Here is a 57,671-nt window from a genome sequence, read left to right as displayed (position 1 = left end):
CCTTTGCTTCCATGGCTCGTTTCTGAAGCTCTACAACGAGCGAACTGGCAACAAATAGCGAACTGTAAGTCCCTAGAATCACGCCAAGTACAAGCGCAAATGCGAAACCTTTCAGTACCTCTCCGCCGAATATAAACAGCACAGTTACTACAAACAAGGTAGTAACCGATGTGATTACCGTACGGCTCAATGTGTCGTTCAGGCTTTTGTTGATCATATCCTTAAACGCCATCGTTTTATATATAATAGAATTTTCTCGGATACGATCAAACACTACTACAGTATCATTAAGTGAATAACCAACAATAGTAAGGAAAGCAGCAATAATTGCCTGGTCGATACTCACATCAAATGTTGCAAACTGTCCCATGATGGTAAATATCCCTAAAACGACCAGCACGTCGTGAGCCAGGGCGGCAATGGCGCCTGCCGAAAAGTACCATCCCTTAAAGCGGATAAAGATATAGATGAATACGACTGCCAAAGCAAAGATAATGGAGTAAAGAGCACCTATGCGCAGATCCTCCGCAAAGCGCGGACCTACAAGGTCGGTCTTTTCAACACTTACCGTTGCATCGGGATAGAGCTGACTGAATGTACTCATTATAGTTTCACGTACAGCATCAATCTCACCTTCTGCATCTGTTCGGAGAAGGATTTCACTGTCAGAGCCGAAAAGCTTGATTTCCGGTGCAGTACCGGTTCCAAGCGGTTCGGTAAGTTCATTTCTCAATTCAACTACATCTACCGGGCGGTCGAATTGAAATACAAACTCTTTACCGCCGCGGAAGTCAATGCCATAGTTCAGCCCAAGGCTGAAAATGGCTACTAATGAAATAACGACCATCGTACCTGAAAAGAGATACGCAATCTTCTGTGCTCGAATAAAATCGAAACTTGGTGTTTCAAACCATCTCATAATATGTTACCTATTTTTTTAAACTGTTTAAATTCGTGAGTGATTAACCGAAGTTGACGGTAGCTGTTTTGTCGCGTGTCAGGTAATCCACAATCACGCGGGTAATTACAATCGCACTAAAGAGCGATGCAACGATACCGGCCATTAGTGTTACCGCAAAACCTTTGATCGGTCCAACTCCAAAACTGTAGAGAATAACGGCTACAAAGAATGTGGTTACGTTAGCATCAACAATCGCGCTCATCGCGTTGGAGTATCCGTTATCAATTGCTGCACGTAATGTTTTACCTCCCCGCATCTCTTCACGAATCCTGTCAAATATCAGCACGTTGGCATCCACCGCCATACCGATCGTCAATACAATACCGGCTACACCCGGCAACGTTAGTGTTGCATTAAAGGCAGCCAGAATACCCAGGATAAAAATAATGTTGAGTACCAGTGCGATGTCGGCAATTCCGCCACCTGTTCGGTAGTAGACGATCATAAAGAAGGCAACTACAAATAAACCAAACAGTGTGGAGTAGAGACCGGCTTGAATTGATTCCTCACCAAGCGAAGCACCTACGGTTCGCTCTTCAACAATGTCGAGCGGAGCAGGCAGGGCACCTGAGAGCAGGATGTTCACCAAATCTTCCGCTTCCTGAACGTCTCCGATTCCTGTTATGGAAGAACGTCCGTTGTTAATAGCGTTTTGAACGGTCGGGTAGGATACTACATAACCATCAAGAGCAATAGCTACCGGCCGGCCAATATTGGCACCCGTAATTCGGGCCCACCGTCTGGCACCTTCAGAGTCCATAGTCATGGAAACTTCAGCAGCGTTGGTGGTTGGATCAAAAGCCACACGAGCTTCGACAATCACATCACCCGTCATTTCAATCTGGCTTCGAACGGCAATCAGTTCAAAAAGGTCGAGACCGCTATCCGTTGCGAAAGGCTCTGCGCCCCACATCAGGGTAGTGTTGCGAGGAATAAGTCGCTGAACTTCCTCCTTTTTCAAAAGGGTGTTGACTACTGATGTGTCGGGCCCTGCCGCATAACCAAAAACATATTGGTTTCGGCCATTCGGGTTGAAGACATCGAGCAGATTCTCTTCGCCAAGCTCTTCAAGTTCTTCCTGATTCTCCTGGAAGTAATTCACAACCTGTTGCTTTGCAGCATTGATCTCTTCCGGTTCAGCAACCATTCTGAACTCCAGACGGGCTGTACCGCGGAGAAGATCACGTACACGTTCTTCATCGTCTACTCCGGGAAGCTCAACCACAATGCGGTTGTTACCCTGTTGAAGTATGGAAGGCTCGGTAACACCAAACCGGTCAACACGAGACCGGATAATCTCCATCGCACGTGACAAAGCTTCGTCTCGCTGGGTTTTTAAGTAGGTGGCGATTTCATCGTTTGTTGAACGCCGTGTGATATTATCTGCGTCGGATCGATAATACCGGCTCAACATTGCGTCGGGATCACGGGTTTCAAACTCAGCGACAAATTCGTCGATAAAGTCGGTGCGTTGCTCTAATGCTCTTTCCTCCGCAACGTCAATAATTTCTCTTAAATTTTCATCAGCAAAATCGCCGGCCAGTTCGTATACCAGCTGAGGTGTGCCAATTTCAAGAGTTACGTACATACCACCCTGCAGATCGAGACCCAGGGATAGTGAGTTTTCCTGATAGCTTTGCAGCTTTTCCGAATTTTCGGCCCGATACTGAATCCTTTCAGATTCCGTCATATCGGCCATATGGCGCTGTTCTAAATTCCATTGTAAGGTTGGAAAAAGGTAAAAGAGCGTCAGTCCGAGAAAGACGACGATAGAACCGATTTTAAAACCGTTGTTTTGACCTTTCATAGTTGAATATTTCAAGTTTTATAATTGATAATCGTTTGCCGTTTGGGCAAAAAATGTTTGTAAATAGATAGGTTGTGTAAATTGCTGCAGGTTTTAAAGTAGCTGTAACATCCTGCAGTCAAATAATCTAGGGAGCGTTTATACTGATTCCGCTAATCAGCGGCTGTATGGAGAATTGGGGTAAGAAATCGAAATAAAAACTGTGAGACCCGCCCATTTGGTTTTGGTCTCTGCTGTCACAAAAAGAGAAAAGTATTTTTGAAAGGCTATCGGATGAGATCCACTTTTGAACCGGTATGGGAGATTCTGGAAGCAGTGCATCCGTGCCGGTTTGCTGCTGTTGAAACAGATTCCACTGACCTACAAGCCATGAAGTGACCTGATCGCTGTTCTGTTTCGGCAGTGCACGATTCAGCCGAAAATCTTCTTTATTACTGGCAATCAGATGAGACGCCTGCTCAAGCAGTACACGAAAATCTGAAACCTGTTCAGGCAGCTTGAGAATTGCACTTCGTAGTTCGTTTTCTGATTCGTCACCGGTTGAGGCCACATTCTGATTCAGCCACTGAGTAAATGCTGTTTTTTGAGCATGACTCGTGAACGGCACAAAAAGATGTGCCATCATTCCGGCCATCAAAAAAGAGATGATAGACGTGCGAACGATATGTGAAAATCGATTTTTCATCAGACTGTCAAAAATAGTCAGATGACCGCCGGTTGACAAATTAATTTTTGCGGAATAACACAGATGTTTATCCGCAAACATGAAATTGCAAAACTTTTAACTGCCAACTGCCAACTGCCAACTGCCAACTGCCAACTGCCAACTGCCAACTGCTAACTGGTCACCGTCGTCTTTTCTCTCTCAAACTCCTGTTTCAGAAAATTACCTGTATAGCTCTCTTTTACTTCAGAAAGTTCTTCCGGAGTTCCTTCCGCAATAATTTCACCGCCTTCAGCTCCTCCTTCAGGTCCGATATCAATAATCCAGTCGGCTGCTTTGATCAAATCAAGATTGTGTTCAATCACAATAACGGTATTTCCCTTCTCTACCAGCTTTTGGATTACATCAACCAGCATTCTTACATCCTGGAAGTGAAGACCGGTTGTGGGCTCATCCATAATGTAGATGGTGTCGCCGGTTCCGATTTTGGATAGCTCCCTGGATAATTTGATTCGCTGAGCCTCGCCACCGCTGAGGGTTGTGCTCGATTGACCCAATGTTAAATATCCAAGTCCAACAGAGTTTAATGTACTCAGCTTTCGCTTGATAGACGGGACCGAATCAAAAAACTCTTCTGCTTCGCTGATTGGCATCTGCAGAACATCGGAAATATTTTTGCCCTTGTAGTGAATTTCGAGCGTTTCGCGATTGTATCGTTTCCCGTTGCAGGTTTCGCAATCTACGTAGATATCGGGCAGAAAATTCATCTCTATTTTTCGAACGCCATCGCCCCGGCAAGATTCACATCGCCCGCCCTTTACGTTAAAAGAGAATCGCCCCTGATCATAGCCACGGATTTTAGATTCCGGCAGTTCTGCAAAAAGAGACCGGATATGGTCGAATACTTTCGTGTAGGTTCCGGGATTGGATCGTGGAGTTCGGCCGATCGGACTCTGATCGATCGAAATGACCTTATCAACATTTTTCAGTCCTTCTACGGATTTATAGGGCAGGGGTACTGACTTCGAGTTGTAAAATTCGTTGGAAAGAATCGGAACCAGTGTCTGATTGATAAGTGAACTTTTTCCACTTCCGCTCACGCCTGTAACGCAGATAAATTTACCGAGTGGAATATCCACGTCCACATTTTTCAAATTGTGCCCGCGCGCATCGTGGATAGTGAGCGATTTGCCGCTTCCTTTTCTGCGCTTTTCAGGGTAGGGAATGATCTCCTCATCTCTGAGAAATTTGGTGGTCATCGCCTCGGGATCGAGTTCTTCCGGTATGCCTTGAGTTACGATGTAACCACCTTCCGTTCCGGCACCCGGACCCAGATCCACCACATAATCAGCGTGTTCTATCGTTTCACGGTCGTGTTCTACTACAATCACGCTGTTCCCAAGATCGCGCAGTGTTTCCAGGGATTTTATCAGCTTGATGTTATCCCGCTGATGCAGACCAATACTCGGTTCGTCCAGAATGTAGAGTACACCGACCAGCTGCGTACCGATCTGCGTTGCCAGACGAATTCGCTGAGCTTCCCCTCCACTGAGGGTTTGCGCCTCACGATTCAGGGTCAGGTAATTCAGTCCAACATTTAACAGGAAGTCGATTCTGTCGATCACCTCTTTTAAAACCTGCTGACCTATGATGCGTTGACGTTCTGTCAGTTTCAGGTTGCCGATGGTAAGCCGAAGGTTTTTTATATCCTGATTGACGAGATCATGGATTCCAAATCCGTCAATTTTATAGGAGAGAGCTTCTTTGTTGAGTCGGCCGCCACCGCACTCCGGACAGTCAATTTTTGAAAGATACGCCTTGGCTTTATCCCTCTGCTTATTGGATTTGCTGTCTTCGTATTGATCACTGATAATGCTTTTTAACCCGGCATACGAGTGCTTATAAGTGACATTACTGTTTTTAAAATCGTAACTGACGTTGAACTTCTGATCACCACCGCCATCAAACAGAAGATCCAGGGCCTCGTCCGGGAAATTTTTGATCGGAGTATGAAAGTCCATATCAACAGAGTCCAGCACCGCCTGGAGCTGTTTGAAAATGAAAATATCGCGGGGTTCACCCAGGAACCGGATGGCACCCTCGGCGATGGTCTGATCAGTGTTGGGTATAACCAGTTCCCGACTCACATCGTACCGGTATCCCAAACCGTTACACGCTTTACATGCTCCGTATGGAGAATTGAATGAGAATAGATTTGGTGCGGGATCTTCGTACGAAAGTCCGCTTTCGGGATCGTAAAGATGCTTCGAAAAAACTTTGTCGGTAATCTCACCATCTTCCTGAACTCCGAGGATCAGGTTGCCGTCGGCCATCTCCAGCGCCATGTGCACGCTGTCTGATATTCGTTTTTCGCTCTTCGGGGAGATCACAAATCGATCCACAACCACTTCCACGTTGTGTGTTTTGTATCGATCCAATTTAATTTCTCCTTCCAGATCGATCAGTTCGCCGTCCACGCGGGCTTTCACAAATCCCTGTTTCTGCATCTGTTCAAACAGTTCGCGATAGTGTCCTTTCCGTCCGCGAACCACCGGCGCCATGCAGTATGCCTTGGTTCCCTTTGGTAGGTCCATAATCGCCTGCACGATCTGATCGGAAGTCTGCTTCTCCATTTTGTTGCCGGAAATGTAGGAGTAAGGTACTCCGATGCGGGCGTAAAGCAGCCGCAAAAAGTCGTAGATCTCCGTAACCGTACCGACTGTTGAGCGCGGATTGCGGTTGGTCGTTTTCTGATCGATGGAGATTACCGGTGAGAGTCCGTCGATAAAATCCACTTCGGGGCGCTCCATCATTCCGAGAAATTGGCGCGCATATGCTGAGAGTGATTCCATAAAACGACGCTGGCCTTCGGCGTAGATGGTATCAAAAGCGAGAGATGACTTACCTGATCCGGAGAGACCGGTAAAGACGACTAGCTTCTCACGGGGGATATCGATGTCGAAATTTTTAAGATTGTGTTCGCGAGCTCCGCGGATGACAATATTATTTTGCAAGGAGATACGGATTAATTACAAATTCAAATGGGCAACCGTCAAAAATACGAAACCTTTGACGGAAAGGCATGCGGGAAAAACAAATTAAAAACGGAACTCATTCGTTTGATCTTTAAACGGTTCATGATAAAAAAGTAGTTATTGAGACGTATAACCGTTATTTTGGATCTCTTTTTTAATACACCAATGCTCATACCCTAAATGAAACAGAAAGCTAAAGAAGCAAATCCCATCAACACAGAATCTCTAAACAGTGACCGTAGCTGGAGTCCGCTTTCCTGGAGTGAAAAGCCAATTAATCAGCTTCCGCCATATCCTGACACGGCAAATTTGGAGCGAGCTTATAACGAGCTAAAATCTCTGCCTCCGTTGATTACATCGTGGGAGATTGAAGCGCTTAAAAGTAAACTCGCTGATGTTTCTCAGGGAAAAGGATTTCTGCTTCAGGGCGGCGATTGTGCCGAAACGTTTGATGCCTGCACGGCTCCCAAGATTGTAAACATGCTGAAGGTAATGCTTCAGATGAGTTTTATTCTGGTGCACGAAATGGGTACGCCGATTGTGCGAGTGGGACGAATTGCGGGTCAGTATGCCAAGCCGCGTTCCAAAGATTCAGAGACTATCGACGGTGTTGAAATGTTGAACTACCGCGGGGATCTGATCAACAGCTTTGAGCCGAATAAAGAGGCGCGCACTCCCGATCCGCAGCGCCTGATCAGGGCTTATGAAAAAGCAGCGCTGACGCTCAACTTTTTGCGTGCTCTGGCGGACGAAGGGTTTGCAGATTTGCAGCATCCCGAGCAGTGGGAACTCGATTTTATGCAGAATAACGAGTACTACAAGGATTACGAAGCGATGGTGGCCTCCATCAATAAGGCGATCAACTTCATGGAGACCATCACGCCTAACAGTTTTAATACGCTTCATAAAGTTGATATTTATACTTCGCATGAGGCCTTGAATCTCTACTATGATTCTGCACAAACCAGGCAGGTACCGCGCAAACCGGGATTTTTTAATCTGAGCGGACACATGGTATGGCTGGGTAACCGGACAAAACAGCTTGATGGCGCCCATGTGGAGTATCTGAGCGGAATCAGGAATCCGATCGGTATTAAAGTGGGGCCGCCATTTGATATGGATGAAACAATGGGCATCATTGATAAACTGAATCCAAATCATGAGGCCGGCAAGATTGTGCTGATTACCCGAATGGGAACAGATGAAGTGGAGAAGAGTCTGCCCAAGTTTATTCAAAAGATTAAACACTCGGGCCACCCGGTTGTTTGGAGCTGCGATCCGATGCACGGAAATACATTTGCAACAGATAGCAATGTTAAAACCCGTCGTTTCAACGATATTCTCGAGGAGATTAAGTCAACATTTGCGGTTCATCGCGCTGAAGGCAGTTATCTGGGCGGAGTTCATCTGGAACTCACGGGCGATAATGTAACCGAATGCGTGGGCGGAGCCAACGGATTGAATGAAGCCGGGCTGGGTACCAATTACGAAACGTACTGCGATCCTCGCCTGAATTATGAGCAGAGCCTGGAAATGGCATTTTTGGTAGCCAAAGAGTGGAATAAGAGCTATCGATCTTAAGGCTGCACTCATTGCAGATTGAAGTTTTTCAACTATTTTAAAAAGGCAACATTTAAACAATCGGTTTGAATGTTGCCTTTTTTATTTGACGTGAGATCGGTACAAGTATTTGGAAAAAGTGTGTGAGGCTGTCCGAAAAGGTATGTAATAAGTTTCTGAGCTTAAATGATTTAGACATTAAATCCCTCTCTATTTGATAGAGAGGGAAATAGCCTGCCTTCCGAAGCTTCAGCGCAGGCAGGGGTGAGTCTGAAGGGAAAACCTAAATTATTTAAGCGGCTTTAAAGTGCGAAATACTTTTTGGACAGCTTAAATCGCTATTTTTTGGAGCCCCATCTTGAAAAAGGAGGAGATTTCTCATGATGCCAATTTCATTGATTTTATATCGATCTCACATTAATTCAGATCAGGGTGCTATGAAACCACTACAACCGCTCATACTTCCAACTCTTTTAATTTCTATTTTTAGCATAATGTCAGCTTGCTCAGAAAATTCCAATCCATACCAGCCGGAATCCTATGTAAAGCTTGATCACCCGGAATGGAGTAAAAACGCCGCGATCTATCAGATCAATACCCGGCAGTTTACGGAAGAAGGGACATTCAAGGCGGCCGAGGAGCATCTTCCCAGGTTGAAGGATTTAGGCGTGGATATTTTATGGCTGATGCCGATTCACGAAATCGGAGAGAAAAACCGGAAGGGTACGCTTGGCAGTCCGTATTCGGTAAAAGACCACTACAGTGTAAACCCGGAATTCGGTGATTTAGAGGATTTGAAGAGCTTTGTGAATAAAGCTCATGATCTGGGCATGTACGTAATATTGGATTGGGTGGCCAATCACACTGCGTGGGACAATCCGTTGACCGAAGAGCATCCGGAATGGTACGCCCGCGATTGGAAAGGTGATTTCCGGCCGACACCGTGGTGGGACTGGTCCGATATTATTGATTTGGATTTCAGTAAGCCTGAGGTGCGTGAGTATATGACAAAGGCGATGAAGTACTGGGTTGAAGAGGCGGATGTTGACGGGTTTCGGGCCGATGTGGCAGGATTTGTGCCGGTGGATTTCTGGAATAATGTGCGGCGTGAACTGGAAGAGGTAAAACCGGTTTTTATGCTGGCCGAGTGGGAATCTCGCGATCTGCATGCCGAAGCTTTCGATATGACCTACGCCTGGAGCTGGTACGAGGCTGTGGAGCAAATTACTACGGGTGATGCTGAAGATCTGAGTTCGCTCTACGTCTACTACTCATGGAACGAGAGTGCCTTTCCGAAAAAAAGCATGCGAATGACCTTTGTAAGCAACCACGATAAGAACGCGTGGGAAGGTACGATGTATGAGAATTTTGGTGACGGGCTGAGTGCCGCGATTGTTCTTTCTGTAGTGGGAGAAGGAATGCCTCTGATATACAACGGCCAGGAGGCAGGAAATGACCGCAGGCTGGAATTTTTTGAAAAAGACCCGATAGAGTGGAAAGATCACCCTATTGGAGATCTGTACAAGAAACTCTTTGCTTTGATGAAGGAGAACACTGCTCTGTGGCATTCAGAGTGGGGCGCAACGATGATCCGCGTTCCGAATAATTCAGAAGAGAGTGTGCTGAGTTTTATCCGGGAGGACGACCGGAGTAAAGTGTTTGCGGTGTTCAATTTCTCTGATGAGTGGAAGTCTGTAGTTTTTAAAGAATCGCTTCATCACGGTGAGTACATCAACTACTTTAGTGATGAATCTGTCCTGTTTGATGGAAATTCAACGCTCGAAATTGAACCATGGGATTACAGAGTGTTTGTGAAGTAAGGACGAGGTGGAACAACTCATCTAAACGATAAACAAATCTTACCATTTCAATTAATTCGCGATGATGAAAAAATTCGTACCCTTTTTTTTGCTCTTGATTTTTACCCTTGGTGATTTTGACCGGGGAGTGGCTCAGTCCGGTTCACTTAACTGGAATGATTTTAATTCTGCCGTAAATGCTGCTGATGATAATGGCAAAACACTGTTTCTCTTTTTTGAAGCGGAGTGGTGCGGTTTTTGTAAACAGATGAAGAGTGAGGTATTTCCGCTGGATTCGGTTCAGGACAAAGTAGAGGAAGGATTTATTCCGGTGTCAATTGATATTGAGTCTGATGAAAAAATCGTCTATCTGAATCAAGAGATGAGCCAAAAATCATTTAGCCATCAAATGCGAATTGATGCAACTCCAACCATTATGTTTATGAGTAAAGAGGGAGAAGTTATTGGCAGGTATCGTGGATTTGCGGATGATAAAGAGTTGATACTGCTGCTCGACTATATTCGGGGAGGAGATGTCGAAAATGTTGACTTTGCTGATTTTAAAAAACGAAACAGTGACGGTCCTCAGAATTAACCCGGATTATTCACCAAAGAATTTATTTACCTGACTATAAATGAAATATTTCACGGAGTCTCCCCTTGAGGGAGTGCCGTAGCGGAGTGAAGGCGAGGGGTGTTTCCCCCTTTGAAGGGTGTACAGGGGGATGATTAGCTGAATCATGGATTAATTTTAAATGCTTGTAGCACATCTTCTTCGTGCTGCTTCGTGTCCTTGGGTCTTCGTGGCAAAAACCAAGCACCAGAGGTGCGTCATGTCCGTAGCCCATGGTCAGCGCAAAGCGTTGGCCATGGGGCAAAAGGCGAACCCGAACATGGAAGCACCGTAGGTGCGGAATATATGGGTCGATTTCACAATTGAGATTGAATTCAGAATTCGAAACATGCCACACCTACGGTGCTCCTGTGAATATCGGCCTCTTTCTCTACCCCACAGATTCACGTTGTGAACCTGTGGGGCTACGGATATGCCGCCCCGAAACGGGGCTGGTTTCATCCCTTAAATGGTGAACGCCATTTATTTTGTGTACGAATTACTGCTTCAAACATGCTAAAGCAGGAATGACCAGCTAAAAGAATGGTTGCATCTAAAAAGGTATGACATGAACTATTTTAATCACTTTTAAATGAAACTTATTTTGTAACCACTACACCTCCATTTTGCGGAACTTGAGCTATTTAAACAGAAACGAATATTTTTAAGGAATTCTAAAATATTTTGAACAGCTGTGAACAATATTAGAATACCTGGCAACATATCCACCGTGAATAATTCGGGTTAATACTTCACAAAGTCAGCAGACTTATTAAAAGAGTAGAAAAGTGAGAGAGAAGCCGTGTAGGATGTTGTTGGCTGTGTCCCCTCAAGATGTTGGTAAACCGGAATGTTTCCGCTAAGCCGAACCGTAAGCTGATCGAAGAGATCATAGGAGAGAGCCGGATTAACCATCAGCCAGGTTCCACCTGTATTTGGCATATCCTGATTGTTACGCTGATCTGATGCTGTATATCTGAACCGAAACGAGAGAGAGTAGCCAAGCTGATCGGTTATTGTATTACCCGTTCCCATCATTGTAATCCATTCATTGCCAAATTTGTACTCATCGTTTTCACCGAATCGTTCATTTGTGCCCGTTAGACGGTAGGAGTTTAACATATAGACTGAAAAGTCAGTATGAGGAACAAATGAGGCAGATGCATAACTCCAGAAGACTGCATCCCATGCACCGGATCCGGGCTGCATGTCGGCGTTCATCTGAAAACCGTTGTTTCGGAGTGATGTGGTACCAAAGGGTGCCTTAATGCCGCTTCCCAATGCAATAGAGTATTGTGAAGCCAGAGAGTGTTCTTTTAAAACATATTTCAAAAGCAAAACTCCGTCACCGATTCCACGGGTTGTAATATCATCAGGGTTGGAAGTCAAACGCCCGGTGATCCTGTTTTTAGTCACATAACTAAACGTTGCAGAAAGAGATAACCTTCTGCTGAAACCGTAATTGATTTCCAGCAACGTTGAATTTGTGGCCCGGCTTGTGTTTGAGTCGTCAAGTGATGCATTACCCGCGTAGAGGCTGGAAATATCATTGTATTCGTGAGTGAGGCCTATCACGAAGTTACCTGATTCTGTTGTGCCCAAACTTTGAGATCCCAGAAGCGGTGCACCGGCACAGCTACAGGTTTGAGCTTTTACAAACTGGGCGGAAAGAGTGAAAGCAGCCAGTAATACCAAATAAAATAATCTGCGTAGTATCATAAATGCTTTTTAAGGAGTAGAAATATGGGGCCTTCTGGGGTCCAGACCGAAGAAATCTGCCCAGGCAAACCAGTAAGCGTTATACGAGCGAATGGGTTTTAACTTCTCACCTGTTCTGGGGCCTGAAATTGCCTCACCGAAGTAGTTCCAAACGTTACCTTCTTCATCCTCCAGAAGTGCGGGTTGATCTTGTTCTGATACTGAAAAACTGAGTTCTGTTCCATCAGATGCTACAGAAGAATAGGAAGTGATAAAGTTTTGATCGGCGTTACCGATAATTACAAGGTCTTCTCCGGCAACATTTCTATTAACCACTATGGTGGAGTCCGGGAAATCAGACAGGACAAATACATGTAAATCCAGATTGTATAAAACACCGTGACCGAGTTCTTTCCGGTCTAGTCGGTCGTCTTCGCGGTTAATCGGGAAGATAATGTTGTTGTCGTCACTGCTGTAATTTCTGCCGTATGGGTAGGAGGAGTAGTCTCGATCAAAACCGGTCTCGCCCGTTAGAACTTCAGAATCCGGGAAATGCTGTTTCCAGGCTTTCCAGTTCATCTCTATGATACCGTATGATTGCAGTTTTGTGCCAATTCGTTCACCATTCACGCTCTGTTCGAGCATCTGGCTCCAGTAAGAATTTGTGGCGCGATCGTATGCGATAAGATTGTTTTTGTGGATCAATCCGGAAACGCCAAACTCTGTAACCTCTCCCTCAATTTCCCTGTTCCAGGCTAAAGCGGATCCCGTGAGAGGGCAAAAAGTGACAGCTACAGCTTCATCACCAATAAAATCATTTACTATCTCATGGTAATTCAAAATTTGATGGGGATAGCCTCTGATTTCATTCCCGATCTTAACCCCTATGATAAGCTCATCATCTTCAAGAAAATTGATCTCGCCGACCGGTTTAAATGAAGGGTCGTCGATAGATGGGATGTCATCACGTCCGGCGCCTACAAATACCTGGTCTTCCGGGATAAGCCAGCTGTCATCCGTGTCCGAATCATTTGGTGTTGAAGTGTTGGTGGATACTGACTCACAGGAAATGAGCAACACGCTCAGTAGGAGAATTGAATATAGTGACTGATTTACCATTTGTTGATACAAGCTTATAAGTTTAAACAGTTCTGCTTGTCAGATGTAACAACAAGGTAAAATCTTACCGTTCGGCCTCTTTCTTTTATTTGTTAAGCCGCTACTGCTTCCAATGCCTTGAGAAGTGCTTCATACTCCTGACGGCAGTTCCCGCAGCGTTCGAGGTGTTCTTTTACAGCGGGCATTGCTTTTTCCGGTGTTTTGCCCTGCAGTTCCAGTTCTGCGAATGCATGCAACTGATCATAGCAGTCGTCACATCCGATTTCGTGATCCAGCGTCATCTTGACCATCCGGATCATGCTTTTAAGTTTATCTTGTGTCAGTTTCATATCTATTTCCTAAATCTTTCGAACCATAGACGGTTCGGTGAAAAAAAATCTTACAGTTGGTTTAACATTTCATCCGGATCAATTCCCTCAGCCATGAGCCGTTCCTTCATTTTCAGTCTAGCGTCGTGTACAAGTTTATAAAGCGCATTTCGGTTAGTGCCCATCTGTTCGGCTACAACTTCAATGGGGATACCATGCATCATCAGGGCATTTATAGCTGTCTTCTGTTTATCCGTTAGCTCTTCATCGATCATTTTCTGAACTTTTTGAAGGATCATCCGCTCGTGAGTTTCTCGATCCGGACCGGGTCGTTCATCCGTGAAACTCATTTGATTGATCTCGTCACGTCCCGACTCATCATCATTTGCTACTAAATCACTCAATGAGATGTCATTATATTTTTTACGCCTCAGCTCGGAAAGCCCTTCGCGAACGGCAACTTTCATAGCCCATGTCGTAAATTTACTCTCTCCGCGAAAGGTGTGCACTTTGTCAAGAATCTTCAGGAGTGCATCCTGTACTGTATCTTCAACAAACTGATCCAGTTCTCTGTCAACGTATTTATAGAGGGCAGGTTTTAGCCCGCGAATTAAAATAATTCGCAGTTTTGCAACGGCTTGCTCAGCGGGCGGGGGAGTGAGCTGCTCAACCCATTGATCGTTGGATAAAAATTTGCCGCTATTTTTTCTTTTTTTAAACCAATTCAACATAGGACATTCCGGGACTGAAAGTCTGATTTCTAAGAACTACACCTCAGAAAATATAATTTTAAAGCTTTAAGTAAAGATTTGATTTAAAAATGTTTAAAAAAATATGCGGGCGGAAATAATCAGATTAAAATCATTTGGTAATAAATAACATATATACCTGCCAAAATCAGTACAACACCTGTAATACGCTCCATGTGAGGTAAAAGCTTTCGAAGGTATTTCATGAAAAAATCACGGGCAAAAGAGGAAAGCAGTATTGCAGTGATCATCATCAGGCTGATTCCTGCAAAATAAGCCAGAATATAGGTACTCCCCAGCCAAACGGTGGGTGCGGACAGAGCCTGGGTTGCCACTACCAGAAAAAGCGGAAACAGGCAGCCAAGTGCCCCGATCGCGTAAGCTACTCCAAAGAAAAAAGCTTCACCAATTTCAGAGCGATCACTTCTTTGATTCATATCAACGGAAAATGCAATACTCTTGCCGGAGATAAGTAGAATCCCCAGAATAATGATAAGGCTTCCCATGCCAATGGTAATCCACTTCATATAGGCTTTCAGTAACTGACCGGCTACCACAATAAGCACACCCGCAATGGAGTAAATAACAAGTATTCCCAAAATGCTCAAAAGCGCCAGTTTTAGTCCCCGATACAGCTTTTCACTTTGTGAGGGACTGCCGGAGGCTTCACGGCTGATAAATGAGATGATGTAACCGGGTAGCAGGGCAACGGCGCAGGGCGCAAAAAAAGCTACCACTCCCTGCAGGAATGAAAAGGTTATAAATTCCATGAATGTGAGACTTACTCAGATGAAAAATGAATAATGAGACGGTTGTCGCTTATTATTAATCTACGAGCTGTGTAAAAAGCTCCCGGTATTCTTCCTCAGAAAGAGCAACTTTGTTACGTCTGAATTCGATATTTCCGTCTCGGTTTACTCCTACTGTCGTAGCCTGACTATCTACGCCGTAATCGAGCATGATTTCAGGAATGCCTCTGGTTGTTGGAAACTGAAAATTTTTCTCTTTTGCTAGAGCTCTCATTGTTTCTGCATCGTCTGTAGGGTCTATGCTGATGGCTACAAGCGTTAATCGATCTTCAAATTCCGGGTAAACTTCGGATAGAACCGGCCAGTTCTGAGCACAGACTGGGCACCAGGATGCTGTGAAATAGATGACAACAGGTTTGCCCTCATCCAGGGAAGACTGCAGGCTGATGGTTTCTCCATCGATGGTTGTGACTTCAAAGTCGGGAGCCTGCTCTTCTTCTGTTTGAGCGTCAGCTTGATCAGCTTGTCCTGATGTACAGGCGCCAAGTGTGAGCATGAAAGATACTAGCAGTAAAAATTGTTTAATTCGAGAAAGGTTCATTTGGTTTGATCAGTGTTAAAAAATACTGTGAAAAACAATAGATGTGAAGAGGAGGGATAGTCTTACGAATTGATATTAAATTTTAAAATGAACCTCTTCGACAGTTTTTCTATTTATATGTAAGAGTAGTTGACTTGATGCCATCACTAATAAAAAAACTGCAAAAATATACAGCTATGGAAGAGACCCTTACGAGCAAAGCGCCAACAGCACAAAAAAATGTAGCGGGAAGTTTTTCTTACACACCCTCAGAACTTATCGAGAAATTTCAAAAAGTCAGGAGTTTAACAGAACAGATTACTGCTCCGCTGGAGATTGAGGACTATGTAGTGCAGGTCACGGAAAATGCAAGCCCTGCAAAATGGCATCTGGCTCACACCACCTGGTTTTTTGAGACATTCCTACTGGAGAGAGAGCTGGATGATTATGATCCGATTAATCCGCAATACAGCTATCTGTTCAATTCATATTATTTGCAGACCGGCGTTCCACACTGCAGGGCAAGAAGAGGCAACATATCCCGCCCGACAGTAAAACAGGTTTACGAATACAGAAAGAGTATCAATGAGTATGTTGTAAAACTGCTGAATGATGCCACAGAATCACAGTATCAGAAGTGGGGCCCTATCGTTGAAATTGGTATTCACCATGAGCGGCAACATCAGGAGCTTCTTTTGACTGATTTGAAGTATATGTTTTCACAAAATCCGCTCAATCCGGTTTATAAATCAGTCGATCGACCAAAAATTAAATCTTTGCCTGAAATATCATGGGTGCCGTTTAAGGAAGGAGTCTATCAAATTGGCCACAACGGAAAAGGATTCGGTTACGACAACGAATTTCCCCGCCACAAAACATATATCCACGATTTTGAGCTTGCTGACCGGTTGGTGACGAATGGAGAGTTTATGGAATTTATAGAGTCAGGGGCTTACGATGAGACCAAATGGTGGCTTGATGAGGGGGCTTCTACAGTTCGAGATGAAAATTGGAAAGCCCCTCTGCATTGGAGAGAAATAGATGGGGAATGGCATCAGTTTACACTTTCGGGTCTGGAAAAAATAGATCCAAGAGATCCCGTCACTCATGTAAGTTATTTCGAGGCGGACGCATATGCCCGATGGAAGGGACATAGATTACCTACAGAACAGGAGTGGGAAATAGCTGCTGATACACTCGAAGTAGAAGGAAGCTTTGCCGATGCCGGCCATCTTCACCCGATTGCACTTCAATCCGAAAAAGAAGGGCTGAAACAGATGTTCGGTGAGGTGTGGCAATGGACTCAAAGCTCATATTCACCCTACCCTGGTTATAAACCACTGCCCGGCGCGCTTGGGGAGTACAACGGTAAGTTTATGTGCAATCAGTATGTTTTAAGAGGCGGTTCCTGCGCTACCTCAAAAACGCACTTCAGAAAAACATATCGCAACTTTTTCTATGCAGATGAACGGTGGCAGTTTACCGGCATCAGATTGGCTAAATAAAACATATCTATTCAATTCAATTAAAACGAATAATCAAACAGATGGGCACGGCTGCACAAGTTCAAGAAAAAAATGTTAATAACTCTATGTCGGAGGAAGTTCTGGCAGGACTTAGTAAATCACAAAAAACACTTCCCAGTAAATATTTTTATGATAAACGCGGATCCGCACTTTTTGAGGATATCTGTGAATTAGATGAGTATTACCTGACGCGAACCGAGCTTGAAATTATGAATGGCAATATTGATGCTATTGCAGCAAAGCTGGGTGAAAATATTCAGCTCATTGAACTTGGCAGTGGAAGCAGTGTAAAAACAAGGCTGTTGCTCGATCACCTGAACAGTATCAACTCATATATACCTGTTGATATTTCCGATGACTTTTTAGCGGAAGTGGCCGAAAATCTTCAGGGTGAATATCCTGTACTTGATATAATCCCCGTTGCTGCGGATTATACACAACCCTTTGAATTGCCGCGCACCAAACCGGGCGTTCGGAAAATTGCTTACTACCCGGGATCTACAATTGGAAATTTTACCAAAGAAAACGCAGCTGAATTTCTTGCCTTGATCGCTGATCTGGCAGGTGAAGATGGCGGTTTATTGATCGGTTTTGATCTGCTCAAGGAAAAAGAAACGCTTGTTGATGCCTATGACGATTCGAAAGGAGTAACTGCAGAATTCAATAAAAATATACTGTTGAGGTTGAACCGTGAACTAAATGCCAATTTCGATCTCGATCTGTTTGAACACAGGGCGGTTTTTAATGAAGAAAAAAGCAGGATGGAAATGCATCTGGAGAGCAAAGCAGATCAATTTGTAAATATTTCAGATGCCCAAATCCATTTTGAAAAAGGAGAGACCATTCACACTGAAAATTCACACAAATATTCTCTGGAATCTTTTAAAGAGTTAACTGAATCGCATTTCAGGACCGTTGAAACCTGGACTGATCCCGAAAGCATGTTTGCTATTCAGTTTTTGGAGTCGAAATAAGGTTAACTTTAAAAGAATGCTAACAGCTTGAAATGGCAAGCTAAGTGAAACCTGTTTAACTATTTTTTTTCAGAATATACAGGACTACCCAAATTTCGTGCCTGTTATCAGGTTTTTGTAAGCGTGTAGCATTGTACTTTCTGAGGCGCCGAAATAAAACATCAAAAAGATGATCAGGTTGATGAAGTTTACTTTCAGGTAGCTGTTTTCTTCATATTTTCTCGCAGATACAACCGCTTCTTTTGGGATGATATGAAAAGTGCCACGTTCACGGAGTTTCTTAATTAAGTCAAAATCTTCCATAATGGCATAGTTTTTAAAACCACCCAGCTCCTCAAAAACGTGTCGTTTTATGAAGAGTGTTTGATCTCCACCCCTACACATTAATCGATCAAAACGGGTGAACCAGGAATTGACCTTCAGCAGCCATTTATCTGAGTTAAAACTGTATCGATAACATCCGGATTCGGCGCCATTTTTAACTTTTCGAACGATATCCTTGGCATAGCTTTTCGGGGGATAGGAATCGGCGTGGACAAAATAGAAAATATCTCCGATGGCTTGCCGGGCCCCAATATTCATCTGAGCTGCCCGGCCTTTTTTGGGAGAAACAGTGCATTTAAAACCGGCTTCCTGCACTTTATCAGGTGTGTTATCATTGCTCTGTCCATCAACTACCAAGATTTCAACAACAGATGAATCGGCAAATTCCTGAAGGTAATTCAGCAATTCCCGGATATAATCTGCTTCATTATAGGTTGGAATTATAATGCTGATGTTCATAAGCTAGATATTAAGATTATTCTTTTGAAAGCATGATTTTACCAAACCACGCTTTGGTAGACTCCCCCGTATTATCCGAATCGGTCATGATGGTAATTCCGGTTATTTCGCGAGGCTCTTCTCCAAAAGCTTGCCGGTAATCTTCTACAATATTACGTTTCAGGGAAATCCACTCTTGAGCGTTCTCATTTCCGGAGTTTACCACAAAATATTGCACCCAGCTTGTAAAAGGACTTTCGGCAACCGTACCCACTTCTTCTTTACTGGCCCACACATAATTCAATGATCTCAGTGGAATTTCAAAAGAAGTAAAGGTTTTAAAAAATCTGTATTTAATTTTTTGGCCGAAGGGTAAATCGCCAACGGGATAATCAAATGTAACATAGATTCGTGCAACAAAATCATCTCCGTCTTTTTGAGTGAGGTCTCCGTATTCCAATACCTCCTCAATCTTCCACTCCCATTCCAGATAGCTGAATTCAAAAGGATCGGCGCGAAGTGAGGTGGTTACGCTGGAGATCGCCTCCGTACTCGTTGCTTTGATCACGGGTGATCCGTCACTTTTTAAATCCCGTTCATAAACGGCTTCCTTTTTTCTTCCAAAAGGCTCATGGCGGAGCATTTGGGCATTTTCGTCATCCGGATCAAAATCAGCAGGATCAAGAATAAATTGACTAATGGAGTCGGCATTTAACCGAATAGGTTCTTGAGAAAAAGAAGTAAGAGGGGTTAATCCTAAAAGTAAAAACAATGGGATAAAAAATAGTACAAGGGATTTGGCTGTCATGAGAAATAAATTAAACAGAGTTAAAGGATAGAACCTATGTTCTTAGACATGGATGGAGTACTCGATTAAAAACTTACTTCCGCATGTAAGAATATCGCCGCTGTCATAGTCAATTAAACATTAACAAATACTTTTGATTATGATTATGATTGCAATTTTTGGTTTGTTCCTAATTGGAGGGACAGATCAGCCCGAAAATTTTCAAGTGCAGGACTCAGTTGCCGAATTAAATTTTCCTCAATTATCCATGGAGCTGGTCGAGAGGGTACGGGACGGTGAAGATGTTGGGCCCGTGACTCAAAGGCTTGCTAATGCTTCAGCAGATGCATTACACGCCGAGCTGGACACAGAAGGTAAACGAAAAGCTTTTTGGCTGAATATTTACAATGCATATGTGCAGATCTTACTGCTGGATGATCCGGAGCTGTTTAAGGACCGAAATAGCTGGTTCGGGTATAACTTTTTTACTTCTCCACAGATAACCATTGCCGGGAAAGAACTCAGTTTCGATGATATCGAACACGGAATTATGAGGCGATCCAAGATTAAGCTTTCTATGGGCTATCTGGATCAATGGTTCGTGGATGATTTTGTGGAGCGATTTTGGTGGAATGAAGTAGATCCACGTATTCATTTTGCCCTGAACTGCGGTGCGGCAAGTTGCCCCTATATAGCCGTTTTTGATCCGGAAAGAGTAGAAGAACAACTTGATATCACTGCCAAAAATTATCTGGAACAGACCACTGATTATGATCCGGAGAAAAATGAAGTGGAAGTAAATCGTCTTATGAGCTGGTTTCGGGCCGATTTCGGAGGTACAGACGGTGCCATTCAGATGCTGAAGGATTATGAGGTGATTCCTCAAGATGCCGACCCATCTATCTCATTCAAAGAGTATGATTGGACACTGGAACTGGGGAATTATCAGGAGATCTGAAAAAAAATAATTAATTAAACATACTGATCAGGACTATGGAAACCACTACGAAATTTAATGAAGTAAAAGAGTACTATGGGAAAGTACTTCAGGGCAGTAACGATTTGAAAACCAGTGCCTGTTGCAATTCAGAGTCTTTGCCGAATTACCAAAAAGAGATCCTCAAAGAGATAGAAGATGAAATTCTGACACGCTTTTACGGATGTGGTTCACCCATTCCGCTGGCCTTGGAAGGAAAAACCATACTGGACCTCGGGTGTGGTACCGGAAGAGATGCTTTTATGGCTGCTAAGCTGGCTGGTACGGATGGATATGTGATCGGTATTGATATGACCGAGGAGCAGCTTGAGGTCGCTAAAAGAAATACTAACAAACAGATGGCAGCTTTTGGTTTTAGTGAACCGAATGTCTCTTTCAGAACCGGTTACATCGAGGACCTGGCTACTGCAGGGATTGAAGATAACTCCGTGGATGTGGTCATCTCGAATTGCGTAATCAATCTTTCTCCGGATAAGAAGCAGGTATTTTCGGAAATTTTCCGCGTGCTTAAACCGGGAGGAGAACTATATTTTTCTGATGTATTTGCTGATCGAAGGATTCCTGAAGAGTTGCAGGATGATCCCGTTTTATATGGGGAATGTTTATCCGGGGCTATGTATATAGAAGATTTTCGGCGCTTATTAAGAGATTTTGGCTGCCCTGACTATCGGTTAGTGAGCCAATCTCAAATTTCACTCGATAATCCTGAAATAGAAGAGAAGGCCGGCATGATCAATTTCTATTCCATGACCATCCGTGCCTTTAAGCTGGATAGCCTGGAGGATATTTGCGAAGATTACGGTCAAGTTGCCGTATATAAAGGCACTATTCCACATGCTCCGCATCGTTTTGCATTAGATGATCATCACATATTTGAAACCGGGAAACCTATGCTGGTTTGCGGTAATACCGCTGCCATGCTGGAAGAGACACGCTTCAACGATTATTTCAAAGTGACGGGAGACAAATCGGTACATCATGGAGCATTTGATTGTGGAGTCTCGAACAGCAGTTCCGGTGACGATAGCCTAACAGCGTGCTGTTGATCATGTAAAAAACAAAGATTCTCGATTTCAGTTCTTCAGCGACACTCCATTTACAAACTTCCAAGATGCCATAGATTTCCATTGTTCATCAATGGGTTATGGGTAATGTCAGAAGGCAATTCCGGCTTTATATAAGTTTATACTTTTGTGACCTCTGAGATATACACGGAATTCCACATAATCAAAGACTATTTTCGTTAAAAATAAATTTACAGTCTTTGAGGCTGATAACAGACGATATCTCTTCTTTTTGAAAGGAATTTTAGAGGTCATAATGCCATTATATCTAACAGTAAAAATAATCTTTCATTTAAAAATATCAGATGAATCAACTTCTCTACTTGATTATTGGTATTTCGTGGCTGGCAGGATTTACTGCTTTTCTGGGAAGTCTTATTGCCTATTTTGAACGTGCCGGGGATTCAGAAACAAAACAAGAAGTCATAAAGGGAATTGTAGCATTGGGCGGCGGGATCCTGCTGGCTGCAGTGGCTTTTGCTCTTGCGCCGAGAGCAATTGAGATATTAGATATTTTCACTTTAACGGTAACTTTTTGTGCCGGAGGTTTGGTTTTTTGCATTGTCGACGCCCTGATTGCTAATAAATCGGGGAATAAAGCTCAGCTTATGGCGATGCTTTTGGATTTTATTCCCGAAGCTATTTCGATGGGAGCCGTTTTCGGGCAAAACAGAGATATGGGATTTTTGTTGGGTGGGTTTATTGCAGCACAGAATCTGCCTGAAGGATTTAATTCCTTTCGGGAAATGAAGGAGTCGGGCCTGAAGCCAAGTAAGATATTGACCGGGTTGTTTGCGGTCAGTTTTCTAGGTCCTTTGGCTGCTGTAACCGGGTATTATTTTCTACAGGATCAACAGGTATTGACGGCGGGGATTATGAGTTTTGCTTCGGGAGGCATACTATATCTTATTTTCCAGGATATCGCTCCTCAGTCAACAATGAAGAAGCATTGGATTCCCCCATTTGGAGCCGTAATTGGATTTGCCATTGGTATGATTGGCCATAAGCTGCTCAGCTAATAGTGTTGGAGTAGAAATTTGAAAGCTTTGAAATATCAATAAGGCTTTTGGGAAGCAATGGATCGACTTAGCTTATTACATAGAACGATGCGTGGCAGTTCGCTTTTGCAATGACTTAAAAGCATTTTCCACTTTTTTATCCATTTTAAGCGGAGCGTTAAAATTTAGCTGAATATCTTCCTTTCGTTTCTCACCACCCAAAATCACTTCAATTCTCTTATCAATCAGTCCTTCTAAGGAAGCTTTTGCAACCTCTTCCGGCGTATCCATATTATCAGGATCAACTCCGGCAGATTGCATCATAGAGGTATCCGTGGCAGTGGGATAAACCGTCATAACGTGAATTGGATAATGGATGAGTTCTCGTCTTATAGATTCCGAAAAATGTTTTACGGCTGCTTTGGTGGCTGCATAGACACTATAAAACGGCATGGCAATGTAGCCTAACCCGGAGGAAATATTCATGATTGCTCCGTTCTTACTTTGTTTGAGCAAAGGTAGAAAATACTTCGTCATTAAAATTAAACCGGTCAAATTAATATTGACCTGACTGATGACATCTTCATCACTGATCTCCTCCAGTGGCCCGGCGCTTACTACTCCTGCATTATTGATCAGTATATCCAATGTGTTCCATTGCTCCTTAACTGTATTTACGGCATCCTTTATATCTTCCGGTTGTGAGACATCCCCCTGAATTTTCAGGAAATGCACCGAAGGAAAGTCCTTTTCCAGTTCATCCAGCTTTTCACCGGATCTTCCCATTACGGCAATGTCGGTGACTTCTCTTTCAGAAAATTCTCTAACCAAGGCTTTTCCTATGCCGGCACTTCCTCCGGTAATCAGAATTTTTTTGTTCGAAAACTCCATAATCTGCCTCCAACTGTAAAAGTTCATTCTTCTATGATAGTCCAAAATAAAAAAATGAGAGCAAGAAAAGTTAATTAACAGATATGAATAACAATTTGTCATTAATGCTCAAATGGTTGTAAGACATTGGTTATCTAGTACGTCAATTTTGTACCGTAATTAGTTAATCTCAGGATCATGGATAAGCTGCTTAATAAATTCGGATACCGGCTGGCTCATTATCTATCGCATAGTAACGAAGACCTGGAATCCGTATCAACATGTTCAAGAGAAGAACTCGAATCCGCACTTAAAAAAGGAGATGTACTTTTAGTAGACGGTTCAAGCAGGGTAAGTACGGCAATCAAGTATATTACCCAGTCAACCTGGTCGCATGCGGCTCTCTATATTGGGAAAAGAGAAACAAGATCGAGAGAATTTTCCGGTGAACCTGAATTGATTGAAGCAGATCTCAGGAAGGGTGTGCAAGCGGTTCCCCTAAGTACATATTGTCATATGCATACAAGAATTTGTCGACCCGTGGGACTTTCGGAAGACGAAATTCAGAAAGTTGTCCGTTTTATGAAAGATAAGATCGGATATAAATATGATCTTAAAAATATCTTTGATCTTGCACGCTATCTTATTCAAAGCCCACCGGTTCCCCAAAAGCACCGGAGACGCCTACTGGCATTAGGCAGCGGAGACCCTACCAAAGCCATTTGTTCCTCATTAATTGCACAGGCTTATCAGTTAGTAGAATACCCAATTTTACCTGTTATAGACGTGGGTGAAGGAGACAGCAAAGCGGTTAAAAAATCACAGGAGGAGATCCTTCATATTCGGCATCACAGTTTGTTTGCTCCGCGTGATTTCGATGTCTCTCCCTATTTTAAAATTATCAAACCAACCATTCGAAAAGGCTTTGATCACCATAAGCTCAATTGGGCTGATGATTAAACCAATAAAACCTATGTACTTAATTTTGATTCGTCAGGCATTGTTGGAAATGTAATCGGCGGATCTTTACCGCTCTGACCGAATACCAAATCAAAATAAGCAGTGATATAAAAATGAAGGCCACTCCCGTAAGCAGTATAGAGGAACTGAAATTTACAAAAGCATTGACCTCAAACTGCTGTGAAAAAGACACCAATCCGCTAAAAACCATCAAGGCGGTACTTATGTAGAAACCCGACATGCTATAGGTAAGAAGCTTCATTTGAGATAGTTTTTGGTGCATCAAGAATTGATTAGAGCCCGCCTCCTCCAATAGAGATTCCATTTCATTATTTAAAGAGACAATCAAATGGGTTGTGCTCAATATCAGTAAACCGATGCCGGGTAAAATGGTGATGGGCAAATACCAGGTTTCCATAGTTCTTGGCAGTTTAAAGATTAATCAAGCGGCTTTAAATTTTGAAGAATTGTGGGAATTAACTCTGATATGGTTGGATGAGTATGAACCGCTCTGCTAATAATGGTATAGGGCTGGTCGGCATACATGATATCAAGTATTGAATGTATTATCTCGTCCCCGTCTATTCCTAAAATGGTAGCTCCCAGTATTTTTTTGGTGTCGGCATCCACCAGGATCTTGATAAACCCTTTGGTTTCTCCACGTTCTTTGGCACGCGCAATGCGTGACATTTCCCTGTACCCAATCCATATATTTTTATCGGATTGCCTGGCCTCCTGTTCATACATGCCTACATGACTCAGAGACGGATCGGTATACAATGCGTAATTCAAAATACGGTCTGATACTTTCCGGGAATCATTATCGAAAAGATTAGCAGCTACGATCTCAAAGTCGTTGTAGGCGGTATGCGTAAAAGCGCCTTTACCATTCACGTCGCCAAGTGCCCAAACTCCGTCGACCGATGTTTTTAGTGTATCGTCAGTAGCAATGTATTTCCGGTCATTGAGTTTAATATCAGTATGTTCCAAGCCCAGGTCATCCGTGTTTGGACGACGCCCGGTGGCAACCAGCAAATGAGTTCCGGTGATGGTGGGTGTACCGTTCGAACATTTCAGATTTACGGTAATTTGGCTGCCTTTTTGAGTGGCACTGATACATTCTGATTGCAGCCGAAATCTGATTCCTTCTTCTTCAAGAATATTTCTAAGCGTTTCTGATGTATTAGAATCTTCGCGGCCAATGATCTCATCGCCCTGTTCTATGATGGTAATCTCACTGCCGAATCGCCTGAACATTTGTCCGAATTCAAGTCCAATATAGCTTCCGCCAACAATGATGAGATGTTCGGGTACTTTTTCGAGCTCCAGAATATCAGCGTTGGTCATATAATTAACATGCTGAAGGGCCGGAGGGACAAAAGGCTTGGCCCCGGTATTGATGAATATTTTTTCGGCAGTAAGTGTTTGGTTACCAACCTGAACCGTATGGTTGCCGGTAAAACGCGCATGTCCCTTAAAAACGGTCAGGTTTTTAGTTTCTCTTAGCCAGTTCTCGACGCCTTCAGTAGAGTTTTTTACGAGCTTATCTTTTCTGGCTTTTACTTTCTTCAGATTTACTTTTATATCATCGCCAATTTCTACCCCAAAATCGTTTCCGCGGCGGGCCACATGAGCTACACGGGCACTCGCAACCATGGCTTTGGTAGGAGTGCAGCCGGTGTTGACGCAGGTTCCTCCAAATTTATCCTTTTCAATGACAGCTGTTTTTAAACCCTCATTAGCGCAACGGGATGCCATTGAAGGCCCCGCTTGCCCTGTTCCAATTACAATTGCATCAAAAGTTTGATTGTCTGACATAGTACTGTGAATGAGTTATTTAAATAAGAGATAGTTAAGCATGAGATTGTTGAATTGGTGGACAGGGGGTATCAGCGTAAGAGCAGTACACGCAACAATCGCCTTTTTTTGGTTTGGCTACTTTGCTGCATGAAGGGCATTCCCAAAAATATTGACAGGAATCTTTTGGCATTTTTTCAGTTTGCGTAAACCCGCAGTTCGGACAGGTAATTGTAGTTTCTAAATTCATCTTGTTGTTTTCTGATGAGTAAATATTTAACGTTAATTATCAAAGAGTAGCGTTTCCGGCCAGAATACCATCCACGCAAAAGCAAAATAGTCTCCAAAAATTAGCGGTTCGAGTTGTTCTCCTTCCAATTCTCCTGATACTGCTTTCCCCGATATATCCCAGGTACTTCCTGTTTCCTGGTCGCGGATCTCCCCCGATTGATATCTGAACTCCAGCGTCTGCCCGTTTATGACTCTGTTAAATGCTCCCGTTGAACCGTCTGATCGGGAATTTGATATTTCAGCAGCATCCAGGGCAGAACGGGCACCATCTACATGAAAAATAACCACCGGTTCTTCGCCAACGGTGTCGTTAATGGCACCCTCTTTTTCGGTAACAGCGTAGGGATACGCTTTTTGTGTGCCGTTTATGCGTAGACCAACCACTTTCTCCATTGGTTTTAAGCGGTCATCTTCAATATCTCCCATAAGGAAAGGTGTGTTGTTAATGTCATCATAGCCGGCGTAGGGATTTTGACCGTAGGATCTTCTGTGGCCCGTTTCTCTGGAAAGTATTTCACCATCGGGATAAGCATCTTTGAACTGCTCATAGGAGATGATCTGACTCGGTAATACTTTGAGCTCTTTACCGGTGTAACTTCCAACTACAGCTTCTCCGGTGAATTGCTGCCATAGCGATTCTGTTTTCCGGTCAAACATGATCATATCCGAATGACGAAGAAATCCGGAGACTCCAAATTCGTGGACTTCGCCATCTATTCGCCGGTCAAAAACGATAGCGGAGTAACAGAGCGGGCAAAACGTGATCAAAACCGGTGTGTCATCAAACCGGTCATTGACTATCTCATGCCAGATCATGATCTGCAACGGATAGGCTCTGGAGATTCCTTCATATTGAAATGCGATGACGGGCTCCTCGTTATTTATCCAGCTATCGGCGTCATCGAACTGTACAAATTCAGGCTTGTTAATGGAGGGAATACCATCTTTAGGTGGTCCTCCGCTTACGAGCGACTTTAGGTCTATACTTTTCTTGGATAGGTCAGTTTTCCAGTTATCAAAGTTTTGGCTATTGGCAGATTCAGTATTCACTAGGAAAAAGCCGACCATCAAAAAAATGATACATATAATTGAAAATAAATCCGCAATACTTGTTTTCATGACTACAGAGCTAAATGTCAGTTTTGATCAAGAGCTTAGAAAAGAGATGATTTGATGTCAGCAAGTCTTACAAGATTACAGTGATGGAGGCGGTAATTGGGTGGACACTCAGTTATTGCTACATTATGTGTAAGCTTTTTGCCGATTGCGGAATGGTGATCACTGATCATATTAAGTCATGACGCTAAAGTTTCTATCAGGAAAAACTTTAATCTAAAAACCACCTTGAAAGCTGAGTTGTTTATATATTCGAGCTTCACAAATTTGAGATGCATAAAACCTACTGAAACGGTTTTATTCCCATAGACATGGTTTTTAAAAAACCGTACAATGATTCTGTTTTGTTAGAACCGAAATGATGAAGGTCCGAAGAGGTCTGCTTATTTAATTGAGAAAATAATGCTGAGTAAAAAATAATCTTGCCTAATCGCCTGAATGCGCGTCGAACAGTAGAACTATTGAAAAAGTAAACATTGCCGATTAATTGATTACTGATATCAAGCAGATCTAAATTTAATATTCAAACGAATAATATGACTGAAATTTTTTCTATTCAGAATAAAATTAAACACGCTGATTGGCCTTATATCCTTCAAACGCTTTTTTTCTACTTTGTTCTTGTTGCCGTTGGCCGACTGATCTTTTCGGGAATGGCCTTCACGATATTTCTTCTTACGGTCACTCTGTTTTTTATTATTCTGTCACAATTTCACATCTACCGTTTATGGGATGCTGAAAGGGAACATTTGCAGCATAAAACCCAAGTTCTCAATGAAATTTATAAACTTCTACCCATCCGCGCCCCGCTTCCTTCAATGACCGGTTGGGCAGCTACACCGGAACTCTCATCTTTTTTGCTAAAATCCATTCAGAAGTATCGTCCGGCTACTATTGTTGAGATTGGCAGCGGTGTAACTACGTTGATTTCCGGATATTCACTCGAGAAATTCAATATTGATGGAAAGATTATCTCGTTTGACCACGATCCGCAGTTTGCTGCGAAAACAATGGATGAAATAAAACTACATGGATTATCAGATAAGGTAGATATCCGAATCGCTCCTCTCGAAAAGGTTACGATCGATAACATAGAGTGGGAATGGTATTCTACTGATAAGATTAAGTTTGATCAGCCGATTGATCTGCTTGTTGTGGATGGGCCACCGGTAAAAACACAAAAAAATGCACGTTATCCTGCGCTGCCGCTTCTATATAAATACTTGAGTGAAAATGCGGTCGTGATAATGCATGATACGAACAGAGTTGATGAATCAACGATTATTAAACTGTGGCAAGAGAAGTTTGAAGATTTCACTGTTGAGAAATTCCACACTGAAAAAGGAATTACACTGTTAAAGCGAGGATTTTAAGAAGTTGCGAACAGCACAGAATTTATCTTAGAAATTTTAGCTGAAGCCAGTTTCTCAGTTTTTTCCAGTCATCTGATGTAATTACACTTAACATTGTGGCTACCACACTAAAAATAAAAAGGTACATTACGATCCCAAAAACGAGTCCCGCTACAATGCTTTCAGGATCTAAAAATAAGCTTCTGGAGTACCAGACTGGAATAGCAACCAATACAGACGTTCCCAGTACTTTAAAATAGAAAGGGAAGGGAAGCACTTTGTAAACAGGAAGATCCATGTGGCCTCCAATTCGTCTCAAAATAATATACCAGTTATACATATTGGCGATAAATGTTGCTGCTGCGGTACCTGTAATGCCAAACCAGATTGTAAATGGAATGCTTAATGCAATATTTGCCACTACTAAATTTAAGCTGAGATAAAATACACCTTTAGTATCTCCAAAGGCTTGTAAAATACTGCCGTAGTGTGTAATCCTCATGAGCACGATGAGGTTGTAAATTTGGAAAGGCAGCACTGCATTCGAGTAATCCTCTCCATCAGATTCAGCTATTAATGAAATTAGATCGGGAGCTATAACAATCGACATAATTGTGAGCGGAATAACTAGCAGGCTCACTTTTTCTACCCCCTTATACCACAGCTCCAGTAGCTCTTCCTTTTTTTCTTCCAAATGAAATGATACATACCTGCTGATAAGTACCGAACCAACGGCAAATGGAATGACACGAATTATGGGCATTTCCTGAGCGCCCACAGTATACTCCGCATATGCAGAAGCCGACAGCAGAATGGAAACGATAAATTTATCTGCATAGCGGTTGATTTTATTTACCAGGGCAGAAAATCCCAAAGGGACCGAAAAATTGACCTGCTGTTTCAGGGAAATCTCTGAATCTGAAATTTTCCCTTTTGGCAGTACAAGTTGAAGCCAGATATAAGATCCCGCAAAACGGATTATCCCGTAGAGTACAAAACCCAGCATTGCAATTTCGACACCGTATCCAAGCGCAAGAGGTCCAATCAGGCAGACAAAAACAAGCAGACTGGTTGACATTTCGTACCAGGCCGAATCTTTTTGACGATCCAAGGCAAGCAGAATATTTGTGGTTGGCCAAGTAGGAATTTCCAGTAATGCTATAAGAGCCACCCAAGGCAAAAGGTTCTGCACCTGCAAAGCACTAGCAGGCTCCCATTCGCTTAATAACCAGGGCGCAAAATAACTGACGGCCAGAATAATTAATCCGGCGATCAAAGCTGTTATGAGAAGAATAGAAACCGTTTGCAGCACAAACGCTTTCCTTGCACTGCCGCCAACCCGTTCAAAATAATAAAACACACTCTCAGGGAAACCGAGTGTAGCCATATTCCGGGCTATCTCGTGTATCATCAACAGATACATCAGGATGGCAACATCTGTTTTAGTCAGCAATTGTAAAGTGGCAATGACAATCGCCAGATCAATCACGGTAGTGATGATGCGGGAAAACACCACTACACCTGTTTTTTCGGTAAGATTATCGTTTTTTTTACCCAATATTTAAAACCTGATCCATGCGCTGCGCAAGGGCTGATGTTGCAGCTTCTATTGTAAATTTATGAGAGTAACTTTTCCGGCTATTCTTATTTGAATTGCCCTCTTCCTTTTCTGAGATCCGTTCTTCAAGAAATGAAGCGATTTTTTTTGGATCGTCCGGACTGATCTGCTTTCCCTGCCCAACCGATTCAAGAATAGTACCAACTTCAGGGTTTGGGGCGACCGATAACACAGGCCGGTCGGTGGCAAGGTAATCCCATAATTTAGCGGGAATAATATTTTTTCGTCTATGATCGGTACTTACCAGTAACAGATCCGCTTTTTCCAAAACATTCATCGTCTGAGATGGTAAAACAGGATCGTGTACGATAAACTGATCTTCTAAATTTAGCTTTTCAATCAACTCTGTATCTTCACGGCTCATTGCACCGAAAGAGTGAATCTTAAGTTGTTTCCTTTTTTCATGCTTCATAGAACTTACGGCAAAAGCAATGGGATCAACCGGGCTTAGTTTTCTAAACCTCCCAAAAAACAGAACATGAAAATAATCATCATCCAGCTGAACATCCCAATCCATACTTTTTTGGTTTAAAAGTTGATCGTACGCATTGTAAATAGTCGATGTTTTATGATCCTGTAAGTGGTAATGGTTTTTGTAAAGCTTTTCGGTTTGCCGGGATGTAAAAACCAGGTGATCAGCGGTTTGAACATATTTTCTTTCAATTTTCCGATCAACCCGGTGCGAAAATAAAGATCTGGGACGCAGGTTAACATTCGAAAGTGTCCAGGGATCACGAAAATCTGCAATCCACGGAGTGTTTAATTCTTTTGACAGTTTGTAACCTAACCAGTGGCCCGACCAGGGATCACCCGTACTCCAAATCAAATCCGGCTTACATTTGGCAACATCCTCTTTAATGGATGAATATCTGAGCCTAAACAACAAGATCCAGGTATCCAGCGGCATGTGTTTATCAATTTGATCAGAAATAAACCCGGAAATTCTGTTCGCCTTCTTCTTATCAGCGGATGGTTTCTTTGCCGCTGAAGTTGTGCGATCAAACGGAGGAGTTATTTCTACTATTGAAATCCCGTTTAACAGTTGTTGCTCTTTATCCGTGAGTTGGCCTTCATTCGATTTGATTGTTAACACAGTGGGATTCCAGCCGAATTTTTTCAATCTGATTGCAAATTTGAAAGGTCTTAATGATGCAACTCGGCGCCGCGGAGGAAAATATGGGGCAATCATGAGTACATTCTTCATTCGGCCAATTTAATCAACATAGTTTCTTTCAACAATTAAAAGTCGTGCCTGGTAACAGATTAGACCCTTTAGGTAAAATACTGTGTCCAAACGAATGGATCAGTGAAAAAGCAGGGAGATTTTTTTCTATGTTTCGGAGTTTTCAATTCTTGGTTTTGATACACAATCTTTCATCTCCTATTGACCTCCACAGGCGGGCTGAAAGTTTACAGAATTTTGCGTTTCCTCAGTGAGCACCTGCCGAATATGAGTTGAAGGTGAAAGTATTTGCATTTTTTTTTCGTAAGAAACATTTAATTGACCGCGTCTGTTTACGTGTAAATACTAAATAAAAACAGATAGTAACATGAACAAAGTAGCAGTTGTTGTTTTGGCAGAAGCCGGAAGTCATGAATCGCTTGGGCGAATTGTTAATGCACTGGAATTCGCTAAAGAGCTACAGGATCATGATGATGAGGTGAAAATTGTCTTCGACGGAGCAGGAACCACATGGGTGCCCAAGCTTGCGGATGAAGAGAATGATGCCCATCCGCTATACCAGGCTGTGAAAGGGAATATTCATGGGGCCTGTAAATTCTGCTCCAAGGCATTTGGAGTCATCAATGAAGTAAATAAGACAGACGTAGATCTGCTGGATGACTACGATGATCACCCGAGCCTTCGCTCATTTATTCAGGACGGGTATCAGATTGTGACTTTTTGATTGACACACGGTAAACGCATAACTCCTCATTGTAGCCCGGTTAGTAGCCGGGTTACTTTATTTATTTAAATAGAAATTCTCCAGCCAAAGATACACTATGAAAAAACCCGACTTTTCGAATTTAAATGCACTGTTTATAAACTGCACGCTTAAAAAATCTCCGAGACAAAGTCATACCCGTGGACTGATTGATGTTTCCATGAAAATTATGGAGAAAGAGGGAGTGGAGGCGGAATGTATTCGTTTTGCCGATTATGATATTGCTCCCGGGGTATACCCGGATATGAAAGAGTACGGAGTGGAAAAAGACGATTGGCCGGAGATTTGGGAAAAGGTAAATGCTGCAGATATCCTAGTGATTGGTACTCCAATCTGGCTTGGCGAAAAGTCTTCTGAAGCAACAAAATTGATTGAACGTCTCTATTCGATGAGTGGCCTGCAAAACGAAAAGGGACAGTACATTTACTATGGGAAAGTTGGAGGCTGTGTTATTACGGGAAATGAGGACGGCATTAAGCATTGTGCGATGAATATGCTTTATTCACTACAACATGTAGGGTATTCGATTCCGCCACAGGCTGACTGCGGGTGGATCGGTGAGGCCGGTCCCGGACCGAGTTATTTGGATAAAGAATCGAACGCTCAAAATAATCAGTTCACAAACAGAAATACGACGTTTATGACCTACAATCTGCTTCATCTTGCCAGTATGCTGAAAGTGCAGGGTGGGTATTCAAACTACGGAAATTCCCGTGAAGCGTGGGATGACGGGACACGCTGGAATTTTGAAAACCCTGAGTACAGGTAAGAATTCTGCATTGTAAAGTATCTAGTTGTTGTGAGCATGTATTTGTCCACACTGAGATCCTTTGAAACCAAATTTTAATCATTATGAAAACACCGGCTACACTATTTTATAAAGCCTTGAGCGCTGCTTTTTCAATATCGCTTCTTCTTTTTACCATTTCCGCCTGCGATAACAATTCGGTTTCGGGGGACAATTTTGGTGGAATTGATATTGACACAGATAGTGAGTGGCTGGTTCCGGAACATGAAGTGTTGGACGGAGGGCCCGGTCAGGATGGAATTCCACCAATCGAGAACCCGAAGTTTACCACTGCCTCCGACGTTGACTTTATTCCGGATGAAAGGCGTATAATTGGTATGGTGAAAGGTGGAGAAGTTGTGGGCTACCCGGTTCAGATATTGGATTGGCACGAAGTGGTAAATGATGACACCCAAATTACCATCACATATTGTCCGCTTACGGCTACAGGTATCGCCTGGAATCCACAGCAAGGACCCGATTTTGGCACTTCCGGTTTGATTTTCAGAAATAATCTGGTTGCGTACGACCGAAGAACAGAAACTTTGTGGTCTCAAATGAGGCTTCGGGCGATTAATGGCGAGCACTTGGGTGCGAGTATCAAACCACTGAACGTACTGGATACTACATGGGAAACATGGAAAAATATGTATCCCGACTCTAAAGTGATGAATACTTCTACCGGACATGACAGAGCCTATAACTCATTCGCATACGGTAGAGATTACAACACGACAGATGGTATCATCGTATTCCCTCTCATTCATAAAACCGACAACCGATTGCCCGACAAAGCAAGAGTACACGGTGTATTTATCGATGAGGATCTGGATGAGCAGTCAACCGTGCGCCTTTACGAAGTAAGCAAGTTTGATTCCGGAATTGAAGTTTTGCGTGACAGTATTGAGGGAGAAGAGTTTATTATTGTTGGCAGCAGCGGGCACAGTTTTGCTATCGCTTACAAAATGTTCACAGACGGTGTAGAACTGGAATTTGAAGCTGTTCAGGATCAGTTGCCGGTTGTGATGGTTGACCAGGAGGGCACAAAGTGGAATATTTTCGGGGAAGCTGTGGAAGGCCCCGGAACCGGCCGCCGTTTACGTCCGGCTAAATCCTACTCCGGTTTCTTTTTTGCTTTCAAAGAGATGTTCGAACTTCCCGAGATTTATGATTTTAACCAGGAAACGGAGTAATACTATTAATCCCACTGAATAAGGAGTTCGTGTCGGTTTGACGATAATTCAAGGTTCTTGATCTCGAGAGTGCTATTCTGAAAGTGAAACTCGACGGGATTTCCATCAAACTGAATGCTTTCCACAGATGTTTCCGCATTTCGTATGGTCAGACTGATTGTTTCAATTTCAGATTCAAATCGCTGTCCAATCTCTTTCATAAAACGGATTATAGATTTACCGTTTCGGTTTGATGAGCTGATGTGAAGCTGTTCGTACATTTTCTTTTTATAGGCATCGTAGGTTAGTCCGTCGTCATGATAAACGGAAGTTATATAGTAGGGCACAGAGGCATCGTGGAAAAGGGTCAGGTTTAAATGATTGATGGAATAGTTATCCAGTGACTGAACCAGCTCTGCCGTTGGAATAATGGCTCCACCCCTAATAAAAGTTGGAATCGACTCCTCATTTGTCTCAACACGCTTCTGTTCTCCGCCACGGTACTTCTCGCCGGTGTAGAAATCAAACCAGCTCGATTTTCCGGGAAACCAAACCTTCTGCTCCTTTTTCCCGGGTTCCATAATGGGCGAAATAAGCATATCGTCCCCAAACAGATAACTACCGGCTACTTTATAGATTTCGTGATTGTCCGGTTCCTCGAAAAAGAGCGGACGCATCAGCGGCATGCCGGTTTCGGAGTTTTCAAATGCCAGAGTGTAGATGTAGGGTATCAGGCGATATCGAAGCTCTATTGCTTCTCGAGAAAAGTTGAGGGCTTTCCTGCTTCTGAAAACCGGTTCGGATGGCACATCCTCCTGTGCATGAGGACGGTAAATTGGCTGAAAAACTCCATACTGCAGCCAGCGAACATATTTCTCATCATCCACAAGATTCCCGGCAAAGCCACCCAGATCGGAGTGCATGTAGCCCAATCCCTGAAGACCCATCTGCAGGGAAATCTCGGGCTGCGATTGAAGTCCGCCCCAGGTACGGTTTACATCGCCTGACCAGGGAATCAACCCAAATCGTTGTGATCCGGAGTACCCGGCGCGCATCAGATTGAATGGACGTACATCCGGATAGTTTTCTCTATATCCCTCGTGGACCAGCTTAGCCCATTCGTGACCGTAAATGTTGTGAACCTCATTAGCAGTTCCGGTATGATGAATGAGATGTTCCGGGTGAACTTCCGGTTCGCCCAGGTCGCCCCACCAACCATGAACGCCCATCTCAATCAAATCCTGATAAATATTCCAGAACCAGTTACTTGCTTCCGGATCAAAGACATCAATAAGTCCGGTGTTGCCAAAAAAGAAGTCATATGTGGCCGGATTGCCAAGTGAATCTTTGGCGAGTACATCCATTTCTACAGCCTCGTCCCATCGATCTGAGGTAGTAACTACAAAAGGTTCAGTAATGAGAACCGTCTTAACACCCTGATCCTCGAGCCGGTCGATCATCTGTTCCGGTTCTGGAAATGAGTCGCGATCGAACGCCAGGTTACCCATTGTGCCTTTTACTTCCTTGCCAAACCAATAGAGATCCAGAATGACGGCATCAACGGGTACATCTTCCTGTCTGAATGTTTCGATGGTTTTTAGAACTTCATCCTGTGACCGGTACCCAAATCGGCTTGAGAAATTGCCAAAAGCCCAGCGTGGTGGAAGTGGCTGAAATCCGGTAAGGCGGGTGTAATTTTCAATGATCTTTTCCCAGCGCTCACCGGCAATAATCTGGTAGGTTTGGCGTCCGGATATCGCTTCGAATGAGAGGGTGTTGTTAAATTGACTATCCAGGTCCAGCCAGCCGATAGTGGGGTTGTCAAAGTGAATGGCGTACATGTTGGATGAAAGAACCATTGGGATAGTGTAGTTCATCAGCTCTGACCGGGTTTCGTAACCGTAATGGGCTCGGTTGTAGAGCTGCAGCCGGTGTCCCCGCCGATTCATCCCCAATGCGCGGGCACCGCCACCCATCAGAATTTCCGTTTCAGAAATATTAAAGTCTACTTCAAAGCCATCCTCTGAAGATCGAAATCCATTCCGCTCTTCGATTAACTTTTCGCCCATGTAATAAAATGAAATCTGCCCGGATGGCCTTTCAATGAAGATTTGAAGTCCATCGGTTAACAGCGCAACATGATCACCGGTGTCATTTACGTTAAAGGATGAGAATTTCTGATCCAAGACAACCGCATGTGATGGCGGATAGGCAGATTGCTGATCCTCGTAAAATGTAACCTCAGCCACTTCAGGAGAGTAAAAGGAGATTTCATACACACCCCGGTCCAATTCAATCCGAACGAGATTTTTCTCCACTTCGTATTGAAATTGTTCCGACTGCTGTGCACTGACAGTGACAAATCCGGAAATCAGGATCAGAAGAAATGTAAATCTATAGAATCGGGAGTCGGTCATCTGCAGCAGCAAAATTTTCATTGAGTGGATTAAATGGGTTTTCAAGCTAGTGATTTTAAAATAAAGCATGAAGGGGTTTTAAGTGAGCTTAGTGAAACGTAAGCTCTATGTTGATTTGTGTGGGCAATTAAAATAGTAACAAAATTATTTCATCTGGGTTTATAAATGTGTGCAGTGCATGTCAGTAGTAATTTATTGATGTTTACATAAACGAACGTGCTTGCCCCAAAGTGGGCAAAGTCAATAACATAGTGCAGCGCGCTATGCCGGGTGCATCTCCCCAAAATGAAAGCCCTGTAAGGGCGTAAGCCAGGCAAAATAATTCAATGCCACAGTTTCTTTTTAAAGTATACACGCATATGAGATTCAGCACAAATCGCAGAAAAAAACTGATCGATGAAACGTTCGTACGATTTTATCGGCAGGATGTGTAAAGACCTAGAATGGTTTCCTGTACATAGAGGCGAAGTGGGACCGGCGCCCGCGTTGGGGCTGCCGGATGGGTGATTGGTTATTATTATCATCGCGCGCTGCACGATGTTACTGACCGGTGCTCCTTTGGAGCTGATACACGCTTAAATTCAGAACAATTACGATTCTTCTATGCCTTTGGTGGAAAGTTAAAAATCGAGGGCTACCGTCTATTTTTATAACATAAAAACAAGTAAAATCTGGAAGTTCATACCCACACAGATCAATATAGAACCTAAACGTAAGACAGAATATCAGTGAGGCAGGTCAGACTGTCCATCCAGAAATGACAGCCGGTCACAGTGGGATAATCCGTTCTGAAACAACTTCATAAAAATCCTGCCGCACATGACACACGTGGCAGTAAAACAGTTGTTGGCATCTCTATTGCAATATTTAAAAGTGAAGAATTGAATAAAACTTTTAAACATTAATTAAAAAATCGGAGGTCATTATGGCACTCGTTAGATATTCACAACCCGGAACAGACGTATTCGGACAGCGATTTTCAGATATCATGGATGAATTTTTCAATGATGCAGTCGCAAACCGACAAAATTCGTTCGCTCCTAAAATTGATATATCAGAAACCGAGAAGATGTACGTTATAGATGTAACTCTTCCAGGAATGAAGAAAGATGATATTCAGATTGATCTTGAAAAAGGTCGTTTGACCATCAGCGGAGAGCGAAAATTTGAAAAAGAGGAAGAAGGTAAAACATACCACAGAGTGGAAAGCCACTACGGTAATTTTACCCGAACTTTCCAGCTCCCGGATGATGTGAATGATGACAGCATCAAAGCATCATACCAAGATGGAATCTTGAATATCACTATTGATAAGAGTGAAGAGAAGATGAAAAAACAGATTAGCATTAAATAAGTAGTTAGTAGTAAGAGCTGTTCTCATATGTCCCCTAAGAGAGCAGGTTAGTTAGCGCCGGAGATCCTTTGACAAGTGTCTCCGGCATTTTTTTGGGCAATAAATTGGGATTTTCGAAAGTTTAAATCTCTGGTGTTTATATGATTCCTTTATGTGAACAAGGAACCGCCGGTTATCACGTTAGTAGAAACTAAAAATGCTTTTAACACCGTCCGAAAAAGGACGAGGCAGAAAAAATTATCTGCTGATAGAATTCAAATAAAATAAGTTGACATTTATGGATAGAATAACAAAAAGTGTAATTGCCGTAGTTGCTGTGGCGATTTTCTTGATCGGGTTGAATTTTGGAAATGAAACCGATTCGGACTCGACGAAATCGGAACTGCCAACATTTAATGAATCAACACAGTCTGCTGATACCCAGCGGGTAGGAACGCTTAGAGATTTTAACAACGCAATTGTTGATATTGCTGAGATGGCAAATCCAACAGTGGTTACCATTAATACCACCCAAACGGTTCGCCAAAGACAGCAGTCTCCATTTTCCTTCTTTTTTGATGATCCTCGATTGGATCAGGAAAGAGAGTTTCAGCGTCAGGGCCTTGGGTCAGGAGTGATCGTATCAGAAGAAGGTTACATCATCACGAACAACCACGTGATTGAGAATGCCGATGAAATTAAAATTACTCTTTTTGATGGTGAGGAGCTGGATGCAGAGATCGTGGGAACCGATCCCGCCAGCGACATCGCCGTGTTGAAAATTGATCATGATAATCTCAAAGCAATTCCACTTGGCAATAGCGATAACCTGAGAGCAGGTGAGATGGTATTTGCAATTGGCAGTCCTCTGGGAAATCAGTTTGCTCATTCCGTCTCTATGGGGATTGTAAGCGCCAGTGGCCGTTCAAGGCTGGGACTGAACCAATTTGAAAATTACATTCAAACAGACGCTGCAATTAATCCCGGGAACTCGGGAGGTCCGCTCATTAATGTTGATGGTGAATTAGTAGGTATCAACACTGCAATTGCGAGCCGAACCGGCGGTAATCAGGGACTTGGTTTTGCGATTCCGGTAAACATGGCTCGAAGTGTTATGGAAGCATTGATAACAGATGGACGCGTTGCTCGCGGGTATCTGGGAATTTCTCTCGGTGGCGAAGTGGACCGAACCATGGCTCGCGCTTTGGGAATGAATGACCCGCGCGGTTTTGTGATTGGTGACGTAGTCGAAGACGGGCCTGCTGCAGAAGCCGGACTTCAGGAAGGCGACGTAGTGGTTCGCTTGAATGGTAATATTGTTCGTGATTTCTACGATTTTCGCGTGGCAATTGCTAACTCTGCCCCCGGAACGGAAGTAGAGATTGAGGTTTTCCGGGAAGGTGAAACAGAGTCATTTACTGTTGAACTTGGTGAGCTGAATCCTGAAGAGGTTGCCGCCGAAATGAGTACGTCAGATCGTGAGGATCTCCGTGAAAGTCTTGGCTTTGCAGTTGATGAACTGACAGACGCTATTCGCCGACAGTTGAATTTGGAATCTCAGACATTTGGAGTAGTGGTTAGTGAAATTAGCGAAGCAAGCAGTGCCTATGCACAAGGGCTGCGAAGAGGCGACGTTATTTCTCAGGTTGCAGGGGCTCCCGTCACACAACCTGAAGAGTTCTACGGTGCCGTTCAAACTTTAATTGATGAAGGTACAGAGGTGGCACTGCTTCGGGTTAACCGGCAGGGAAGAAATATTTTCGTGGCTTTCGAGCTGTAAATATAGTAATAGGTGATGATTAAGGTTGAGCCTCTGTCTGATTTCAGGCAGAGGCTTTTTTTATTCGGTGTGGTTATTAATTAGCGTGAGTTCGGTATAGATTTAACGATAATCGTCAGTTTGAGCGCAGTTTCGACCGTTTTTTGGGCGGAACGGAGTCGAAAACACATTTCGACTTCATTTCGAGGAAAAAGCACCCTCGAAATTGCGCTCAATGTGACTTATTGCATCATTTGAAGCACCTTTATCTCGAACTCACGTTAATTAGGTAATTTAACAGAGTCTCCCCTTGAGGGGAGTACGGTGTAAGCCGTGAGGGGTGTCAAACTCATCACTGTCGTTGAATCAATTATTATTTCCTTTCAAAGGGTCAGCGATCCGTAGTACTTACCTTAGGCTGCGACCTGCGACCTCCATTCCGTCAGGTTTACTGTCAATACAACAATTTGAGCGGGTCATGGCACTACTTTTGCAAACATTAAAAGCAAAGCAAAGTATACTAGAGCTATGGAATACAAAGATTACTATAAAACATTAGATGTACCCCGGGATGCTTCGCAAGATGAGATCAAGAAGAAGTATCGAAAGATGGCTGCGAAATTTCATCCCGACAAAAATCCGAACAACAAAAAGGCTGAGCAAAAATTCAAGGAAATAGGCGAGGCTTATGAGGTTTTAAAAGACCCTGAAAAAAGAAAGCTGTATGATAAAGTGGGGTCTGATTGGAAGAAATACGAGCAAGCCGGTGCAAGTGCGGACGATTTTAACTGGCAGCAGTATGCGGGCAGCAGAGGAGCCGGCGGCGGCCGTCAACGGGTAAACATCAACATGGATGACATATTTGGCGGTGGTCAGCATTCTGCCGGCGGAGGCAGCCCGTTCTCCAGTTTTTTTGAGACCCTGTTCGGTGGTGGGCAATTCGAAAATGGCGGCGATCCGTTTGGCGGCGCGCAAGGCAGACAAAGTTATACAACCGGTGGGCGAAGACGTGCACCTCAAACTGTAGCAGATTCAGAAGCTGTTGTTCAGGTTGACCTAAAAGACGTGTTAACCGGTGCCGAAAAACACCTTCGTATAGGTAGCGAAAAGATGAAGGTGAAGATACCGGCGGGAATTGAAGATGGAAAACGGCTTAAGTTAAAAGGAAAAGGTCAGCCGGGGGCCGGAGGGCGAAAAGGAAATCTTTACCTGAAAATTAAAATTAATGAGCCTGAAGGATTTGAGAGAAAGGGAAAAGACATTATTCAAACGGTAGATCTTCCCGTACATAAAGCAGCTTTGGGCGGTTCATTAACGGTTGAAACGTTAGAGGGAAAAGTGAAGCTTAATATTCCGGAGAGTACACAGAATGGGAAAATGTTCCGACTGGCCGGCCGGGGAGTACCGGAGTTTAACAAACCGGAAAAGAGAGGAAACTACTACGTGAAAGTATCCCTTCAGCTTCCGGATGATCTGACATCAGAGGAGAAAAAACTGTATAAGAAATTATCTGAATTAAGGGCTGAATAAATATCTGTATGGATAGACTGTTCAGATAAAAGATTGTACCTTTAAAAAAACAAATTTAAACTTCATTGAGTTATGAAAGGATTTCTGATTTTAGCTGCAGCACTGTTTTTTAATACAGGAGAAATTGAACATCAAGAGTATCAAAAGTGGGGCCAAATCGGGCATTATGTGACAGGTGAAATTGCGGATGTATATCTCACCGACGAGGCTCGCGATCGTGTTTATGAAATTTTAGGAGATCGCTCATTATCATTATCTGCCGTTTGGATGGACGATATCCGCTCGGACAGTGAATATGACTATACCCGAACCTGGCACTGGGCAACGATTCCGGAAGGAAAGACCTACGAGGAGACTGAACAAGAGGAGGATGGAGATATCATCTGGGCACTTGAAACCTTAATTGACGAACTAAAAAGAGGCGGCCTCACAGAGAAGGAAGAAAAAGATAAACTCAGGCTTGTTATTCACATGATTGGCGATATTCATCAACCTTTACATGTGGGTAACGGAGAAGATATGGGAGGAAATGAGGTGCGCCTTCAGTGGATGGGTGAAAACTCAAACCTGCACAGAGTATGGGACAGTGATGTTATTAATTCACTGCAAATGAGTTACTCAGAGCTTGCCTGGGAAATTGACATTGCTACCGATGAACAAGTTGAAGAGTGGCAGAGCGCAACCGTTCGAGACTGGGCTTATGAGTCGGTTAGCTATCGCGATCGAGTTTATGACCTGCCCGACGACATGCGGATCGGCTACGAGTATCGGTATCAGAACAGAGATTTGATCTTTAGGCGATTACTGCAGGCCGGTATTCGTACGGCAGGTGTTTTAAACGATATTTACGGAGCTGAGTAGTATTTTTATCAATACTCTTTTAATACACTTAGATGTAGATTATAGTCTGCTGCACTGAAGAGAACAAAGCGTATATACTTTACATCCGTCAGCTCGGCTGTTTTCTTCTTTACTGTATTAAAAGCAATTTGAGCAGCCTCTTTCATCGGATATCCGAATGCACCTGTGGATATCGCCGGAAACGCGATCGATTCAATTCCATTCTCTTCCGCTAAAGTTAACGCATTGGAATAGCAATTTGCCAACAGCTTATCTTCGGGTTTATCTCTTCCATAAACCGGCCCCAAACAGTGAATGACATATTTGTTTGGCAGGTTAGGAGCTTCGGTAATAACCGCTTCACCCGGTTTAATTGGGGCAAGAGGACGTGTGAGCTGTTGAAGCTCAGGGTCTCCCACACTGTGTATGGCACCTGCAACACCTCCGCCAATTCTTAATTCGGCATTGGCAGCGTTTACTATTGCATCACAATCAGGTTGATCGGCTATATCCCCAGTGACAAGCTCTACCATTACTTCATTAAATTCTACATTCATTATAGTGGAATTATGTTCCTATTAGTTGGCTCTTCAAATATAACCTATAGCTTATTAAAGAGGGCACAAAATTACTTCTTGCTCTCAATTCGGTGAAAATCTTATAAATAATTGGCGTCAAACCGACAAAATGCCGAAAACTAGAAGCGCTTCTTATTAAATATAACAGGGAATATGGCTGTTTAATTGTCATAAGTGGAAAAATTATTGATAGAAGCGCTTTCTAAAATAATAGAAAATGTAAGGGCTTTTCCGGTAATAATTATTAATCAGTTTTTTAAGTCTTTTTATGGGAAAAAGATGATTGAGAAAATTAAAAACGCTTTCATGTAAAAGTGTCACGATAATGCCCGTTATATTAGTTGTGACAATGTTTTGAGTAATTGATTGATATGCAGACTTGAAGATATATTATGAGCAAATCAAACAAGTAAGCATAAATCAATCAACACAATGTTTAAAATTAAAAACATACTATCCATTATCAGCGCTGTTATTTTTTCTTTAACAATAACGGCTGACGCAATTTCTCAAAATAATCTGAGTGAAGAACAGTCTGAAAGATTGGAGCAGAGCCTATACTATGGACTCTCTTCTGATGTGAATGGCGTTATTGAATCCACTCTTTTTAACATGTTAAATTATAAAATTGTCTATCCTGAATTCCATTCGGATAAAGTAATGGAGAAGGCAGGAAAAATTGCTGAGGAAACTACATCAGAAACGATTTCCTCAAAAGCGAATTTGGTGATCTACTACTACGAAAATCTGGAAAGATTTCCGGAATCGGATAACCTGGTTGCCGAATTGGATCACATGAACCAAGACAGAATCTTTGAATACCTGAGAAATGGTGATCATTCCGGGCAGTTTACTTCAAAGCAGAAGTAATCAGGCCGGCAAATATTTTTAATTGGGTGAAGATTAAACCGTCTGTTGTTATCTATTCGATAATGGCAGGCGGTTTCTTTTTTTAAATGTAATTGAGGCAGAACTGATCGAGAGAATTCTGCCATGTAACACTTAAAACTGTGACTTAAGCTTGGTGTTGGAGCCTAAACTGTAATTCCGACAGGTTCTAAAGTACAGGTACGGTTTTAGCTTCTGTTTAGAGTAAAAAGAAAGTTTAAACAGGAGCATATATGAATTTCAATAAATTTACGATAATAGCTCAAGAAGCTGTTCAGGCCGCGCTTGAGTTGGCTCAAAATGAAAATCATCAGGCTGTAGAGCCGGCGCATATTTTAAAAGCGCTGTTGAGTGACACTGAAAATGTGACGATCCAGATTTTGAAAAAAATCGGTGTCAATGTCTCATCACTGCTAGATCAGCTTGGAAAAAAAATGAAGTCGTTTCCGGTTGTTAAAGGCGCATCCGTATCAGGACAGTATCTATCAAATAACACAAAAGCACTTTTTGACAAAGCTCAAACGGAAGCAACCGATTTGGGCGATGAGTACATTAGTTCCGAGCATATTTTACTCGCGATGATTGCTACTTCGTCCGAAACCGGTACACTGTTGAAAGATCAAGGAGTAAAAAGAGATCAGGTCCTGCAGATTTTAAAGGATGTTAGAGGCAGTCAAACCGTGGACGATCCCAATGCGGAGAGCCGATACCAGGCATTGAAAAAATATGCCATGAATCTCAATGAAATGGCGGAGAAAAATAAGCTGGATCCGGTTATTGGGCGCGACCAGGAGATTCGGCGGGTGATGCAGATCTTGTCACGCCGAACCAAAAATAATCCCGTTTTGATTGGAGAGCCCGGCGTAGGTAAAACGGCGATTGCTGAAGGACTTGCATTGAGGATTGTACGCGGCGACGTGCCCGAAGGATTGAAAACCAAGCAGATTGTAGCACTTGATATGGGAGCACTGGTAGCTGGTACAAAATTCCGCGGTGAATTTGAGGAACGCCTGAAAGCGGTAGTTAAAGAGGTAATGGATTCTGACGGAGAGCTGATTCTCTTTATTGATGAAATTCATACCCTGGTTGGTGCCGGAGCCACAGAAGGCTCTATGGATGCGGCAAATATTTTGAAACCATCATTAGCGCGGGGCGAGCTCCACGCAATCGGTGCTACCACGCTGACTGAATACAGAAAGTATATAGAAAAAGACAAAGCCCTGGAGCGGCGCCTGCAAACCGTTTTTGTCGGTGAGCCGTCTATTGAAGATACCGTGTCTATTTTGCGCGGGCTTCAGGAGCGATATGAAGTCCACCACGGTGTGCGAATTACGGATGCAGCCATTGTTGCAGCTGCGGAACTGTCTCACAGGTATATTGCCGACAGGTTTTTGCCTGACAAGGCAATTGATCTGATTGATGAAGCGGCTTCCAGGCTTCGGCTCCAAATTGACAGTATGCCGGAAGAACTGGATACCTTGGAGAGGCAGATTCGTCAGCTTGAAATTGAGAGGGAAGCCCTGAAACGGGAGAATGATGAAGCCAAGCTGAAAGCGAACGAGAAGGAACTGGCCGATCTGGAAGAGAAACGGAAATCGATGCGGGCGCAGTGGGATCATGAAAAAGGCTTGATCCAGAAAACCCGGGAGCTGAAGCAGGCAATTGAAACGGCTCGTAATCAGGCTGACAAGGCGGAGCGCGAAGGCCAGTATGAGAAAGTAGCTGAACTGCGCTACGGAACGATCACACAGCTTGAGAAGGATCTTGAAGAGACGAAAAGAAAACTGGACGATGTTCAGGAAGGGCGTTCATTGCTTAAGGAGCAGGTTGAAGCTGAAGAGATTGCGGATATTGTAAGCCGCTGGACCGGAATTCCGGTAACCAAGATGCTCTCCAGCGAACGGCAAAAACTGCTCAAATTGGAAGATGAACTCCATAAGCGGGTGATTGGTCAGGATCAGGCCATTGAAGCGGTTTCTGATGCTGTGCGACGTGCAAGAGCAGGCTTGCAGGATGAGAATCGTCCGATCGGCTCATTTATGTTTCTCGGTTCAACCGGTGTAGGTAAAACGGAGCTGGCCCGGTCATTGGCCGATTTCCTCTTCAATGATGAGGATGCAATGATTCGGATCGATATGAGTGAATATATGGAGAAACACAGCGTGAGCCGCTTAATCGGTGCGCCTCCCGGCTATGTCGGTTACGATGAGGGTGGTCAGTTAACCGAAGCCGTTCGCCGAAAACCTTATTCGGTTGTGCTGCTGGATGAGATCGAAAAAGCTCATCCTGATGCGTTTAATATTTTACTTCAGGTTCTGGACGATGGTCGACTGACCGACAACAAAGGCGTTACGGTCAATTTCACCAATACCATTGTGATAATGACCAGTAATATCGGCTCTCATCTCATTTCTGAAGAGATTGAGAAGAGTGGTGGTGAGATGGACGATGCAACCTACAGCGAACTGCAGGACAAATTGTTTGTGCAGCTGAAGAAAACGATTCGGCCCGAGTTTCTGAACCGGATTGATGATGTGGTTGTTTTCCATCCATTGGATCAGCGACATATTCGACAAATCGTAGATATTCAGCTTAAGCGTATTGAGAAGATGCTGGCTAAGAATAGAGTGTCACTTTCAGTATCCGATAACGTTAAAGATTGGCTGGCTGCCCGCGGATATGATCCGGTTTATGGTGCGAGGCCATTGAAGAGAGTGATTCAAACACAAATCGTAAACCAGCTTGCCAGGCAGCTGATTAAGCGCGAGGACGATACTCAGGGAATTGATTTTGAAGCAACCGTCAGCAAAGACGGAAGCAAGCTCGAATTTGCTGAAGTATACAGTGACGCAGAAGCGTGGGCTGATTAAAATTAAACCCTGAGGCTGTTCAGAAAGGCAGATTAATTCGATCGTCGCTTAAATAATTTATTTTTTGTTGGGACTCACCCTATATCCCTCTCTATCGAATAGAGAGGGATTTAATGTTTAAATTATTTAAGCTCCTTTACAGAAATCTTCACTTTTTAGACAGTCTCAGGTTTGAAATAACCGCTTTAATAAAAAAACCTCCAAGAGCTCTGATCCCTGGAGGTTTTTGTTTAATGGATAGAAAAGATTTACGGTTTAGAAATTCATCGTAATTCTTGAGTAGAGATATCGACCTTCGAATCCTGACGGTGAGAATCCGGAATATTGGAAAATACCGTTAAAGCTATTTCCCTGGAATGTTTTATCCGGATAAACATCAAAGATATTGTTACCTCCCAATGCGAGTCGAACATCGTCACTTATGCTGTAAGTGAACTCGAGATCCGTGGTAAAGATATTACCATAAACCTGGTCGTCATTTGGATCAGATCGAACGGCTTCAATTTCTCCATAACGTACTCCACGCAGCATTACCGACCATTTTTCTCGTTCGTAGTTGGCCATAAAGTTAATGTTGCTGCTCGGCTGTCCCACTTCAAAACGGCCAATTTCAACTCGTCCGAAAAGTGGCACATCCGTTAATCCCTGTAGCTCAGAGGGTGTATCGATCTCATCCTTATTGGTGATTTCGGTTTCATTGAAGTTCATGCCCAGTGTAAATCTCATCGTTGAGTTATCGGCAAGATTAAAGCCATAACGGGCAATGATATCAATTCCCTGAGTTTCAGTATTTACAGCGTTTGTGAAATACCTTCCGCCGGTTGCGTTAATTCCCTGATTTTGCAGAAAGTCGGCAAGATCTTCACCGGTAAAGTTTTCCGTAAATACCACACGATCATCGATATTAATTCGATATAAATCTGCAGTTAATGAGAAATTACCTCGCTCAAAGGTGGCACCGGCGCTCAGGTTTACTGAGGTTTCGGCTTCGAGCGGTTCTGCTCCCAAAGCCTGTGCGGCGTCTGAGTTAACAGGAAAGGTTCCTACTTCAAACGGTGTTCCGTCTATAAAGACGGTTGCAATAGACGTGAAGTATGATTGAGCTAAAGATGGAGCTCTGAATCCGGTACTTGCAGCACCTCGCACAGCCAGGCCTTCTACAATTTCAAAACGTGTAGAGAATTTACCGGTCAGTGTATTTCCGAAATCGCTGTAGCTTTCTAATCGTCCGGCTACTCCGACAGTCCATGGCTCGATGATATCCGTTTCTAAGTCGGCATAAGCAGCAATGCTGTAGCGGTCTTCGTTCTGTTCATTTCGTGGCGAGAATCCGGGAAATACCTGTGCACCCGGCGCAGCGCCGTTGCCGCCGTCGGCATACGATTCAGCTTCACCGCGAATGATTCGATAGAGTTCGTAACGGAATTCACTACCGAGAGCAATACTCAGTGGCTGTGCCGTTCCAATATCGGCGGTTCTGACAAAGTCAAGGTTTGTGGTTGCCTGATCGAAAGCCAGTGTCCCGGCTTTAAATGTTGTCGGGCTTCCAACTCCAATAGATGTATTCACGGAGTTTGTTACGCCATAATTGATGGAGTTGTGGCCGTAAACCTGGCTTAAGTCGTAACTCCATTCTCCGGTTCGGCCTTTTAAACCCGCTGCAAACGAACCATCATAAACATTGGAGGTAATAAGCGGAAGGAAACCGTCGGGATAGTATTCAGGAACATTTCTTCCATCCAAGGCACGGCGATAAAAACCACCGGTTTCACCTTCTCGAAGACTTATTCCACCAAAAGCATAAAGTTCTACATCAGCAGCTACTTCCATACTTCCGCTAAAGAATCCGCTTACATCCAGAAGATCTCCGGAGCCGTAGCGGTGATTGATTCGGTCAAATGTTAATTCACGCGGATCCGGATTGCCATTCACTTCAGGATAATTCTGTCTTGGATCAATTCCTGCACGATTCGTAATGCCTCGATCTCGATATTGACCGGCTACGTAGAGTTGTCCATTGTTCGGTAGCTCAAATCCATAACCAAGATGCAGGTTTACGGTTTTGCCATCGTAGTGCCAAACATCTTCCTGGCCGGGATAGTAAGGGGAGCTTTGAAACCCGGCAGTTGTGCCACCTTCCGGCAGAGCCTGGTTTGGAGCATATCCTCGCTCTTCCTGGCTTACATTCTGTCCGTATGAAAAAGAGGCATCAAGTCCTGCGGATTGCTTTAGAACGATGTTAATAACACCGGCAATGGCATCAGAGCCGTATTGAGCAGCGGCACCATCACGCAGTACTTCAATTCGCTCGATCATATTGGCAGGAATGGAATTCAGGTCAACACCCGTTGCACCACGGCCAATGGAACCATTTACGTGCAGAATTGCACTTGTGTGTCGTCTTTTTCCATTAATTAAAACCAAAGTTTGATCAGGCCCTAAACCCCGAAGTGTTGCAGGACGAACGTGATCAGTTCCGTCAGTAATAGACGATTCCGGAGAATTAAATGATGGAACAAGAGCACGAATAATGGCTGTTGTTTGGGTAAAACCGGTTGCCTGTACTTCCTCAGCACTAATTACATCTACGGGAACGGCAGATTGTGTTACGGTACGGCCCTGGCGGCGCGTACCCAAAACTACGACTTCACCACCTCCAAATGTTGCTATTTCGAGGGTTACGTTTAAAGTCAGTGTTTCTCCGGGAGAAATCGTAATGTCCTGTCTGGATGTCTGATATCCCAGAAAGCTAACCTGAAGTGTGTAATTTCCGGCTGATGCGCTGATGGAATATTCGCCATCCGGATTGGTTGAAGCACCGATATTTTCGCCAACCAACACGACGTTGGCACCCGGCAGAGGATTATTGTCAGTGTCTGAAATAACACCTTCTACGGTTCCTTGCTGTGCAAATGTTTGTGTTGCGGTAAACACGAACAGCAGTGCCACACAACTCACCATCTTTAAAATGGAGCGATACGTTTTGTTTTGTAAGAGCTTTGGTATCATATGAAGTGAGATTAGATTGCGATTTGTTATTTGAAGAGATCTTAAAGAGCATAGATGAGAAAACTATATAAAGATCTTACTTCCTTCATGTAGACTGAACTAATATAGCCTATTATATCAAAAAAAATCCCTTTCTAAAATAAATCGTTCAGATATATGATACTATTTAGCTAAGAAAGTGAAGTGGTGAAGAGTTTTGAAAAATTAAAGTAAGGTTAGAATAGAAGTGAATTTGCTGCTTTATGCTGCCTATTAAAATTAAACAGTCTGCCCGCTTGAAAAGTGTTGACGGTGATGGATTTTATAAACACAAAACCCTCCAAGAGTTTTGAACTCTTGGAGGGTTGGAATACCGCTTTACTAAATTAAATCTCCCAAATTTTCGAAACCTTGGAGGTTTTGGTGTAGTAGTCAGACCCTATTTGATCAACGATTCAGGATTTAACCCCTTCAGTTCATCCTTCACAAATTCTCGCCCTTTTCGGATCAACTCACCATCCAGGTAAACATCCGCTCCGATACAGACCAGGTCCCAGTGGATGTTGCTCTCATTTCCGTTGGGGGCAATTTCGTAGTCGTTTCCAAGCGTGAGGTGGTTTGAACCGTAGATCTTCTCATCAAAAAGAATGTCGTACATCGGTTCGCTGATGATGGGATTCAGGCCAAAACTGAACTCTCCAAACCGTTTTGCTCCTTCATCTGTATCTAAAATCTCCTCGAGTGCTGAATTATTGGAGGAGTCAAAATCGGTCACCACGCCGTTCTCAACCTCAAGTTTGACAAACTCAAACGGCTTACCCTGATAGACTGACGGTGCATAGGTGATGTGCCCGTTTACGGAATCCAGAATTGGCGAGGAGAAAAGCTCTCCGTCCGGAATGTTTCGCTTACCAAAACAGGGAATCCAGTTCTGTCCTTTCACAGAAAAGCTGATATCCGTTCCCTCTCCTTTAAGTTCAATTTGATCTGTTTTTCGCAGAAGTTGTTCGAGCGGTTTCATTGCCTGCTCCAGTTTGTTGTAATCGAAAAGACAAGCGGCGTAGTAGAATTCCCGAAATTTTTCGGTGGGCATTTTGGCATTCATGGCAAAAGCTGCGGATGGATATCTCAGCACGGCCCAGTTTGTATTGTTCACGCGCTCTTCAAAATGTACCGGGTTGAGGAATTTTTGAGAATAAGCCCGATTCGCCTCTTTCGGTACTTCAGAATTCTCGTAGATGTTTTCGGCTGCACGGATACCAATAAAAGCATCCATCTGTTTCATCAACGGCAGTTGGTCTACATTGGCTTGATTTGTCCAAAACTCTTCATCCCCATTTTCAAGCAGAAGACGATTTGTCTCCCCATCTTCAATTTTGATGAAAGGGTGAGCTCCTTTTTTTCGAACCTCATCTGTGAGTGCTCTAATCAATCCGATCCCATTCAGCCCTACAAGCTGCAGCATTACATTTTCTCCTTTCTTTAACTCGGTGCTGTGATTCAGGAGTTGTTTGGCCAGTTTTTTGTCTTCAGGAGTGTACATGTTGTTCTTATTTAAAATTGTTTAAGTCTATCGTTTTGTCGCAGAGATCCAGTTCTTCTTGCAGATTGGAGGCAATAATGACCATTTTGTTATTATCTCTGTATGTTTGAACCAGATTTCTGATCAGTGATTTTCCTTTTTGATCCAGGTTGGATCCCGGTTCATCCATGATCAAAATCGATGGTTTTTTAATTACAGCAGAAGCCAGTTTAACGCGCTGTTGCTGGCCGGTAGATAAGTTGCCGTACAGAGAATTTTGAAGCTTTTTTATTTCGAAACGGTGTAGCAGATCGTTAATATCTTCTAAAGCGGAGTTTTTTTGAAGCTCCACTAAAAAACGTAAATTTTCTTCTACAGACAGTTCCTCATAAAGTTGAACATAAGGTGCTGAAAACCCGATATATGGAATTATGGCTTTAGGTGACAGTTTGTCTTCATGTATCTTCCATTGTACTTCTCCGGAAGTTGGTTTTAGTAAACCCGAAATAATTTTTAAAAGCGTCGATTTTCCGGATCCATTTGCACCGGCAATTCCCAAAGCAGCAGTTTGGTGGTGAAAACTAATGCCGTTTAACACCCGTTTTTTGCCATAATTTTTTGCAATATTGTCTGCAGAGATTTCAATCATGATGGAAGGTAAATTTTAAGAGATGCAAAATGAAGAAAAAAGAGGGTTTTAATAAAATTGTGGCAAAATTGATCATAAAGTAATTGAAGAAAAGTTATTATAATAGAAGCCTTACAAAGTTTGCATAACGAGTAAATATAAAAAGATATGGAGCGAACAGTACGCCACATCACAGAGAAGCTGACAGCTCAGTTGCCCCGTTTTAGAGATTATTACACTCCGGAAGATCTCCAGGTGCTTGATATACCACCGTTTATTACTGAGAGAGTTATTCTGGAAATGCACCAAAATCTGAGTGAATCGGTTAATCCACCTGAAACAGAGTGGGCTGATATGGACGGTGATTCTGTCCGTTTTGCCTGGAAAAATTTCCTCGAGGCGATAAAAGCAGAAGTGAGAATGCCGGCTTCTTACGCAGCTCCACTGCTTGAAACTGCCGTGGCGGATGCTCTGGAGCTCGCTACTCAACCCCGAAGTGCAATTCCTGAAATCTTATTTGGCAATGATGAGACGCTAACTGTTAAGGATCTGAAAAAAAGAATCCGGTATATAACAGTTGGGCGTCCGCTCGCAGCTGCACTGATTCGATACATGGAGAAAAAGAGCAAAACCGAGCTCAAAATCTCTGAGTGTAAAAAGATTATTTCTCAGATAGATGAAAAATTGATTCACTCCTTTAACTCTCTGGATTGGGCTAAAGAGCTGGAACCACTATTTGTTTTAGCGGGCCCCTCCGTAGATACCGACATGTTCCGGCTTTACTTCGAAGATAAAGGGCGTAAGAAAATTTCAAGACTGTTCGATCAGCTTAATAAATCTTTAAATAGAACTGAGTTTATTGAGGTGATGTCATCACCGGATCATCTATTGGACGATGAAGAAGTGACCGGCGAGGCAAAAACCGAAGATTCTGAAACAGATTCAAAGCCGAAACCCAAAACTTCAAAAAGTCCCAAAAAAGAGAAAAAAGATGATGACGAGGAGGATTCCATACTCAATTCATTCCGGAAACGAAGAGATGAACAATCTGAAACAGATGAAGAAGCCGGTGATTCAAGTGAGGGTGAGGAGGATTCTGAAGAAGAAATTCACTCAAAATTCAGGCTTGATAAGCAAGAAGATATAACGGAGAATAATAAAGGCAGTAAAATTGAAAAATTGGATGCCGGGGAATCAACAAGGGAGATACGGCGGGATATTCTGAAGCTGGATGATGAGGATGAAGATCCCGACAAATTACATTCCGACTTGCTAAGCAAATGGAGGGCGATCTCCGGAGGCGATTCTCCTAAAAAGAAAACTGTAAAAGGGAAAAGCGAGTCTGAAGTTGAGGACCTTGCCGAGACGGATAGGCCGGATGAAGATGAAGAAGCCGGCGTTGAGTCTATCGAGCTTTATAACGAGACAGATGATGAGGAGGATGTTCCTATCTGGAGGGCTTTCCTCGAAAGAGAAGATTTAAGCAGTGTTGTGGAAGATGAAGATAGTGCTGATTCCAAATCAAAATCAGTCGAAGCAGAAAAATTGCAGTTGGCTGATAAACTGGCCGATTCGTTCTTCGGAAGCTACGATGAGGATGACGATGGAAATGAGGAAGCAACTGCAGAAGAGCTGATGAATTGGATTTCTGACGAAAGAGAACGATTCGTGGATGGTATATTTAGCGGATCAGAAAAAGCTTATGAGGAGTCTTTAGAGGATATCGCACTTCTGGATGATTGGAAGAGCGCCTCAAGATTTATTAAGGATGAGGTTTTTAATCGAAATCATATCGATATATTTGATGAAGTAGCTGTTGATTTTACCGACAGACTTCATACCTTTTTTAAGGAGCGAAAATAAAAAATATCAACTGCACAGAATGTCTGAAAACGAAAAAGTAAAACGGCTATTAGAACTCAGGGAAGATTCGAAAAAAGGCGGCGGTGAAGCCCGAATAAAAAAACAACACGATAAAGGCAAACTCACGGCCCGCGAGCGTATTGATCTGCTTCTCGATAAAAACAGTTTTGAAGAGATCGACGCGTTTGTAACTCACCGAAGCTCTGCTTTTGGGCTTGAGGATCAACAGTTTTTGGGAGACGGTGTTGTAACCGGATATGGCAAAGTTGACGGCCGGCCGGTTTACGTTTTTAGCCAGGACTTCACCGTTTTTGGGGGCTCACTTTCCGAGACACACGCCGAAAAGATCTGTAAAATTATGGATCTCGCTATGAAAAATGGAGTTCCGGTCATTGGGTTGAACGACTCAGGCGGAGCCAGAATTCAGGAAGGGGTAAGCTCTCTGGGCGGTTATGCTGAGGTGTTCTGGAGAAATTCGATGGCCTCCGGTGTAATACCGCAGATTTCTGCAGTTATGGGGCCCTGTGCAGGTGGAGCTGTTTACAGTCCGGCCCTGACGGATTTTGTTTCTATGGTCAAAAATACAAGCTACATGTTTGTAACCGGGCCCAATGTTGTAAAAACGGTTACACACGAAGAGGTGACATCTGAGGAGCTTGGCGGCGCATCAGCTCATGGTGTTAAATCCGGTGTGGCGCATTTTTCTGAAGAAAACGACGCAGTCTGTTTAAAGAATATCCGAAAGCTGGTTAGCTATATACCGCAGAACTGCGAAGAGAAAGTACCCATGAAGCCTTCAGTGGAACCGGAAGCCTCCAAGGCTGAAGCTCTGAATGACTTGGTACCGCTTAATCCGAATAAGCCGTACGACATCAAAGATGTTATTGATGGGGTGATGGATAAGGACTCTTTTTATGAAGTGCATGAGCGCTATGCTGATAATATTGTAGTGGGTTTTGCCCGATTGGATGGACGTACGGTTGGAATTGTTGCCAATCAGCCGCTGTCGCTTGCCGGAGTTCTCGATATTGATGCCTCACTAAAAGGAGCTCGATTTGTTCGATTCTGTGATGCATTTAATATTCCGCTGGTTGTATTCGAGGACGTGCCCGGATTTTTACCCGGAACGGACCAGGAATGGGGTGGAATCATAAAGCACGGCGCAAAACTGCTGTATGCTTTTTGTGAAGCAACCGTGCCAAAAATGACGGTTATTACCAGAAAAGCTTATGGAGGCGCTTACGACGTAATGAATTCCAAACATATCAGGGCCGACTATAATATTGCCTGGCCAACGGCTGAAATTGCGGTTATGGGTACAAAAGGTGCTGTCGAAATTATCTTCAGGCGTGAAATTGCCAAGGCAGACAATCCCGAAGAGAAGCAGAAAGAGTTGGAAGACCGCTACAGTGATGAGTTTGCTCATCCGTATAAAGCGGCCGCGCGTGGCTTTATTGATGATGTGGTTTTGCCATCCGAAACGCGAAAAAAACTGATTAAAGCGTTCGAATTATGCCACAACAAAGCTGACCGGGTACCTAAGAAGAAACACGATAATCTGCCGCTCTAAGAAAATATTTTACCCGGGATAGCTTCCCGCGATGTAGTTGCGAAGTGAGTCTATTTCCACTTTTTGATCATCGATGACTGACTTTACAACATCGCCAATGGAAATGATCCCGGCTAAATCTCCATTGTTCAAAACCGGCAGGTGGCGAATTTTCTTTTCAGTCATTAGCTGCATACATAAATTGATGCTGTCGGAACTGTTTACACAGAATACCTGCTTCACCATAATGTCTTTCACCGGTGTGGAGGCAGAGGTTCTGCCCTTTAGGATGATTTTGTTTCTATAGTCCCGTTCAGATATGATTCCCTTCACTTTTCCATCATCAAGAACGAGAAGTGCACCTATATTTAAATCAGCCATTTTCTTTATGGCATCGTAAACGGTTTCGTTAGGATGCACAGAATAGACGGTTGATCCTTTTCGATTTAGAATATCCTTAACTGTCATATACCTCCCTTTTTAGTTTTAGTACTCATTATCAATAAGCAGAATTTTCTCATTATGCAAGAAGATCAATGAAAATTGCATATTTGATGTGCAGCGAAATTCCAATGTAATTTCGTTATCATCTGTTTCTAAATTCTTTATCGCTTCGCTTAATAAAATTGACTGTACGATGAATCTATTTGAAAATGAATCCGGTAGTTTTAAAGGAAAACCGGACGACAAAAACCAACCGCTTGCCACAAGAATGCGTCCGGTATCCCTGGATGAATTTGTAGGGCAGGATCACCTGGTTGGCGAAGGGAAAATGCTGCAACGGATGATAGAGAGCGGTGTAATCGGTTCATTGATTTTTTACGGTCCTCCAAGTTCCGGTAAAACTACGCTGGCGTATGTGATCTCCAACGAAATAGATGCACGATTTGAGGTTATCAATGCTGTTTTGGACGGTATTAAAGAGTTGAGAAATGTTGTGGCCAAAGCGGAGCATCAAAAAAAAGCCAACGGGCGTAAGACCATACTCTTTGTGGACGAAATTCACAGATGGAACAAAGCTCAGCAGGACGCACTTCTTCCTCATCTCGAGTCGGGTATCATAACGCTGGTGGGTGCAACTACTGAAAATCCCTTTTATTCGCTGGTGAATCCACTCCTTTCCAGGTGTCAGCTTTTTGAACTCTTTCCGCTTACCCGGGATAATGTTGAAGAGATGATTGATCGTGCTCTGGCAGATGAAGAGCGGGGGCTCGGGTATCTGAAGATTGAAGTGTCACCAGACGCTAAGCTTTATTTTGCTGAAAATGCAGGTGGAGATGTCAGAAACGCTTTGAATGCTTTAGAAGTTGCGGCACTCTCTACCGCCAAAGAGAAGGATGGATTTGTTCGTATTACACTCGAAATTGCAAAAGAATCCATTCAAAAACGCAATGTAAGGTACGATCGAGGCGGAGATGAACACTATCACTATGCTTCCGCTTTTATTAAATCTATGCGGGGATCTGACGTAAATGCAGCTCTTTACTGGATGAGTGCAATGCTGGAAGGTGGGGAAGATCCGAATTTTATTTTCAGGCGGATGCTGATTTTTGCATCAGAAGATGTTGGCATGGCCGATCCGTACGCCTTAACGGTTGTTAATGCTGCGCACGAGTCTTTTATGAAGACCGGGATGCCGGAAGGCCTCTATTTTTTGTCGCATGCGGCAATATTCTTGTCACTTTCCGCAAAAAGTAACAGTACCAAAGCCATTTTTGAAACCAATAGCCTTATCAAGGAGAAAGGTGTGAAAGATGTGCCTCAACATCTGAAAGATAAAACCGCGAATAAACTCGCCTCTCAATATCTGGACGTGAAAAACGCTTCGGATGATTACAAATATCCACACAGCTATCCTAACGGTTGGGTAGATCAGCAGTATTTGCCTGATGAAGTTAAAGATAAATCGTGGTATGAAGGCGGGAATACAGGCCGGGAGAAAAAAATGTGGGAAAGGTTAAAGATGCTGAGGGATCAATCAGATAAGTCCTGAAAATAGAAAAGCCGGAATTATCCATTCCGGCTTTCTAGTATTGGAGCTATTGCTCGATGTCTACCATAACATGAGCTCTTTTGTAAATTCATAGCGTAAATCCTTTATGCTACAGTCAAATGATAAAGTGAAATAGCTTGCTATACAAATTAAATTAAGTTAAAAAATCATTAAGCAATTATTATTTAACTATATGATACAGAAAAGCGCTTTTTTTAAGTTATTAAAATAAAGATTTTATTTCGTGCAGGCCC

The 57,671-nt window shown here is 43.3% G+C and carries 47 protein-coding genes (1 of these 47 running past the window's edge); 22 read left to right on the top strand and 25 right to left on the bottom strand.

The window, feature by feature from the left end:
- The 4 genes from secF to uvrA form a co-directional block, all read right to left on the bottom strand.
- Positions 1-919 carry the 5' portion of a protein translocase subunit SecF gene (gene secF, locus U5K35_RS04075; protein ID WP_322570195.1) on the bottom strand. 11 nt of this gene lie to the left of the window's left edge, so 919 of the gene's 930 nt are visible here — the first part of the coding sequence; it begins with the start codon at positions 917-919; its stop codon lies beyond the left edge, outside the window.
- Positions 920-962: 43 nt separating this feature from the next.
- Entirely contained in the window at positions 963-2,768 is a 1,806-nt protein-coding gene (gene secD / locus U5K35_RS04070) for a protein translocase subunit SecD (protein ID WP_322570194.1), read from the bottom strand.
- Positions 2,769-2,895: 127 nt separating this feature from the next.
- On the bottom strand, positions 2,896-3,453 hold the full coding sequence (locus U5K35_RS04065) for a hypothetical protein (RefSeq protein ID WP_322570193.1): 558 nt from the start codon (positions 3,451-3,453) through the stop codon (positions 2,896-2,898).
- Between the two features lie 152 nt (positions 3,454-3,605).
- The gene (gene uvrA / locus U5K35_RS04060; RefSeq protein WP_322570192.1) at positions 3,606-6,446 is read right to left on the bottom strand and encodes an excinuclease ABC subunit UvrA; all 2,841 of its coding nucleotides are present in this window, start codon (positions 6,444-6,446) and stop codon (positions 3,606-3,608) included.
- A 201-nt stretch (positions 6,447-6,647) separates the two neighbouring features.
- Between uvrA and U5K35_RS04055 the strand changes: the two genes are divergently transcribed.
- From U5K35_RS04055 to U5K35_RS04045, 3 genes are all read left to right on the top strand, one after another.
- A complete protein-coding gene (locus U5K35_RS04055; protein WP_322570191.1) occupies positions 6,648-8,048 on the top strand; it encodes a class II 3-deoxy-7-phosphoheptulonate synthase in 1,401 nt (466 codons plus the stop codon).
- A 416-nt stretch (positions 8,049-8,464) separates the two neighbouring features.
- Complete coding sequence (locus tag U5K35_RS04050) at positions 8,465-9,847, top strand: alpha-amylase family glycosyl hydrolase (RefSeq protein WP_322570190.1); 1,383 nt, start codon at positions 8,465-8,467, stop codon at positions 9,845-9,847.
- Between the two features lie 61 nt (positions 9,848-9,908).
- Entirely contained in the window at positions 9,909-10,421 is a 513-nt protein-coding gene (locus U5K35_RS04045; RefSeq protein WP_322570189.1) for a thioredoxin family protein, read from the top strand.
- Positions 10,422-11,183: 762 nt separating this feature from the next.
- On the opposite strand, the gene U5K35_RS04040 is transcribed toward U5K35_RS04045, so the two are convergent.
- The 6 genes from U5K35_RS04040 to U5K35_RS04015 form a co-directional block, all read right to left on the bottom strand.
- Positions 11,184-12,158, bottom strand: coding sequence for a hypothetical protein (locus tag U5K35_RS04040; protein ID WP_322570188.1), 975 nt, complete (start codon positions 12,156-12,158; stop codon positions 11,184-11,186).
- Positions 12,159-12,167: 9 nt separating this feature from the next.
- Entirely contained in the window at positions 12,168-13,214 is a 1,047-nt protein-coding gene (locus U5K35_RS04035; RefSeq protein ID WP_322570187.1) for a DUF3179 domain-containing protein, read from the bottom strand.
- Positions 13,215-13,348: 134 nt separating this feature from the next.
- A complete protein-coding gene (locus tag U5K35_RS04030) occupies positions 13,349-13,585 on the bottom strand; it encodes a hypothetical protein (RefSeq protein ID WP_322570186.1) in 237 nt (78 codons plus the stop codon).
- Positions 13,586-13,635: 50 nt separating this feature from the next.
- On the bottom strand, positions 13,636-14,295 hold the full coding sequence (locus U5K35_RS04025) for a sigma-70 family RNA polymerase sigma factor (protein ID WP_322570185.1): 660 nt from the start codon (positions 14,293-14,295) through the stop codon (positions 13,636-13,638).
- A 119-nt stretch (positions 14,296-14,414) separates the two neighbouring features.
- A complete protein-coding gene (locus U5K35_RS04020) occupies positions 14,415-15,083 on the bottom strand; it encodes a cytochrome c biogenesis CcdA family protein (protein ID WP_322570184.1) in 669 nt (222 codons plus the stop codon).
- Between the two features lie 55 nt (positions 15,084-15,138).
- Positions 15,139-15,663, bottom strand: a complete 525-nt coding sequence (locus U5K35_RS04015; protein ID WP_322570183.1) for a TlpA disulfide reductase family protein — start codon at positions 15,661-15,663, stop codon at positions 15,139-15,141.
- A 137-nt stretch (positions 15,664-15,800) separates the two neighbouring features.
- Between U5K35_RS04015 and egtB the strand changes: the two genes are divergently transcribed.
- On the top strand, positions 15,801-17,147 hold the full coding sequence (gene egtB, locus U5K35_RS04010) for an ergothioneine biosynthesis protein EgtB (protein WP_322570182.1): 1,347 nt from the start codon (positions 15,801-15,803) through the stop codon (positions 17,145-17,147).
- A 41-nt stretch (positions 17,148-17,188) separates the two neighbouring features.
- A complete protein-coding gene (egtD, locus tag U5K35_RS04005; protein ID WP_322570181.1) occupies positions 17,189-18,142 on the top strand; it encodes an L-histidine N(alpha)-methyltransferase in 954 nt (317 codons plus the stop codon).
- 84 nt (positions 18,143-18,226) lie between these two features.
- Here egtD and U5K35_RS04000 read toward each other — a convergent pair whose 3' ends face one another.
- On the bottom strand, positions 18,227-18,925 hold the full coding sequence (locus U5K35_RS04000; RefSeq protein ID WP_322570180.1) for a TIGR04283 family arsenosugar biosynthesis glycosyltransferase: 699 nt from the start codon (positions 18,923-18,925) through the stop codon (positions 18,227-18,229).
- 16 nt (positions 18,926-18,941) lie between these two features.
- On the bottom strand, positions 18,942-19,712 hold the full coding sequence (locus tag U5K35_RS03995; RefSeq protein WP_322570179.1) for a DUF3047 domain-containing protein: 771 nt from the start codon (positions 19,710-19,712) through the stop codon (positions 18,942-18,944).
- 145 nt (positions 19,713-19,857) lie between these two features.
- Here U5K35_RS03995 and U5K35_RS03990 point away from each other — a divergent pair, with 145 nt between their 5' ends.
- The 3 genes from U5K35_RS03990 to U5K35_RS03980 all read left to right on the top strand — a co-directional run bounded on the left by U5K35_RS03990 (position 19,858) and on the right by U5K35_RS03980 (position 22,771).
- Complete coding sequence (locus U5K35_RS03990; protein ID WP_322570178.1) at positions 19,858-20,649, top strand: DUF547 domain-containing protein; 792 nt, start codon at positions 19,858-19,860, stop codon at positions 20,647-20,649.
- 35 nt (positions 20,650-20,684) lie between these two features.
- Positions 20,685-21,734: a methyltransferase domain-containing protein gene (locus tag U5K35_RS03985; RefSeq protein ID WP_322570177.1), complete on the top strand. Its 1,050-nt coding sequence runs from the start codon at positions 20,685-20,687 to the stop codon at positions 21,732-21,734.
- A 323-nt stretch (positions 21,735-22,057) separates the two neighbouring features.
- A complete protein-coding gene (locus tag U5K35_RS03980) occupies positions 22,058-22,771 on the top strand; it encodes a divalent cation transporter (protein ID WP_322570176.1) in 714 nt (237 codons plus the stop codon).
- Positions 22,772-22,846: 75 nt separating this feature from the next.
- On the opposite strand, the gene U5K35_RS03975 is transcribed toward U5K35_RS03980, so the two are convergent.
- Positions 22,847-23,668, bottom strand: coding sequence for an SDR family oxidoreductase (locus U5K35_RS03975; RefSeq protein ID WP_322570175.1), 822 nt, complete (start codon positions 23,666-23,668; stop codon positions 22,847-22,849).
- Positions 23,669-23,818: 150 nt separating this feature from the next.
- On the opposite strand from U5K35_RS03975, the gene U5K35_RS03970 reads away from it, so the two are divergent.
- The gene (locus U5K35_RS03970; RefSeq protein WP_322570174.1) at positions 23,819-24,580 is read left to right on the top strand and encodes a YiiX/YebB-like N1pC/P60 family cysteine hydrolase; all 762 of its coding nucleotides are present in this window, start codon (positions 23,819-23,821) and stop codon (positions 24,578-24,580) included.
- A gap of 19 nt (positions 24,581-24,599) precedes the next feature.
- Here U5K35_RS03970 and U5K35_RS03965 read toward each other — a convergent pair whose 3' ends face one another.
- From U5K35_RS03965 to U5K35_RS03950, 4 genes are read right to left on the bottom strand one after another with little or no spacing between them, the layout of a single operon-like run.
- Positions 24,600-24,998 (bottom strand): hypothetical protein, encoded by a 399-nt coding sequence (locus U5K35_RS03965; RefSeq protein WP_322570173.1) that lies wholly within the window; start codon positions 24,996-24,998, stop codon positions 24,600-24,602.
- Positions 24,999-25,018: 20 nt separating this feature from the next.
- Positions 25,019-26,398: an FAD-containing oxidoreductase gene (locus U5K35_RS03960; RefSeq protein ID WP_322570172.1), complete on the bottom strand. Its 1,380-nt coding sequence runs from the start codon at positions 26,396-26,398 to the stop codon at positions 25,019-25,021.
- A 34-nt stretch (positions 26,399-26,432) separates the two neighbouring features.
- On the bottom strand, positions 26,433-26,627 hold the full coding sequence (locus U5K35_RS03955) for a GDCCVxC domain-containing (seleno)protein (protein WP_322570171.1): 195 nt from the start codon (positions 26,625-26,627) through the stop codon (positions 26,433-26,435).
- A gap of 32 nt (positions 26,628-26,659) precedes the next feature.
- Complete coding sequence (locus U5K35_RS03950; RefSeq protein ID WP_322570170.1) at positions 26,660-27,718, bottom strand: DUF3179 domain-containing protein; 1,059 nt, start codon at positions 27,716-27,718, stop codon at positions 26,660-26,662.
- A gap of 602 nt (positions 27,719-28,320) precedes the next feature.
- Here U5K35_RS03950 and U5K35_RS03945 point away from each other — a divergent pair.
- The gene (locus tag U5K35_RS03945; RefSeq protein WP_322570169.1) at positions 28,321-29,157 is read left to right on the top strand and encodes a class I SAM-dependent methyltransferase; all 837 of its coding nucleotides are present in this window, start codon (positions 28,321-28,323) and stop codon (positions 29,155-29,157) included.
- Between the two features lie 22 nt (positions 29,158-29,179).
- On the opposite strand, the gene U5K35_RS03940 is transcribed toward U5K35_RS03945, so the two are convergent.
- Together U5K35_RS03940 and U5K35_RS03935 are read right to left on the bottom strand one after the other, a co-directional pair.
- A complete protein-coding gene (locus tag U5K35_RS03940) occupies positions 29,180-30,694 on the bottom strand; it encodes a lipopolysaccharide biosynthesis protein (RefSeq protein WP_322570168.1) in 1,515 nt (504 codons plus the stop codon).
- Positions 30,687-31,874 (bottom strand): glycosyltransferase, encoded by a 1,188-nt coding sequence (locus tag U5K35_RS03935; protein ID WP_322570167.1) that lies wholly within the window; start codon positions 31,872-31,874, stop codon positions 30,687-30,689. Before U5K35_RS03935 ends, U5K35_RS03940 begins: the two co-directional genes overlap by 8 nt.
- 430 nt (positions 31,875-32,304) lie before the next feature.
- On the opposite strand from U5K35_RS03935, the gene U5K35_RS03930 reads away from it, so the two are divergent.
- From U5K35_RS03930 to U5K35_RS03920, 3 genes are all read left to right on the top strand, one after another.
- Positions 32,305-32,661 (top strand): DsrE family protein, encoded by a 357-nt coding sequence (locus U5K35_RS03930; protein WP_322570166.1) that lies wholly within the window; start codon positions 32,305-32,307, stop codon positions 32,659-32,661.
- Positions 32,662-32,758: 97 nt separating this feature from the next.
- Positions 32,759-33,469, top strand: a complete 711-nt coding sequence (locus U5K35_RS03925; protein WP_322570165.1) for a flavodoxin family protein — start codon at positions 32,759-32,761, stop codon at positions 33,467-33,469.
- A gap of 83 nt (positions 33,470-33,552) precedes the next feature.
- Complete coding sequence (locus U5K35_RS03920; RefSeq protein WP_322570164.1) at positions 33,553-34,680, top strand: DUF3179 domain-containing (seleno)protein; 1,128 nt, start codon at positions 33,553-33,555, stop codon at positions 34,678-34,680.
- Between the two features lie 5 nt (positions 34,681-34,685).
- Here the strand turns inward: U5K35_RS03920 and U5K35_RS03915 are convergent, their stop codons facing one another.
- Positions 34,686-37,097 (bottom strand): TIM-barrel domain-containing protein, encoded by a 2,412-nt coding sequence (locus tag U5K35_RS03915; protein WP_322570163.1) that lies wholly within the window; start codon positions 37,095-37,097, stop codon positions 34,686-34,688.
- 904 nt (positions 37,098-38,001) lie between these two features.
- Here U5K35_RS03915 and U5K35_RS03910 point away from each other — a divergent pair.
- From U5K35_RS03910 to U5K35_RS03895, 4 genes are all read left to right on the top strand, one after another.
- Positions 38,002-38,430 (top strand): Hsp20/alpha crystallin family protein, encoded by a 429-nt coding sequence (locus U5K35_RS03910; protein ID WP_322570162.1) that lies wholly within the window; start codon positions 38,002-38,004, stop codon positions 38,428-38,430.
- 277 nt (positions 38,431-38,707) lie between these two features.
- Positions 38,708-40,189, top strand: a complete 1,482-nt coding sequence (locus U5K35_RS03905) for a Do family serine endopeptidase (RefSeq protein WP_322570161.1) — start codon at positions 38,708-38,710, stop codon at positions 40,187-40,189.
- 507 nt (positions 40,190-40,696) lie between these two features.
- Positions 40,697-41,698 carry a J domain-containing protein gene (locus tag U5K35_RS03900; RefSeq protein ID WP_322570160.1) on the top strand — a complete coding sequence of 334 codons (1,002 nt, stop codon included), beginning with the start codon at positions 40,697-40,699 and terminating at the stop codon, positions 41,696-41,698.
- Between the two features lie 72 nt (positions 41,699-41,770).
- Positions 41,771-42,559, top strand: a complete 789-nt coding sequence (locus U5K35_RS03895) for a S1/P1 nuclease (RefSeq protein ID WP_322570159.1) — start codon at positions 41,771-41,773, stop codon at positions 42,557-42,559.
- Positions 42,560-42,567: 8 nt separating this feature from the next.
- Here the strand turns inward: U5K35_RS03895 and U5K35_RS03890 are convergent, their stop codons facing one another.
- Positions 42,568-43,095 carry a macro domain-containing protein gene (locus U5K35_RS03890; protein WP_322570158.1) on the bottom strand — a complete coding sequence of 176 codons (528 nt, stop codon included), beginning with the start codon at positions 43,093-43,095 and terminating at the stop codon, positions 42,568-42,570.
- Positions 43,096-43,548: 453 nt separating this feature from the next.
- Between U5K35_RS03890 and U5K35_RS03885 the strand changes: the two genes are divergently transcribed.
- Positions 43,549-43,986, top strand: coding sequence for a hypothetical protein (locus U5K35_RS03885; RefSeq protein WP_322570157.1), 438 nt, complete (start codon positions 43,549-43,551; stop codon positions 43,984-43,986).
- Between the two features lie 251 nt (positions 43,987-44,237).
- A complete protein-coding gene (gene clpB, locus U5K35_RS03880) occupies positions 44,238-46,874 on the top strand; it encodes an ATP-dependent chaperone ClpB (protein ID WP_322570156.1) in 2,637 nt (878 codons plus the stop codon).
- A 255-nt stretch (positions 46,875-47,129) separates the two neighbouring features.
- Here clpB and U5K35_RS03875 read toward each other — a convergent pair whose 3' ends face one another.
- The 3 genes from U5K35_RS03875 to U5K35_RS03865 all read right to left on the bottom strand — a co-directional run bounded on the left by U5K35_RS03875 (position 47,130) and on the right by U5K35_RS03865 (position 52,033).
- Positions 47,130-49,883, bottom strand: a complete 2,754-nt coding sequence (locus U5K35_RS03875; protein WP_322570155.1) for a TonB-dependent receptor — start codon at positions 49,881-49,883, stop codon at positions 47,130-47,132.
- Between the two features lie 418 nt (positions 49,884-50,301).
- Positions 50,302-51,405 (bottom strand): aminopeptidase, encoded by a 1,104-nt coding sequence (locus U5K35_RS03870; RefSeq protein ID WP_322570154.1) that lies wholly within the window; start codon positions 51,403-51,405, stop codon positions 50,302-50,304.
- Between the two features lie 7 nt (positions 51,406-51,412).
- Positions 51,413-52,033: an ABC transporter ATP-binding protein gene (locus U5K35_RS03865; RefSeq protein ID WP_322570153.1), complete on the bottom strand. Its 621-nt coding sequence runs from the start codon at positions 52,031-52,033 to the stop codon at positions 51,413-51,415.
- A 147-nt stretch (positions 52,034-52,180) separates the two neighbouring features.
- Between U5K35_RS03865 and U5K35_RS03860 the strand changes: the two genes are divergently transcribed.
- Both U5K35_RS03860 and U5K35_RS03855 read left to right on the top strand, forming a co-directional pair.
- Positions 52,181-53,875 (top strand): hypothetical protein, encoded by a 1,695-nt coding sequence (locus U5K35_RS03860; protein ID WP_322570152.1) that lies wholly within the window; start codon positions 52,181-52,183, stop codon positions 53,873-53,875.
- Between the two features lie 19 nt (positions 53,876-53,894).
- The gene (locus U5K35_RS03855; RefSeq protein WP_322570151.1) at positions 53,895-55,445 is read left to right on the top strand and encodes an acyl-CoA carboxylase subunit beta; all 1,551 of its coding nucleotides are present in this window, start codon (positions 53,895-53,897) and stop codon (positions 55,443-55,445) included.
- A gap of 9 nt (positions 55,446-55,454) precedes the next feature.
- Here the strand turns inward: U5K35_RS03855 and U5K35_RS03850 are convergent, their stop codons facing one another.
- A complete protein-coding gene (locus U5K35_RS03850; protein ID WP_322570150.1) occupies positions 55,455-55,892 on the bottom strand; it encodes a CBS domain-containing protein in 438 nt (145 codons plus the stop codon).
- A 169-nt stretch (positions 55,893-56,061) separates the two neighbouring features.
- On the opposite strand from U5K35_RS03850, the gene U5K35_RS03845 reads away from it, so the two are divergent.
- Positions 56,062-57,417 (top strand): replication-associated recombination protein A, encoded by a 1,356-nt coding sequence (locus tag U5K35_RS03845; protein ID WP_322570149.1) that lies wholly within the window; start codon positions 56,062-56,064, stop codon positions 57,415-57,417.
- The last annotated feature ends 254 nt before the right edge of the window (positions 57,418-57,671 follow it).

The sequence above is a fragment of the Rhodohalobacter sp. genome, assembly GCF_034521535.1.
Classification (GTDB): Bacteria; Bacteroidota; Rhodothermia; order Balneolales; family Balneolaceae; genus Rhodohalobacter.
Note: the sequence above shows the minus strand (reverse complement) of the source record. Positions and strands in the feature narration are given on the sequence as shown.

Coding starts and splice junctions, on each gene's coding strand:
- secD (WP_322570194.1), bottom strand. CDS start 2,768: ATGAAAGGTCAAAACAACGGTTTTAAAATCGGTTCTATCGTCGTCTTT.
- U5K35_RS04065 (WP_322570193.1), bottom strand. CDS start 3,453: ATGAAAAATCGATTTTCACATATCGTTCGCACGTCTATCATCTCTTTT.
- U5K35_RS04055 (WP_322570191.1), top strand. CDS start 6,648: ATGAAACAGAAAGCTAAAGAAGCAAATCCCATCAACACAGAATCTCTA.
- U5K35_RS04050 (WP_322570190.1), top strand. CDS start 8,465: ATGAAACCACTACAACCGCTCATACTTCCAACTCTTTTAATTTCTATT.
- U5K35_RS04045 (WP_322570189.1), top strand. CDS start 9,909: ATGATGAAAAAATTCGTACCCTTTTTTTTGCTCTTGATTTTTACCCTT.
- U5K35_RS04040 (WP_322570188.1), bottom strand. CDS start 12,158: ATGATACTACGCAGATTATTTTATTTGGTATTACTGGCTGCTTTCACT.
- U5K35_RS04030 (WP_322570186.1), bottom strand. CDS start 13,585: ATGAAACTGACACAAGATAAACTTAAAAGCATGATCCGGATGGTCAAG.
- U5K35_RS04025 (WP_322570185.1), bottom strand. CDS start 14,295: ATGTTGAATTGGTTTAAAAAAAGAAAAAATAGCGGCAAATTTTTATCC.
- U5K35_RS04020 (WP_322570184.1), bottom strand. CDS start 15,083: ATGGAATTTATAACCTTTTCATTCCTGCAGGGAGTGGTAGCTTTTTTT.
- U5K35_RS04015 (WP_322570183.1), bottom strand. CDS start 15,663: ATGAACCTTTCTCGAATTAAACAATTTTTACTGCTAGTATCTTTCATG.
- egtB (WP_322570182.1), top strand. CDS start 15,801: ATGCCATCACTAATAAAAAAACTGCAAAAATATACAGCTATGGAAGAG.
- egtD (WP_322570181.1), top strand. CDS start 17,189: ATGGGCACGGCTGCACAAGTTCAAGAAAAAAATGTTAATAACTCTATG.
- U5K35_RS04000 (WP_322570180.1), bottom strand. CDS start 18,925: ATGAACATCAGCATTATAATTCCAACCTATAATGAAGCAGATTATATC.
- U5K35_RS03995 (WP_322570179.1), bottom strand. CDS start 19,712: ATGACAGCCAAATCCCTTGTACTATTTTTTATCCCATTGTTTTTACTT.
- U5K35_RS03990 (WP_322570178.1), top strand. CDS start 19,858: ATGATTGCAATTTTTGGTTTGTTCCTAATTGGAGGGACAGATCAGCCC.
- U5K35_RS03985 (WP_322570177.1), top strand. CDS start 20,685: ATGGAAACCACTACGAAATTTAATGAAGTAAAAGAGTACTATGGGAAA.
- U5K35_RS03980 (WP_322570176.1), top strand. CDS start 22,058: ATGAATCAACTTCTCTACTTGATTATTGGTATTTCGTGGCTGGCAGGA.
- U5K35_RS03975 (WP_322570175.1), bottom strand. CDS start 23,668: ATGAACTTTTACAGTTGGAGGCAGATTATGGAGTTTTCGAACAAAAAA.
- U5K35_RS03970 (WP_322570174.1), top strand. CDS start 23,819: ATGGATAAGCTGCTTAATAAATTCGGATACCGGCTGGCTCATTATCTA.
- U5K35_RS03965 (WP_322570173.1), bottom strand. CDS start 24,998: ATGGAAACCTGGTATTTGCCCATCACCATTTTACCCGGCATCGGTTTA.
- U5K35_RS03960 (WP_322570172.1), bottom strand. CDS start 26,398: ATGTCAGACAATCAAACTTTTGATGCAATTGTAATTGGAACAGGGCAA.
- U5K35_RS03955 (WP_322570171.1), bottom strand. CDS start 26,627: ATGAATTTAGAAACTACAATTACCTGTCCGAACTGCGGGTTTACGCAA.
- U5K35_RS03945 (WP_322570169.1), top strand. CDS start 28,321: ATGACTGAAATTTTTTCTATTCAGAATAAAATTAAACACGCTGATTGG.
- U5K35_RS03930 (WP_322570166.1), top strand. CDS start 32,305: ATGAACAAAGTAGCAGTTGTTGTTTTGGCAGAAGCCGGAAGTCATGAA.
- U5K35_RS03925 (WP_322570165.1), top strand. CDS start 32,759: ATGAAAAAACCCGACTTTTCGAATTTAAATGCACTGTTTATAAACTGC.
- U5K35_RS03920 (WP_322570164.1), top strand. CDS start 33,553: ATGAAAACACCGGCTACACTATTTTATAAAGCCTTGAGCGCTGCTTTT.
- U5K35_RS03915 (WP_322570163.1), bottom strand. CDS start 37,097: ATGAAAATTTTGCTGCTGCAGATGACCGACTCCCGATTCTATAGATTT.
- U5K35_RS03910 (WP_322570162.1), top strand. CDS start 38,002: ATGGCACTCGTTAGATATTCACAACCCGGAACAGACGTATTCGGACAG.
- U5K35_RS03905 (WP_322570161.1), top strand. CDS start 38,708: ATGGATAGAATAACAAAAAGTGTAATTGCCGTAGTTGCTGTGGCGATT.
- U5K35_RS03900 (WP_322570160.1), top strand. CDS start 40,697: ATGGAATACAAAGATTACTATAAAACATTAGATGTACCCCGGGATGCT.
- U5K35_RS03895 (WP_322570159.1), top strand. CDS start 41,771: ATGAAAGGATTTCTGATTTTAGCTGCAGCACTGTTTTTTAATACAGGA.
- U5K35_RS03890 (WP_322570158.1), bottom strand. CDS start 43,095: ATGAATGTAGAATTTAATGAAGTAATGGTAGAGCTTGTCACTGGGGAT.
- U5K35_RS03885 (WP_322570157.1), top strand. CDS start 43,549: ATGTTTAAAATTAAAAACATACTATCCATTATCAGCGCTGTTATTTTT.
- clpB (WP_322570156.1), top strand. CDS start 44,238: ATGAATTTCAATAAATTTACGATAATAGCTCAAGAAGCTGTTCAGGCC.
- U5K35_RS03875 (WP_322570155.1), bottom strand. CDS start 49,883: ATGATACCAAAGCTCTTACAAAACAAAACGTATCGCTCCATTTTAAAG.
- U5K35_RS03870 (WP_322570154.1), bottom strand. CDS start 51,405: ATGTACACTCCTGAAGACAAAAAACTGGCCAAACAACTCCTGAATCAC.
- U5K35_RS03865 (WP_322570153.1), bottom strand. CDS start 52,033: ATGATTGAAATCTCTGCAGACAATATTGCAAAAAATTATGGCAAAAAA.
- U5K35_RS03860 (WP_322570152.1), top strand. CDS start 52,181: ATGGAGCGAACAGTACGCCACATCACAGAGAAGCTGACAGCTCAGTTG.
- U5K35_RS03855 (WP_322570151.1), top strand. CDS start 53,895: ATGTCTGAAAACGAAAAAGTAAAACGGCTATTAGAACTCAGGGAAGAT.
- U5K35_RS03850 (WP_322570150.1), bottom strand. CDS start 55,892: ATGACAGTTAAGGATATTCTAAATCGAAAAGGATCAACCGTCTATTCT.
- U5K35_RS03845 (WP_322570149.1), top strand. CDS start 56,062: ATGAATCTATTTGAAAATGAATCCGGTAGTTTTAAAGGAAAACCGGAC.